Source organism: Turicibacter sp. H121, from assembly GCF_001543345.1.
Lineage (GTDB): Bacteria > Bacillota_I > Bacilli_A > MOL361 > Turicibacteraceae > Turicibacter > Turicibacter bilis.
In genome coordinates this window covers 1245343-1295000 of sequence record NZ_CP013476.1, presented here as the reverse complement: position 1 = coordinate 1295000, position 49658 = coordinate 1245343, and the positions used below count along the sequence as shown (strand labels likewise).

Here is a 49658-nt window from a genome sequence, read left to right as displayed (position 1 = left end):
TCTAATAAATTACATTCTTTCTGGTGCATCTACACCGATTAATTCTAATGCATTCTTAATTGTTACTTCTAATGCTTTGATTAAAGCTAATTTTTCATTTGTTTTTTCTGTATTTTCTTCATTAATAACTTTCTCTGCATTATATAAACTATGGAATGCTGTTGCTAAGTCATTAATATAATTACAGATTAAGTGTGGTTTACGTTTTGCAGCTGCATCTGCGATTACCATTGGGAATTCTCCCATTAGCTTAATTACTTCATATTCTTTTTCATGTGAAATAAACTCATATTCATCTTTTAAGACTGGAGAGAATCCTTTTTCTTCTGCTTGTCTTAAAATTGAACACGTTCTAGCATGTGCATATTGTGCATAGTATACTGGATTTTCGTTTGATTTCTTAGTTGCTAAATCTAAATCGAAGTCCATTTGTGTTTCTCCACTACGCATTACGAAGAAGTAACGAACAGCATCTACCCCTACTTCGTCAACTAAATCACGAATCGTAACAGCTTTTCCTGTGCGTTTTGACATTTTAAATTCTTCGCCATCTTTAATTAAACGAACCATTTGAATAATATCTACTTCTAATTTATCTGCTTCATAACCTAAAGCTTGCATTGCTGCTTTTACGCGGGCAATATATCCATGATGATCTGCTCCCCAAATATCGACTAATTTATCATTTCCACGATTTAATTTTTCGATATGGTTAGCGATATCTGGTGTTAAATATGTATATGAGCCATCAGATTTTCTTAATACACGATTTTTATCATCTCCAAAATCTGTTGAACGGAACCAAACAGCTCCATCTTCCTCATAGATATATCCTTTTTCTTGTAATAGATCAATTGACTCTTTTACTAGATTTTTATCATAAATAGCTTTTTCACTTGTAAATAAGTCAAATTCCACACCAAACATATTTAAATCTTGTTTGATTTTGTTTAATTCATAGTCTAAAGAAATTTGACGAATTAAATCATAATTTTCATCTAATTTATCAACAAATTGATCTTGATATTGTTCTGCCATCATTTTTCCTAATGAGATGATGTCAGGTCCATAGTAACCATCTTCAGGCATTTCGGCGTCTTTACCTAATGCTTGTAAATAACGAGCATATGCCGAGATTACTAAGTTATGAATTTGATTTCCAGCATCATTAACATAATATTCACGTGTTACATCATATCCAGCTTTAGATAAAATACGACATAATGAATCACCTAATGCTGCTCCACGTGCATGCCCTAAGTGTAAATCACCTGTAGGATTTGCTGAAACGTATTCTACATTGTATTTTAAACCATTCCCTGAATTACTTTTTCCATATTCTTGACCTAATTCAATAATATTTTTAATTGATTTAGTAAATGCATTTTTATTCATGAAAAAGTTAATAAATCCTGGTCCTGCAATTTCTACTTTTTCAACATTAGCATTTTCATTATTAAAATTGCTTAATAATTCTTCTGCAATCATACGTGGATTTTTTCTTGCTAATTTAGTAAGTTGCATTGCTACGTTTGTAGAATAATCCCCATGATTTACATCTTTTGAATTTTCTAAAATGATGTTAAATTCATCTTCAGCTTGAATATATCCACACTTTAATACTGCGTCTTTAATTTCTTTTCTTAAATTATCTTTTAATGTTTGGATCATATATATTAAATATCCTCCTTATTAAATTGAATTATTAATTTATAATTCCCTGATCTTTCACCTGATACAAATAGATCATAGTCCAACGTTAACCGGATAGATGTATCATTTTCTTCTAACATATAGCAGTGTGTTTTAACTTCACTATCTAACTGACCATAAACTGTTTTAATATAACCTTGTACAGTTTCAGTAGTTCTATATGTTTGATCTATAATGACTTGACCATCACGACGCACACGAATTTGATCATGATTAAACTCAATCCTACACTTTGTAGTTGAATTATCATCAAAGTTTGTTTCATCGAAAAATAGATAATATTTACCATTTTTTTTATAAAGAATCCCTGAAGTCTCATAATTAGTCTCAGTTACATCTAATCCTTGTATAACTTTCATACAAAAACTAACTAATCCAGATATTTTATTCATACTCATTTTACCATCATCCATAATGTGTAAGTTTATCTATTAATTATAGCACAATTTATTTTATCGATTCTATATGATTATTGCAATAACTTTATAAATATATACAATACAAACTATCATTTAACAGTTATCTAGATTAATCTATTTTTTCTTTAAGAGCTCTATTGTAAAGAATCATTAATTTTTTTCTCCTATTCACATAAGAAATAAGTCTTAAATTTATAAGATTATCTGATATGTAAAGTAGTTTTAATTTACAAAAATTTATTTTTGAAAAAGGAATATTTTTAATAGGTTATAATCTTTGAAATGCTATTAAAGTCAGACATCTCTTTTATTTTCAAAGTAATCGTTTACACATCACTGTAAGCGTATACTTTGATTGACCAAAAAATGGTACAATTTAAAATGTAATTTAATATAGGGGGGATAATATGAAGCGTTTAATTTCATTACTACTAGCAATAGCGATTGTAGTAACATCACTTTTACCAAATGGGAGGATTTATGCAACAGATAATGCAAAACTAACAATCCATTATCAACGAACTGATGGAGTATATGATGATTGGAATATCTGGGCTTGGGATACGGGAACGGAAGATATGGAACAAATTGACTTTACTGCTAGAGATGACTTTGGTTACATTGCAGAAATCGAAGTAGCTGTAGGTAATGAATCGGGATTCATTATTCGTAAAGGGGATTGGGTAGCTAAAAACTGTGATGAAGATCAACGTATCTTAGTTGAACAAGATACTGAAATTTGGGTAACAGAAGGACAATGTGGATATTTAACTGAAGCACCAGAAGGTGCAGGTGGTGAAGTTGTACAATTACCAACTGCTGCAAATGCTAATGAATCTACAGTAAGTGATGAAGAAGTTGAGATGCAAGTATTTGTACACTATCGCCGATATGATGATAAATATAAGAAGTGGAATATTTGGGGATGGATTGGAGATAAAGAGGGATTATCTTATGCATTTAACGATGAAGATGATTACGGAAAGATTTTTAAAATGAATTTAAAAGATTTAAATGGGGCTCAACAACTTGGAATTATTATGAGAAAGGGAGATTGGGACTCCAGAGATATTGATCAAGATCGTTTTATTGATTTAACAAAAGCGAAAGATGAGGTATTACATGTTTATTTATTAGAAGGAGATCCTAATATTTACTATAATGAGGATGATGTAGATTTAAGACCTCGTTTATCTTCAGCTACTTTTACGTCATTAAAAAAGGTTATTCTAACAGCACCAATTCCATTCACTTCAACAGATGGAATCGAAATAAAAGATAATTCAGGAAATATACTTGAATTAGATCGAGTGTTGGTAGATCAAACAGGTTCTACGATTGTAGTATTATTAAAAGAAGATATTAACTTAGAAAACTCTTATACAATTTCAAAAGAAGGATTTAAAGATGCAATCGAGGTATCTTATACAGGACTTTTTGATTCAGAAGAATTTCATGATGTATTTTATTATGATGGTGATGATTTAGGATTTACTTATTCTAAAGATAATACATCATTTAGAGTATGGGCACCCACTGCTAGTAAAGTCATTTTAAATTTATATGAAGCGGGTAGTGGGGATAACTTAATTGAAAAAATCGATATGACTCGCGATGTTAAAGGAACATGGGTAGCAGAAGTTTCTGGTGATTTAAATCTTACATATTATACATATGAAGTAACAGTTGGAAATCAAACAAACGAAGCTGTTGATCCTTATGCACGTGCAGTTGGAGTCAATGGAAATCGTGCGATGGTTGTAGATTTAGATTTAACAGACCCTGAAAATTGGGCTGAAGATGTAGCTCCTGAATTTAGCGGAAATCCAACAGATGCTATTATCTATGAGTTACATATGCGTGACTGGTCAACTCATGAATCGTCAGGATTAGAAAATGTCGGGAAGTTTTTACAATTTACTGAAGAAGGTGGAACAGATCACTTAACAGATTTAGGAATTACACACCTTCACTTACTTCCAGCATTTGATCATCGTTCAATTGATGAAACGAATTTAGATGAAGCACAATTTAACTGGGGTTATGATCCTCAAAATTATAATGTTCCTGAAGGTTCTTATTCAACAGATCCTGAAAATGGTGAAGTTCGTATTAATGAGTTTAAACAAATGGTTCAATCATTACATCAAAATGGAGTTCGTGTTGTAATGGATGTTGTTTATAATCATACAGGTGCAACCGCCGATTCAGATTTTAATAAAATTGTTCCAGGATATTATTATCGTCAAACAACAGATGGTGGATTCTCAAATGGTTCTGGTTGTGGTAATGAAACAGCTTCTGATCGTTCAATGATGCGTAAGTTCATGATTGATTCAGTTACATACTGGGCAACAGAATATAATATTGATGGATTCCGTTTCGATTTAATGGCTTTACATGATATTGACACAATAAATGAAATTCGTAATGCTTTAACTGAAATTGATCCAACAATCATTACTTATGGTGAAGGTTGGGATGCAGGTGGTTCAGCATTAAAACCAACTGAAGCTGCATTAAAAATCTATGCTTCTCAAATGCCAGGAGTTGCGATGTTTAGTGATGATATTCGTGATGGTATAAAAGGTAGCGTGTTTAATGCTGAAGAGCCTGGTTTTGTAAATGGGCAATTTACTTTTGATGAGCGTGTTAAATTTGGTATTGTTGGTGCAACAGAACATTCTCAAATCGATTATAATCGCGTAGCTTTAGCAGGTGGAGCAAGTGGTCCTTGGGCAACTGAGGCAGCTCAATCAATTAACTATGTCTCAGCACACGATAACAACACGCTTTATGATAAATTAATCGCAACTCTTCCAGATGCGGATGAAGAAACAATTAAATTAATGCAAAAGCAAGCAAACGCTATCATATTAACTGCACAAGGTGTTCCTTTCTTACATGCAGGTGTTGAAATGATGCGTACAAAAGATGGAGATCATAATAGTTACAATGCTTCGGATGAAGTTAATCAAATTAATTGGAATTGGAAAAACGAAAATCAAGATGTTTATAATTACTATAAAGGATTAATTTCACTTCGTAGGGCACATCCGGCCTTCCGTATGTCTGCACAAGAAGATATTCAAAATAATTTAACATTCATGGAAGATATTCCTCTTGGAGTTGTTGCTTTCAATTTAGAAAATAATGCAAACGGGGATTCAGCATCAGATATTACAGTTATCCACAATGCTACAGATAGCGAACAAGTCATTTCTTTACCGAAATCTGCAGACTGGCAATTAGTTGTAAATGGTGAGACAGCTGGAACTGAAGTAATTGAAGTTATTAAAGGTGATTCAATAACAGTAACGCCACATTCTTCTTATGTATTAATGATTGATGATTCAATGAATACAACAGAAAACTTTAACCAATTATTATTAATTGCTGGAGCAGCATTACTTGTTATTGCTGGAACAGCTAGTTATATTATTTACGATAAAAAAAAGAAAGCTTCTAAATAATTTCTAAAAGAGACTAGTCGATGAGATTAGTCTCTTTTAATTTTCCTTAAATTTTAATAGATACCTAGACTTTTTTATAACTATTGCTAATAAATGTGTTTCATGTTTTAAGAAGAAACCTGTTATAATGTCGATAGACTGAATTTGACGAGTTGATAATATGTCAGAATTTTTACCAGTAACACACGAGGAAATGAAGGCTCGTGGTTGGGAACAGGCTGACTTCGTTTATATTACGGGTGATGCTTATGTGGATCATCCTTCATTTGGTGCTGCGATTATTACAAGAACACTTGAAGCATATGGTTATAAGGTTTGTATTATTTCACAACCAAATTGGAAAGAGGTTGAAGAGTTTAGACGTTTTGGAAAGCCTCGTTTAGGTTTTTTAATTTCTTCTGGAAATATTGATTCGATGGTCAATCATTATTCGGTATCTAAACGCCGTCGTAAAAAAGATTCTTATACACCGAACGGTGAGATGGGAAAACGACCTGATCGTGCAACGATTGTTTATTCACATATGGCACGTCAGGCTTATCCTGATGTTCCGATTATTGTGGGTGGAATTGAGGCATCCTTACGTCGTTTAGCTCATTATGATTATTGGGATGATAAAGTACGTCGCTCGTTATTGTTAGATGCCAAGGCTGATTTATTACTGTATGGTATGGGTGAAAAAATTATTATTGAGGTTGCAGATGCCTTAAATGCTGGAATTGCAGTTGAAGATTTAGTTTATATTCGTGGTTCAGTATGGAAGACAAAAGATTTAGACCGCGCGTATGATTATATTATGCTTCCAAGCTATGAGGAAATTGTAGCGGATAAAATGACCTATGCAAAAGGTTTTAATATTCAGTATGAAAATACTGATTCAATTGTCGCTAAGACATTAGTGGAGCCTTGCCAAGGTTGGTATGTAGTTCAAAATCCACCAGGTGAACGTTTAACTCAAGAGGAAATGGATTATACGTATGCCCTTCCTTATACGAGAAAGTATCATCCGATGTATGAAGAAATGGGTCATATTCCGGCGATTGATGAAGTGAAGTTTAGTTTAATTTCTAATCGCGGATGTTATGGTGGGTGTAATTTCTGTGCTCTAACCTTCCATCAAGGACGTACCATTCAAACACGTTCTAAAGAATCAATTATTGAGGAAGCTAAGAAGATCACGGAAGATGTTAATTTTAAAGGATATATTCATGATGTTGGAGGACCAACAGCTAATTTCTATGCCCCAAGTTGTGATAAACAAATAACAAAAGGTGTTTGTAAGAAAAAGCAATGTTTACATCCTAATCCATGTAAACAATTAAAAGTAGATCATAGTGAGTATCTTGATCTTCTTCGACAATTAAGAACTTTACCAAATGTGAAGAAAGTATTTGTTCGTTCAGGAATTCGTTATGATTATGTGATGTATGATAAAAATGATGAATTTTTCCATGAATTAGTTGAACATCATGTCAGCGGACAATTAAAAGTGGCCCCTGAGCATGTTTCAGATAAGGTGTTACATTATATGGGGAAACCAACACGTTCTTTATATGATCGATTTGTAAGAAAATATTATGCAATTAATAAAAAGTTAAATAAAGATCAGTACTTAGTGCCATATTTAATGAGTTCACATCCAGGTTGTGATTTACATGGTGCCATTGGATTAGCTGAGTATTTACGTGATATTAATCATCAGCCAGAACAGGTACAAGATTTCTATCCAACACCAGGTACGTTATCCACAACGATGTTCTATACAGGCGTCGATCCTCGTACAATGACACCAGTTTATGTTCCAAAAAATCCTAATGAGAAGGCAATGCAACGTGCCTTAATTCAATATAAAAATCCAAAGAATTATGATTTAGTTTATGAAGCCTTACAAAAAGCCGGACGTTTAGATTTAGTTGGCTATGAACCTGAATGTTTAATTAGACCAGTAAAACCAAAATTACCAGTAAAATCAAGTAAACTAACGACTAAATCAAATCAAAAACAACAAAAAAATTATCAAAAGCCAAGCCATAAAAAGGCTTATGAAGGTGGAAAGAAAAAAAGAAAATCTCGCTAAATTATAAATAACATAAAAGCTTATTAATTTATTAGTTAAAAAACACGTCAATTAAGCCGACGTGTTTTTTTGTCTCTTTTATACTTTAGTAATTGATATACTTTTGGACAAGGATTCTTTATAATGCCCACTATATATGCTATTACACATTTTACAAAATTAAAACTCTCGTTTGCACGAGAGTTTTTAGTATTTTAGAATTCTGCATTTTTAGGTGTACGTGGGAATGGGACTACATCACGGATATTTTCTACTCCTGTGATGTACATGATCATACGTTCAAACCCTAAACCGAATCCAGCATGTTTGACTCCACCATAACGGCGTAAATCTAAATACCAATCTAATTCTTCTTTTGGTACTCCGATTTCGTCCATACGTTGTTCTAGGATTTCTAAACGTTCTTCACGTTGTGAACCACCGATTAATTCACCAACACCTGGTACTAAAAGGTCCATCGCAGCAACAGTTTTTTGATCATCATTTAAACGCATGTAGAAGGCTTTGATATCTTTTGGATAGTCTGTTACGAAAACTGGTGCTTTAAATACTTCATCAGTTAAGTAACGTTCATGTTCTGTTGATAAGTCAATTCCCCAAGATACTGGGTTTTCGAATTTTTTATAAGCTTGTAATAAGATTTCGATTGCTTCTGTATATGGAAGGCGTTTGAAATCAGATGCTGCTACTGCTTTAACACGCTCTAAAACTCCTTTGCTTACGAATTGATCAAAGAATGCCATTTCTTCTGGAGCATGCTCTAATACGTAGTTGATAATATATTTAACCATACCTTCTGCTAAATCCATATCATCTTGTAAGTCAGCAAATGCAATTTCTGGTTCAATCATCCAGAATTCAGCGGCATGGCGTTGAGTATTAGAGTTTTCTGCACGGAATGTTGGTCCGAATGTGTATACATCACGTAAAGCCAATGCGAATGTTTCAGCTTCTAATTGTCCTGATACTGTTAAATTTGTTGATTTAGCGAAGAAGTCTTGTTTGAAATCAACTGCTCCTTCTTCAGTACGTGGAACATTGTTAAAATCTAATGTTGTCACTTGGAACATTTCTCCCGCACCTTCAGCATCAGATCCCGTGATAATTGGTGTATGAACATAAACGAAATTTTGCTCTTGGAAGTAGCTGTGAATAGCATGAGCAACTAAAGAGCGAACACGGAATACTGCAGCGAATAAGTTTGTGCGTGGGCGTAAGTGTGCAACTTCACGTAAGAATTCACGTGTGTGGCGTTTTGGTTGGATTGGGTAATCTTCAGGACAATCGCCTTCTAAAATTACCTCCTGTGCTTTGATTTCAAATGGTTGTTTAGCATCTGGTGTTGGCACTACTAATCCACGAACTGTGACTGCTGAACCAACACGGAACTTTTGAACTTCTTTAAAGTTTTCTAAGTTTTCCTCATAAACAACTTGGATTGTCTCGAAGAATGAACCATCATTCACCATTAAGAATCCAAATGATTTTTGAGCACGGTTATTACGAACCCATCCGTTTAATTCAACGATTTGGTTAGCATAACGATCTAAGTTTCTAAATAATTGACGTACAACGATTTTTTCCATTAAGAGGTCCTCCTTTTATAATAAATCAATATTTTGTTGCTTGGATATTTCAAAGATATCCACAAATCAAATTAAACTTTAAACTTCTCTAATAAGTATTTTGTCAAGGAAAAACATACATAATCTAGATTGTCTAATGTTTAAATTCCTATAGATGAAATTTCAAATGCTTTTTTTGAATTTGTGGATAAGTTATTGAGAATCACCTCGGGCAACAAAAAAACAGTCTTCGCCCAAAAGGGACGAATGACTGTTGATCCGCGGTACCACCCTAGTTTAAGAACTAATCTGTTCTTACCCTTTACCTTTAACGCAGGATCTACGACTTAGTCTACTCACAATTTTGCTTTCGGTAAGTAACTCCAAGGTGTTCTTCACTTTCAACGCCATATCAGGCTTCCACCGTCCCTGATTCGCTATAACTTAATTAAAAGCTACTCTCCTTTTCAACGTAAGTATTTACTTAATTAAGATATTATACTGTAAGTCATTATTAGTCAATAATTATCCCCAGAATTATCAAAAAATATATTCTGTCATTTTAGTTTAATTTTTTGAAGTAAAAAATATTCTCGTAAATAGAAAAATTATTCTTTTCATAAAAGAGTTGTGCTTTTTTATTTTGTCATATTGTTTCCAAACAAATTGTATCATTTTGTTCTAAATATTTAAAAAATTTTGTGCTAATTCACTTACTACGATATGACTCTTTAACAAATAATTCGTCAACATATACTATGTCTCCTCCATATTCATTACTCCAATAATTTATAAGTAAGGCATACCCAATTATTTCCCGATGTTGTTTAAAAAGTAGAATTTTGTCGAGTTGTAGACGAATAGGATAGTGTTTAATATTTTTTGAATTTTGTCTAATGATATAGATTGTTGTTGAATCTTATCTTTGTATAATTTTATCATCATATGAAGTAATTCGTTATAATTTGATTGTATGTATGGGATTATTTTAAAGTTCGTTAATAGGGACCCTTTATTTGTGTTATAATAACTCATTATATTTTGAATAAAAGGAGTTTTTAAGATGGGAATTATATTAGCTTCTCAGTCTCCAAGACGAAAAGAATTATTAGAGTTAGCGGGAATTGAACATCGTGTGATTGTGAGCCAAGTGGATGAGATATTAGATGAGGATTTAGATGTAGCGGGACAAGTTCAAGATCTTGCGATTCAAAAAGCTTGTGCAGTTGCTGAGTTATTTCCTCAAGAGACAATTATCGGTGCTGATACGATTGTTGTATTTGGTGGAAAGATTTTAGGGAAACCTAAAAATGAAGAAGATGCATTTAATATGCTAAAATCATTATCAGGACGTAAACATCAAGTAATGACTGGAGTCAGTATTATTAATAAAGATAAAGAGTTATTAACAAGTTTCGTTAATATTACCGAAGTAGAATTTTATAATGTAACTGATGAATGGATTTTAAATTATATTCAAAGCGGAGAACCTATGGATAAAGCAGGTTCATATGGAATTCAAGGAAAAGGGTTTGAATTAGTTAAATCTATTTCTGGAGATTATTATAGTGTGATGGGATTACCTATTGCTTCATTAAAACGTACATTAACACATTTAGGTTTAATTTAGGAGTCGGATCGATTTGATCCGTTTTTTTTATAGTTAATATATTATTTATTTAATAATAACTTTAATAATAATGTTTGGGGATAGTGGGGATAAGTGTCTGAAAATGTCGGTTTTCCTATGTTTTTGACTGTGTAAATCTTGTGAATAAGTTGTAGATAAGTGTCGATTATTGTCCACATAGGTGTGAATTTGTTGTAGATAGTTGTTTTTATTTGTCGGTTTTTAGTAATCTAAATTTCAGTGATTTTCCCTGTTATATTTTTAAAATTCGTAGATTTATGATGAAAAATAAGAGATTTTTAATAAAAATGGAATGAGGAAATTTCGACATTTTTTTTAAAATATAATGATTTTATACATTTTAAGATTATTCAGCAAATTTAGAGTTAAAAAGATAGAAAGTAACTAATTTTTTATATAAGATGTGAATTAATACATATTTTAAAGGAATTTGTTTTAATATCTGGGGGTTAAATTTTAATTGAGAAATTTATATTAAGATAAAATTAATTTAATTTAATTCAGATAGCTGGCCATATTCTTTATTAAAGAATATGGATGAATTTTTTTATTTACGACAAAGTTTGATATTATATTATATATTTTTTATTTATAATAATAACAATAATAATAAATGTTGTGAATAATGTGGATAAACGTCTGAAAATGTCGATTTTACCATGTTTATACCTGTGTGTATCTTGTGAATAAGTTGTAGATAAGTGTCGATTATTGTCCACAGAGTTGTTTACAGTGTGTAGATAACTTATTTTATTGTCGAAATTTTAGAATAGAAGCAAGCGGAATTATAACACGAAAATAAGATGCATTTTATTTTAATTTTGAGATATTTTTCCTGTATTAGTGCATAAAAAAAGATTAGAGATAAAACTCTCTAATCTTTTTTATTTACCTAAACAGAATTTACTGAAGAGTTCATCTAGTAACGAATCTCCAATTTCTTCTCCTAGAATTTCTCCAAGTGAATACCAGGCATTTTTTATATCGATTTCTACCATATCCACAAGCATTCCCATTTGCATAGCATTGATGGCATCTTCAATTGAAGTAATGGCTTGTTTTAATTTTGCAATATGGCGTGCATTTGATAAGTAAGTCATATCAGATGAACCAATGTCCCCGATTTCAAACATTTTTTTGATACTATTTTCTAAGACTTCGATTCCTTGCTCAAGTACCATTGATGTTTCTACATACGATGGTAATTCAGAACGTTCAATGTTAGTTTCTAAGTCAGTTTTATTTAAGATGATGATACGATTTTTATCGGCAGTTAATTGTAATAATTCACGATCATCAGCAGTTAATGCTTCATTATTATTTAAAACAAGTAAGACTAATTCGGCTTCATTGATTAATTTCTTAGATTTTTCGACACCAATCGCCTCAACGATATCTTTCGTTTCACGAATTCCAGCTGTATCAATTAAGTTTAAGGTTAATCCCCCGATATTGATATATCCTTCTACTGTGTCGCGTGTTGTTCCAGCAATGTTGGTTACGATAGCTTTTTCTTCGCGCATTAATTGATTGAGAAGGCTCGATTTTCCGACGTTAGGACGCCCGATAATTGCAGTTTTAATTCCATCTCGTAGGATTTTCCCTGTTTTAGCTGTGTCGAGTAGTTTTAACATTTTTTCGTGAATCTCGATTGAACGAGGAAGTAAAATGTCATTCGTCATTTCTTCCACATCATCGTACTCTGGATAGTCGATGTTAACTTCGATGTTAGCAACAATATTTAAAATTTCTTCGCGCATTTCTTTGATTAGGCGAGATACACGTCCATCTAATCCATTTAAAGCAAGTGATAAGGATTGTTCACTTTTGGCGTGAATAATGTCCATGATTGATTCAGCTTGTGCTAAGTCGATACGTCCATTTAAGAACGCACGTTTTGTAAATTCTCCTGGTTCAGCGATTCGTGCACCAGCCACCAATAATAATTCAAGAATTTTATTTGTGACTAAGATTCCACCGTGACAGTTAATTTCAACGACGTCTTCGGCTGTGAATGTTTTAGGTGCTCGCATAACAGAGACTAATACTTCATCGACTTTTTTATTTGTTTCAGGATCATATATAAAACCATAGTTAATGGTATGGCTCGGTACTGTTGTTAAATCTTTACCACGGAATAGTTTATTGGCAATTGGTAAAGCGTCATCTCCACTAACACGAATAATTGAAATGGCACCTTCACCCATTGCGGTTGCAATTCCCGCAATTGTATCTTGTAACATGTGGACACCTCCATTACAGTTATGTTAATTTTATTTAAATTTTATTCTAGATGTATTTATTTTAACACTTTCTCTAAAAAAACGTCAAAATAGACCTCTTTGGAGGTCTATTTATCGTTTATATTTAATCATAATGTATCGGTTCGGATCGGCACCTTCAGACACGGTCTGGATGTGTTTCCAATCAGATAAAGCTTGATGGATTAATCGGCGATCGTATGCATTCATCGGATCAAGTTTAGCATCGATTTTTGTTTGAGTGACTTCTTTAGCAATTTTGCGTGCGAAGTACTCAATTTTTTGGTTGTGTTGTTGTTTATAGCCGTTAATATCCACAAGTACTTTTAAATGAGATTTGGTATATTGATTCACGACTTGGCTAGTTAAGGTTTGAATGGCTTGAAGTGTTTTTCCTTCACGTCCAATAATCATTCCATTGTTATTGCTGTCTATGTTAAATGTGACAGAATGTTGTGCCGAATCTACTTCGACAGTTCCTTCTAAACATAAATCACTGAGTAGTTGAAGAAGATATTTCTTTCCTTCTTCGATTGGATCAAGATTTAATGTGACCTTTGCTTTAACATAGGCTCCAATTCCGAAGATCCCTTTTTTCTCTTCCAATACATGAATCGTCAAATGTTGTTGGTCGTGGTGAAAATGATTCTGTGCTGCCACAATGATATCATCCATAACTTTTCCTTCGAATATTTTGGATTTCATCTAAATCACTTCTTTCTTTGAAATATTTCCGACCAACGTTTGAATCCATGCTATGAATGTCTGCCAGTTTTTATTTCAACAGATGGTCGACACGTCCTAATACAATTGTAATCCTTTTTATTTTGGAATAATATCCATTTTTTTATATAGTTGTTCTAATTTTTCTTTAAAAGTTGCATAGTCTAAATCTTTTACGCCTTTACGAGCGATTACGAAGTAATCATAATCTGGATTCATTTCATGCTTATGTTCAGTTGTGACGTTACGGATGTAGCGTTTGATTTTATTACGTTCAAAGGCTTTTCCGACTTTTTTCCCAACTGAGATTGCAATTCTGAAGTTGTCAGTCTCTTTATTGGCATACTTATATACAATAAAGTAAGGATTCGCTTTTGAACGTCCTCGTTTCATGACTTGTTCAATTTCTTGACTTTTTTTAATTCGATAACTTTTTTGCATGTTCTCACCCGCTATATTTTTTTAGCTAGTAAAAAGACCACTTTAAAGAGTGGTCTTATGCACATAACACTTTTCTACCTTTTTTACGACGACGAGCTAAAACATTGCGTCCTCCTGGTGTTGCCATACGAGCGCGGAAACCATGAGTTTTTGCACGTTTACGTTTGTTTGGTTGCCAAGTACGTTTCATCTATAACACCTCCTAAGAGTTTTATACCATAGCATAGTTCAATATTATAGTGAATCATCACTATAAAGTCAATCATTACTTTTTGGATATATGTGTATCCAAAAGTTATCCATTGTGGATATGTGAATATAGATGAGTTATACACCACTTAACTTTTTTATTCCACAATATTATTCACAATTCGACACGGTGTTTATACCTTACTCTGTGGATATTGGGGATAAATGTGAAAAACGTTGATATTATCAATAAAATTGCTGTGAGTTATCCACTGTCGATTGTCGAAAAGTGTAGGAGTTTGTTAAATGATATCACATATCCACAAGCATGTTTATAACTTTTTGTTGATTTTTTGAACATTGTGGACTTTTTTAATATTTTGTTATGCTATAATGTTGATAGAAGAGACTTTAGGATGAGGTGTATGCGGTGGAAAAATATCAACGAATATGGGATGATGCTATTGATCGATTAAAATCGAATATTTCTCAACAATCTTTTGATATGTTCTTTAGCACTCCAAAGAAAGTGTATAAAGTTAAAAATAATAAAATGTATGTTGTGGTTCAAAATAATCACGAACAATTTATGCTAGATAAATTTTATTTAAAAGAAGTTGTTGAAATGATTGCTGAAGTATCAGGTTTCAACTACGATGTTAAATTTATTACGAATGATTATGTAAAAAATGATCAGCAAGCATTTGATTTAACCAAACCCGATCCTAATCTTCCAAAATATTATCGTGGAAACTTAAATACGACGTATACGTTTGATCGCTTTGTTGCGGGGAAAAGCAATCGTTTAGCGTATATGATTGCTTTACAGGTTGCAGAACGTCCAGGAGAAGTTGCCAATCCACTTTATATTTTCGGTGGGGTAGGTCTAGGAAAGACACATTTAATGCAAGCAATTGGAAATTTCATTTTAGATGATAATCCTTCATCTCGAATTTTATATTGTACATCAGAGAAGTTTATTGATGATTATCGTCATGCGACGCTAGATAATAATTTTGAAGCATTTAAAGAAAAGTATCGTAATATTGATGTTTTATTAATTGATGATATTCAGTTTTTATCTAAAAAAGAACAAACACAAACTGAGTTTTTCAATACGTTCAATGAACTTTATAATAATAATAAGCAAATTGTTATTACATCAGATCGTCCAGCATCTGATTTAAAAGATATCATGGATCGTTTAACTTCACGTTTTGAATGGGGATTGCAAGCTGATATTCAAATTCCAGATACGCAAACGCGCATCGAGATCATGAAGAAAAAATTGGCCGGAGAAAATATTAATCTAGAAGAATTCCCAGAGGAAGTTTTAGAATTTATCGCAAGTAAGTTTAATAGTAATGTTCGTACATTAGAAGGGGCATTGAAACGATTGATTTTTTATGCGACAATTAATAATTCAGACTTTACGATTGAACTGGCAAATGAAGCGTTAAGAGATCTATTTAAAGCAGAGCAAAAAAATTCAAAAGTAGATGTGAATAACATTATTAAAGAAGTCGGAGCGTACTACGATGTGTCGGTTGCTGACATTTTATCGAAAAAACGTAAGAAAAATATTGCGTATGCTCGACAAGTTGCGATGTTTTTAACACGTGAATTAACGGGAAGCTCGTTCCCAAAAATCGGGGAAGCTTTTAGCGGACGAGATCACACAACGATTATGCATGGTTGTGAAAAGATTGAAAAAGAGCTTAAAGAAAGTGATGAACTTAAAAAAGCAATTAGCGATTTAAAACAAGTTCTATCTTAACTTATAAACAGGTAAGTGGAGAGAAAATGACGGTTTATCTACACACTATCCACAAGTTATCCACAAGGCTAAAACCTCAATTTTATGATGTTTTTAGTCATTATCCCCTATATCCACAAAATTTATTACTAAAAAGATTATTAAAAAGCTATAATATATAATTATATAGGAGTGATTAAGTTGAAAATTAAAGTTGATCGTCAATTGTTACTAACCCAGCTGTCGTATATTAGCAAGGCAATTCCTACAAAGACACCACTTCCAGTGTTAACAGGGATTAAGTTTGTTGTTGCAGAAGAAGGTCTTTACTTAACAACGAGTGATTCAGATATTACGATTAATACTTTTTTACCGTTAGAGGTAAACGATACGCAAGTGATTCAAATTGATTCTGTCGGATCAATCATTATTCCAGGGAAATATTTTATTGAAATTATTAAAAAATTAAATGGTGACAATATCGAAATCAGTACATTTGAAGGAAATTATGTCACAATTAAATGTGGACGAAGTGAGTATACGTTAAATGGATTTGATGTGACTCAATATCCAAATATTGAGTTAATCAAACATGATAATCCAATTCATTTAGAAAAACAATTATTAAAAACGATTATTCGTCAAACGGTATTCTCAACAGCAAATAGTGAAAACCGTCCAGTGTTAACAGGGGTTAATTTCCGTTATGATGCAGATGAGTTAATGTGTGTAGCAACAGATAGCTTCCGTTTATCGAAAAAGCTTGTTCCGTTAAACAAGTTACATGAACCATTTAACATTGTTATTCCAGGACGTAGTTTAATCGAGTTATCAAAAATTTTAGATGATTCTCATGAATCAGTGGATGTCTATTTAGCAAATAATCAAATTTTATTCCAAATTGGAAATATTTCATTCCAATCTCGTTTATTAGATGGGATTTATCCAGAAACAAAAGAATTCGTTCCAACGACATTCGGGATTGAAATCAAAGCAAATTATCATGAATTATATAATGCATTTGATCGTGCTGCTTTAATTGCACGTGATCAAGTTTCAAATGTTGTTAAATTAAATATTTTACCTGAAGAAGGTAAGTTATTAATTACAGCAAATTCTCCAGAGGTTGGAAAAGTTGAAGAAGAAGTTCAAGTTGAAATGATTTCAGGTGGAGAATTACGTATTGCATGTAGTGCTTTATTTATCATCGATGCTTTAAAGGCAATCAATAATTCAGAGGTAATTATGAGTTTCAATGGTGATATGCGTCCATTTATTTTACGTGATCAATACGATGAAACAACAATTCAATTAATTGTTCCAGTTCGTATGGAGTAGTTAAGAGCCGCTAGGCTCTTTTTTTTGTGTGGATAAATGAACAGTTATACACAGGCTAGTGGAATACATTTGATAAGTTTCGACAAACTATGCAAAAGTTCGCTAATGATTAATCATAAAATTAGTTCAAATTAGAAGAAAGAGCTTGTGGATAAGATGGATAACTTTTGGTGAATCTCCCCTACAAGGAAATATCTCGTTAAAAAGAGGTCAATTGTAAGGAGGATTTCTATGCTCATATATGGGAATTAGTGCGGATCATTGCCCTTGAAAAATCAGGTAAAACTTGATACGCCAGACTCAACAATTGAAGTGATTCATCATGTTTTATTGTCTATTTTAGATGTAGGATTTAATGGAATTTTTGTGGTGATTTTAACTTGAGTAGAAGTGGTGCGAACTATATCCACAAGATATTTGTTTTTTTTACATAAGGTGATTGGAGATATAACTTGAATGTATTGTTTCAGAAGAAATTGGTATGGTTAGTCATTGGAGCGTTCGAGTTTAAATGAAAGAAAATCTCCAGTTCAGGGGATTTTTTTGTTAAAAAAAGACCAACTACAAGAGTTGGTCGGAGTAATCAAGTTATGATTTTTTTGTTGCCTGAATAAATTTTTTGATGACTGAATCACCTGAGTAGTTCAAGACTCCATTTTTGTAAACACGTGCTCCAAATGTTAGAATCACGACGATCACAACAATGTTTAAGGCAATTGAAAGCCAAATCATTGGGGTTGATACGGTCATTGTAGCGACGCGAAGTGGCATGATATAAGGTGAAATGAATGGAATCATGGACATGATTTTGATAAAGGGTGCCTCAGGTGCAGTCATTCCAAAGATTCCGATGTAGAATGAAACGAGTCCAATGACCATGATAGGTGAAATGGCGATTTGATATTCTTCCACAGAACTGATAATTGAGCTTAAAATGAGTACACTTACGAGATAGACTAGGTAAGCAACGATAGCAAAAATAATGATGTAAATAACGATTTTTGCTTGTTCGGGAGAAATCATGACTGAGACCGTATCAAGTACTTCGGTAGGCAAACTCTTTAGCATGTATTGAATTGAAATAGTGAATAAGACCATGAAAATGGTAAGTTGCGTTAAGGCGTATAAGCTGTTATACACAATTTTTCCGTAAAGTTGTTTGATTGGCGAAATGGAAGTAATAATAATTTCCATGACTCTTGATGTTTTCTCTTCCATGATTTCTTGACCGGCATAGACCGAGTAAAGATATGAAAATAAGAAGATGAGGATAATGGCAATATAAGCTATGGCTAAGTTGCCCATTGATTCCTCAGCGGTTTGTGCATTTTCATCTAATGAGATTTTTTCCATTGAGAAGTTTTGATTGAGTAAATTAACTTGCTCTTGAGTCAGCTTCGCCGATTTCATAGCAATTTGCTTGTTATAACCTGAAAGAACTTGCTCTCCAATGGTGTAGTAAGAGCTGTTAGAAAAATCTTTGGCCACATAGGTTGCACTAAGGAGATTTTGTTCATTGTAGTTGATGATGAAATAGGCTGAGATATCCCCATCTTCGACTTTTTGGTTAAGAACGTCTTCTGACTCAGTCCCTTGTTCTAAGATCACTTCAGGTAATAAATTATTAAAATCTTTTTGAAATTGTGAATAGAGTTGATTTGTTTCATCCACAATATAAATTGTTTCAGAGTAATCAAAAGTTTCATTAAAAAATTTAACGATGGATCCGAGTTGGCTGATGAGTAATCCAACAATGATTAGAAAGATATTAAATCCAATAAAAGCTTTACTTTTAATTTTACGTAAATAGTTATACAAAACATAATTCCAAAACTTACTACTCTTCATAGGCTTGTCCCACCTTTTCAATAAAAATTTCATGTAGTGATGGCTCACACACGAGGAATTTTTCAATGGAATGTTCAGGTTTTAAAGCATTGAAGATGGTTGAGGTATGCTGTTTATGATCAATTCGGACGCACCAATCGTCTTGCTGGCGAGTCACCTCAACGACATGAGGAATTGATTTTAAGTAATCGGCATCAAGCTTTCCTTGAATTAAAATCGTTCTTGCATTGTAACTTTGTTTAATTTCTTTGAGTTGGCCTTGTAAAACGGTGCGTCCTTTGCGAAGAATTGTTAGACGATCGCAGAGGGTTTCAATATGTTCCATTCTATGAGAAGAGAAGATAATTGTTTTTCCTTGGTTTTTAAAGTTAATAATTTCTTCTTTCATCATTTCCAGATTAATAGGATCAAGACCAGTGAAGGGTTCATCTAAAATAATGAGTTCGGGATTGTGGATAACGGCGCAAATAAATTGAACTTTTTGTTGATTACCTTTTGATAATTCTTTAATTTTTTTGTTTTTATAGTCGGAGATATTAAATTTTTCAAGCCACGCATCTAGTTCTTTTTCAGTTTTATCTTCAGACATTCCTTTTAGCATGGCTAAATAGCTAACTTGTGTTTTAACCGTTAATTTTTGAAGTAGTGCTCGTTCTTCAGGTAAATAACCGAGAAGATCATTAATTGATTCATTCATCTTCTGACCGTCCCACGTAATTTCACCAGACGTCTGCTCATAAAGACCTAAAATCATACGAAAGGTTGTGGTTTTTCCAGCTCCATTCGCGCCAAGTAAACCATAAATTTCTCCTTTTTGAAGACTAAGATTTAAATCCACGACGGCATGTGTATCATGAAAAATCTTATTCACATTCTTTAAAACTAGCATGCAAGTCTCCCCCCTGTTGTCATAATAAAAGTTCAAATCGAATGAGTATACGACATTGATATGTCTATTATGATATATACCGTTTTGAATAACAACTTTTTTCTGTTACAAAAACTGGATATTGAATAATGATTTTCATTTTTAATTTAAAAATGTAGGAAAAAAGCTAAAAAGTTGTTTTATATTATCGATTTTTGTTTACTATTTTATACACAGATGTTATTTTTATTGTTTATTGTCGAGTTTTAGATGTAAAATAAGAATAGTCTTTTGATAGAGTTGAAGTTTATTTGTTTACTGTAAGGAGTGAGCTTTATGATATATGATGTAATCGTCGTAGGTGGAGGGCATGCCGGAATTGAAGCAGCTCTTGCTCCAGCACGAATGGGTTGCAAAACGTTAATGGTAACTGGAGATATTAATCGTATTGGACATATGCCATGTAATCCAGCCATCGGTGGACCAGCGAAAGGAATCGTAGTTCGTGAGATTGATGCTTTAGGTGGAGAAATGGGTGTTAATACAGATAAAACGCATATTCAAATGCGTATGTTAAACACAGGGAAAGGTCCAGCGGTTCGTGCACTTCGTGCTCAAGCAGATAAAGTGGAATACCCTCGTGAGATGCAAAAAACAGTTTTAGCACAAGAAAATTTAGACGTTAAAGAAGCAATTGTGGATAAGTTAATTGTTGAAGACGCAGAAGTGAAGGGAATTCAGTTAGAAACTGGGGAACAAATTTTCTCAAAAACGGTTATTTTAACAACAGGAACTTACATGCATTCAAAAGTTATGATTAGTGATGAGATTACGTTAAGTGGCCCAGATGGTGCGAAGACCTCATTAGGATTATCTCAACACTTAAAAGATTTAGGGTTTGAATTATTCCGTTTAAAAACAGGAACACCACCTCGTGTTGCAGCGGATAGTGTTGATTTCTCTAAAACAGAAATTCAACCTGGGGATGACGTCATTCGTGCGTTTAGTTTTGACACTAAAGATCATTTACCACTTGAAGATCAAGTGCCATGTTATTTAACTTATACAGGTGAAGAAACACATCGTATTATTATGGATAACTTAGAGCGTTCGTCAATGTATTCTGGAGTGGTTGAAGGGGTTGGGCCACGTTATTGTCCATCAATTGAGGATAAAATTGTTCGTTTTAATGATAAGCCTCGTCATCAAATCTTTTTAGAGCCAGAAAGTAAACACATCCCTGAAATTTATGTTCAAGGGTTCTCAAGTAGTTTACCACGCGATGTTCAAGAGCAAATGATTCGTACGATTCCAGGTCTTGAAAATTGCCGCATTGTTAAATATGCGTACGCTATTGAGTATGATGCGATTAAGCCTGTCCAATTATGGCCATCATTAGAAACTAAATTAGTTAAAAACTTATATAGTGCTGGACAAATTAACGGAACAAGTGGATATGAAGAAGCAGCGGGTCAAGGAATCATGGCTGGAATTAATGCTGCCCTTCGTGTTCAAGGAAAAGATCCATTAATTTTAAAACGTAGTGAAGCTTATATTGGGGTATTAATTGATGATCTAGTTACAAAAGGAACATTAGAACCTTATCGTTTATTAACTTCTCGTGCGGAGTATCGTTTATTATTACGTCATGATAATGCTGATTTGCGTTTACGTGAATATGGTCGTCAAGTAGGGTTAATTAATGATGAAAAATACGCAGCATTCTTAGATAAAAAAGCTGAGATTGCAGCAGAAAAAGAACGTTTATCTGAAATTAAAATTACACCTAAAGGAAATACTAATGAGTATTTAGCGACAATTCCATCATCACCATTAAAGGATGGAATTACGGCATTAGAATTATTAAAACGTCCAGAGATTACTTATGAACATATCCACAACTTAATTGAAGAGAAAAATGAATCAATTTCTGCTGAAGCAATTGAGCAATTAGAAATTCAAGTTAAGTATGAAGGATATATTAATAAGGCTCTTCAACAAGTAGAAAAAGTTCAAAAAGTTGAAGAGAAAAAAATCCCGGATCATATCGATTACGATGATGTGCCAAACTTAGCGATTGAAGCAAAACAAAAGTTAAAAGACATTCGACCATTAACGATTGGTCAAGCAAGTCGTATTTCAGGGGTAAATCCAGCGGATATTTCAATTTTAATGGTTTACATTGAATCAGGACGTGCAAATAAAGTAAGTGAATAATAAATCAGAGTTAAGAGAGGAGACTTTCTTAACTCTTTATGTAGTAAGGAGTGGAAGATATGACACCGGAACAATTTTATGACAAGGTAAAAGAATTTGGAATTGAGTTAACTGAAGAACAAAAATGGCGGTTACATCGTTATTATGAATTATTAGTTGAGTGGAACGAGAAAATGAACTTAACTGGAATTACAGAAGTAAATGAAGTTTATTTAAAGCATTTCTATGATTCGTTACTTGGCTTTTTAATGTTTGAAGATATCCACAACTGCAAAACATTATGTGATGTTGGATCAGGAGCTGGATTCCCAGCTTTACCTGTTAAAATCGTTTTTCCACATTTAAAGATGGATTTAGTCGATTCCCTAGGAAAACGCGTTAATTTCTTAAATCATGTCATTGCAGAAACGAAGCTTGAAAATATTAAAGCGTATCATTCACGTGCGGAAGAATATGCATCGAAGCATCGTGAATCATTTGATATCGTCACAGCTCGTGCGGTTGCTCGTTTAAATATTTTATCTGAGTTATGTGTCCCATTAGTTAAAGAAGGTGGATATTTCATTGCGTTAAAAGGACAAACAGGTGATGAAGAATTAGTAGAGTCAAAACGTGCCTTAGATACATTTGGTGTAGAAATCATTGATGTGAAGCATGTTGAGTTACCGGAAGAAGCGGGATCACGCACTAATATTTATACAAAAAAATACAAGAAGACGCCGAATAAGTATCCTCGAGCTTATGGTCAAATCAAAAATAAACCATTAAAATAGCATTAAATGTCACCGGCAGGGACATTACTATAGAAATTCTAGAAAAAAGAAGAAAAATACGCTATAATTTAAACATTAAGATTGATTTTCGATTTTTATTATAAGGGGGATATAGGGTGTTTAACATTTTTTCACGAGATGATTCACGTAATCAGCCAAAAGATGAAGTAACTCAATTGCCTATCTCAAAAATCGTTCCGAATAAATATCAACCACGAAATATTTTTAATGATGAAAAAATTTTGGAATTATCAGAATCTATCAAAGAACATGGTGTGATTCAACCGATTGTTGTTCGTAAGTTTAAAGAGGGTTATGAAATTATTGCGGGAGAAAGACGTTATCGTGCATCTAAGTTAATTGGACTAGATAAAGTTCCTGCGATTGTCCGAGACTATGATGATAAGCAATCAGCTTCTATTGCAATTGTTGAGAATATTCAGCGAGAGGATTTAACTGCAATCGAAGAAGCATTAGCTTATAAACAGTTGATTGATTTACATGGGATTACTCAAGCTGCATTAGCAAAGCAAATGGGAAAATCTCAATCAACAGTCGCAAATAAAATTCGTTTATTAAATTTATCTGAGCATGTTCAACAAGCAGTTTTAGAGCGTAAAGTGACAGAACGTCATGCGCGTGCATTATTATTAGTTAAAGATGAAGAACTGCAATTCCAACTTTTAGAGAAGATTATTGAGAAGGATTTAAATGTTTCAGAAACTGAGCGTTTAATTGATGAAACGTTAAATCCAAAAGAGAAAGCAGTAAAACCACAAACGATTTCTCGTATGCCAAGAGATTGTCGTATTGCCATGAATACTTTTAAACAAGCCATTATGATGGTTGAAAAAACAGGTATGAGAGTCGAACATGAAACTGAAGAGTTAGATGACTCATATGTGATTAAAATTTCATTACCCAAACATAAACATTAATAAAAAGAGAAAAGACAGGCGATTGAATGCCTGTCGTTTTTCTTTGTTGTGGATAAATTAGAGGAGATCAGAAAATGAGAGTTACAGTTAGTTCGTGTTTGTTAGGGATAGACTGCAGATATTGTGGAGATGGTTATCCACAAGAAGGAATTTTGAAATTAATTAAGGACCATCAAGTGATTCCATTATGTCCTGAACAATTAGGGGGTTACCTATTATTCTACGGCAATCAGTTGAATTGGTGAATGGGCGTGCTGTGGATAAGTTTAGATGTGATATGACGGAGTAGTTTTTAAAAGGGGCAGAAGAGGTTGATAAGATTGCTCATTTATTTGAAGTTAAGGTTGGAATTTTAAAAAGTAATAGTTCATCGTGTGGTTGTGGATAAGTTTATGATGGAACATTTAGTGGTCAATTAACGAGTGGCGATGGAATGACAGCCCGTTTATTGAAGAAATCGGATATTAAAATTTATAATGAGGATAATTTCAAGAAAGCTTTCTAATATTAAGTTTTCTACGACATTTTTCACCACCTATTTAATAAAAAAATCGAAGTTTGTAAATAATAATCACTAATAAGATTAGTCGTTTCAAAAAGTTCAAAATTTACTGATCAAGCGCCAAATTTATTTTTCATAACCTATCATTTCGTGGTAAAATATTAACAAGTATGACTTTAGGAGGGTTAATATGGGGAAAATTATCGCTATAACGAACCAAAAAGGTGGAGTTGGTAAGACGACATCTAGTATTAACTTATCAGCATCCTTGGCTTACTTGGGTCATAAAGTATTACTTGTTGATATGGATCCCCAAGCTAACGCCTCTACTGGTATTGGTGTTTATAAAGGCGATGCTGAGTTAACTGTTTTTGATTTATTGGTGGATGAAATTCCAACTAATCAAGTAATTTTAAAAACGAATGAAGAAAATTTATTTTTAATTCCATCGTCTCAAGAATTAGCAGGATTTGAGTCGATGATTGTCATGGAAAAAGACCGTGAGTTTAAGTTATTACCAAAACTTGAACAAGTCAAAGAATATTTTGATTATATTATTATCGATTGTCCACCATCACTTGGACTTTTGACAATTAATGCGTTATCTGCAGCAGATTCGACATTGATTCCAGTACAATGTGAGTATTATGCATTAGAGGGATTAGCACAATTATTAAATACAATTCGTATTGTTCAACGCCGTTTAAATCGAAATTTATCGATTGAAGGGGTGTTATTAACAATGCTTGATCGCCGTACTCGTTTAGGATTAGATGTAATCAATGAAGTTAAATTATATTTCAAAGAGAAAGTGTTTAATACTATTATTCCACGTTTAGTTCGTTTAAGTGAGGCGCCATCATTCGGAAAGTCAATTATTGCTTATGATCAAAAATCGTCAGCTGCTCAATTTTACATTGATTTAGCTAAAGAGGTGGTTAAAAATAATGTCGACTAATAGATTAGGAAGAGGTTTAGGTGCACTATTTCAAGAGCATGATATTGAGAGTCTTGAATCGTTTGAGCAAGTCAAAGAAGGGGAAGTGATTCACCAATTAGAGGTGAAGAGTTTAAGACCTAACCCATATCAACCACGAAAGTATTTTGATGAGAATAAGATTAAAGAATTAGCGATGTCAATTAAAGAACATGGTGTGTTCCAACCTATTATCGTTAAAAAAGATATTAAAGGTTATATTATTATTGCAGGGGAGCGCCGATTTAGAGCTGCTCAAAAAGCGGGATTACCAACTATTCCAGCAATCATTCGTGAGTTTAATGATCATTTAATGATGGAATATGCATTAATTGAAAATTTACAACGTGAAGATTTAACAGCCATTGAGGAAGCCGAAGCTTATCGTCTGTTAATGCAAAAATTAGATTTAACTCAAGAGCGCTTAGGTGAACGTCTTGGAAAGAGTCGTGCCTACATTGCCAATACGATGCGTTTGTTACAGTTACCACGCTCTGTGCAAGATGATATTGAAAATGGTGTCATTTCAGTTGGACATGGAAAAGTATTAGCTGGGTTAAAAGATGAAGAATTAATTTTAAAGTTTACGAATATTATTAAAGAAAAACAAATTTCAGTGCGTGAGTTAGAAGATTTAGTAAAACAAGTTGGAACGGCTCAAGCTGAAGAAGATAAAAAGACGAAAAGAGAAGTAAACCCCCATTTAGAGTACGTGGAGTCGAATTTGAAATCGTATTTTGGAACGAAAGTCAAACTTAAAGAAAAGAATGGGAAAGGTCAAATCATTATTGATTATATGACTATGGATGATTTAAATCGTTTACTCGAGATGATGGGTTTAGAATAAAAACTAAGGAGTGAGCTATTTGAATTTATTATTTTTATCAAATGTATTAGCTGATAAAATTCAGAACTTTTTGGCAACAGATCAGTTAAATACTTTTTTAATCAATGCTGGATTTAAAATTGTTAGTGTTATTTTAATCCTTGTAATTATGTCAATCGTCAGAAAACTCGGTAAGAATATGATTAAAAAAGCATTTGCCGTGAATATTGAACGTATTCAAAAAGTAACGGGAGGAACGGAAAGACGAAAAGAGACGTTTGAAAGTTTAGCTCTTAATATTTGGCGTTATGCGGTGAATATTGTTTTAATTTTATGGTTATTATCGGTTTTTGTCTCATTAGATAAGTTATTAGTCGCTTCAAGTGCACTTGTTGTGGTCATTGGATTTGCGGCAAAGAGTATGCTTGATGATATCACCATGGGATTCTTTATTATTTTTGAAGATTTATTTTCAGTTGGAGATTTTATCGAAATTGATGGAAATACCGGAACAGTTACAGAAATCGGATTACGTTCAGTTAAAATTCGTGTTTTAACGGGTGAAATCGTGATTATTCCAAATGGGAATATTGGAAAAGTTATTAACCATTCGGTCTCAAATGGTCAAGCGGTATTAGATATCGGAATCGCCTATGAGGCGGATCTTGATAAGGCGATTTCAGTTTTACAGAAGGTTGCGTCAGAAGCTTTTAATCAATATGACGATATCCTTCAAGTTCCTCAAGTTTTAGGGGTACAGGAATTAGCAGATTCAGCTGTGGTGATTCGTATGATAGCTGAAGTCTCACCACTTCAACAGTGGCACATTCAACGTGAATTACGTCGCTTAATCAAGTTGACGTTTGACCGAGAGAATATTGAAATCCCTTACTCTAAAATGATGGTTTATCAAAAGAATGAAGGGAGTCTATCTCATGAATAATGTGACATTTGGTTTAAATGATATTGTTGAGATGAAAAAGCCACATCCTTGTGGCACAAATCGTTGGCAAGTGGTCCGTTTAGGAGCAGATATCAAGATTAAATGTTGTCATTGTGAGCGTATGTTAATGATGCCACGACCTGAATTTAAGAAAAAGATGAAGAAGGTTTTAGAGTCAGCACAAGAGAGTGAAAATATCTAATTTTAAAACTGGAAAAAAAGCGTTGAAATCCATTGATTTCAACGCTTTTTATTTGGGATTAACGTATTAAAAAAATGTAAATTATGCTATAATATATATAGAAAGAAAAAGGTGATTAGCATGCGAACTGAAGTATTTATTACAAGTGAATTTATTACTCTTGGACAGTTTTTAAAGTTCGAGAATCTTATTGAAAGTGGTGGAAGTGTAAAGTTCTTCTTAGAAGAAATTCCTGTCTTTATTAACAACGAGCAAGATAACCGCCGTGGTCGTAAACTTTATCCTGGAGATGTGGTTTCGATTGAAGAATTTGGTGAGTTTATCATTGTAGCTGAGTAGTAAAGGAGATTATCATTGTTTATCAATCGATTGTCACTTAAACAGTTTAGAAATTATCAAGATGCTTGTGTAGAGTTTAAGAAGAATATCAATATCATCATCGGAAATAATGCACAAGGAAAGACGAGCTTGATTGAATCAATTTACGTGTTATCGACGACAAAGTCGCATCGAACAAGTAAAGATTCACAGCTGATTTTATTTAATGAAGACTTTGCCCGTATTGAGGCAGATATTACGCGAGAACGGGATGATTTGCATTTATCTTTAGTTATTTCTAAAAAAGGTAAGAAGGCAAGTTATAATGGAATCGATCAAAAGAAATTAAGTGAGTATGTCGGTAAGCTTATTGTGGTGATGTTTGCACCTGAGGATTTATCGCTAGTTAAAGGTGGACCACAGTATCGTCGACGCTTTATGGATATGGAGATTGGACAGTTATCCCCAACTTACTTATTTCATTTAGGACAGTATTCGAAATTGTTAAAGCAACGTAATGAGTTATTGAAACAGCTTCGTATGAATCGCTCGAATGATTTGCTTTTAGATGTCATTACAGAGCAATTAGTGCCTCATGCGGTTTATGTGCTAAATAGTCGGATTGAGTTCTTAAAGAAGCTTGAGAGTTTTTCGAAAAAAGTTCATGGTGAGATTTCAAATCAATTAGAAGAAATAGGTTTAGATTATATCAATTCATTTAAGAACCTTGAGTTAAATGAAGAAACAATTTTACAGAAATATAAAGATTTATATGATCAGGATATTCAATTAGGATCAACTAGTTTAGGCCCTCATCGAGATGACTTTAGTGTTTCAATTAATGGTGTGAATACACATCAGTTTGGCTCACAAGGTCAACAACGAACAGCTTCGTTATCGATGAAGTTAGCTGAAATCGAGTTGATTTATTCTGTTTTAAATGAGTATCCCATTTTATTGTTAGACGATGTTTTAAGTGAATTAGATGATGCACGTCAAACACAGCTATTAAATACGATAAAAAATAAAGTTCAAACCTTTATAACGACAACGAATATTGATGGAATCGATGAAAATGTCATTGAACTGGCTGATATTTTTACCATTAATAACGCGAAGATTAGGATAGGTGATAAGAATGACGCAAGAAGTATCGAAAACACAACAGTATGATGCTAGTAATATTCAAGTATTAGAGGGTCTTGAAGCGGTTCGTAAGCGCCCTGGGATGTATATCGGTTCAACAAGTGGCCGTGGATTACACCATTTAGTTTGGGAAATTGTTGATAACTCAATCGATGAGGCATTAGCTGGATACTGTACAGAAATTAATGTTGCAATTACTGAAGATAATGAAATCATCGTTAAAGATAATGGACGTGGGATTCCAGTTGATATTCATAAACAAACTGGAAAATCAACAGTTGAGACAGTTTATACGGTTTTACATGCCGGAGGAAAATTCGGTGGTGGCGGATATAAAGTTTCTGGGGGATTACATGGTGTAGGTGCCTCTGTAGTAAATGCCTTATCTGAACACTTAGAAGTAACAGTAAGTCGTAATGGTAAAAAGTATTTCCAACAGTTTGAAAAAGGAAATCCAATTGATGAATTACACATCATTGGTGAATCTGATTCTACTGGTACTGAGGTTAAGTTTACACCGGATCCAACTATTTTCACAGAAACGACAGTTTATGACTATGATATTTTACGCAACCGTATTCGTGAGTTAGCCTTTTTAAACAAAGGATTAAAAATTACATTAGAAGATCTTCGTTCAGATAAACCACAACGCCATGAGTTCCATTATGAAGGTGGAATTAGTGAGTATGTACGCTTCTTAAATAAGAATAAAGAAGTCATTCATGAAGAAGTGATTCATGTTGAAGGTGAGCGCGATGGAATTAGTGTTGAAATCGCGATGCAATATAATACAGGTGTAGCTGGAAATATTTATTCGTTTGCGAATAACATTAATACGCACGAGGGTGGAACGCATGAAGCGGGATTCCGTGCCGCATTAACTCGTATTATTAACAGTTATGCGAAAAAATTAAATTTATTAAAAGGTGACGATACATTAATCGGGGAAGATATTCGTGAAGGATTAACAGCGATTATTTCTGCGAAGCATCCAGATCCACAGTTTGAGGGACAAACAAAAACGAAGTTAGGAAATAGCGAAGTTCGTCGTATTGCGGATAATATTTTCTCTGAAGGATTTGAACGTTTCTTGATGGAGAATCCACAAGCAGCTAAAATCATTATTGATAAAGCATTAATGGCGGCTCGTGCTCGTATGGCTGCAAAACGTGCGCGTGAGATGGTACGTCGTAAGTCTCCACTTGAATCATTAGGATTTAAGAGCAAGTTAGCCGATTGTCAGTCACGTGATGCGAATATTTCTGAATTATTTATCGTCGAGGGAGATTCTGCCGGAGGATCAGCAAAACAAGGTCGAGATAATAAATTCCAAGCAATTTTACCTCTTCGTGGTAAGGTTTTAAATGTTGAAAAAGCTCGTATTGATAAAGTTTATGCGAATAACGAAATTAAAAGTATGATCCATGCGATTGGAACAGGTGTTGGAGATGAATTTGATATCGAGAAAGCTCGTTATCATAAAGTGGTTATCATGACCGATGCCGATGTCGATGGAGCACATATTCGTACGTTATTATTAACATTCTTCTACCGTTATATGAGACCTTTAGTAGAGCATGGGTATGTCTATATTGCGCAACCTCCTTTATATAAAGTTTCTCAAGGAAAAAAGGTAGAATATGCTTATGATGAAAAACAATTAGAAGAGATTATGTCTAGTTTAGCAGCAACGCCTCGTCCAAATGTTCAACGTTACAAAGGGCTTGGAGAGATGAATGCTGAGCAGTTATGGGAAACAACAATGGATCCAGAAGTACGTACATTATTACAGGTTACTCTTGAGGATGCTGTTGAAGCTGATGAAATTTTTGATATTTTAATGGGTGATCGCGTAGAGCCACGTCGAGAATTTATAGATGCTAATGCTAAATACGTTAAAAACCTAGACTACTAATTTGAAGCAATCACATCTATAAGGAGGAACGAAAATGTCTGCATATGATCAAATTAAACCGCATAATATTGCTAAAGAGATGAGAACTTCATTCATCGATTATGCGATGAGTGTTATCGTATCACGTGCCTTACCAGATGTTCGTGACGGGTTAAAGCCTGTTCACCGTCGTATTTTGTATTCGATGAATGATTTAGGGATGCACAGTGATAAGCCATATAAGAAGTCTGCTCGTATCGTCGGGGACGTTATTGCCAAATATCACCCTCATGGGGATTCATCAGTTTATGATGCAATGGTACGTATGGCACAGGATTTTAGTTATCGCTATCCATTAGTAGATGGACATGGAAACTTCGGTTCAATTGACGGTGATGGAGCGGCCGCTATGCGTTATACTGAAGCAAGAATGTCTAAGCTTGCGATGGAAATGATGCGTGATATCAATAAAAATACGATTGATTTCCAACCAAACTTTGATGGTGAAGAACAAGAACCTATCGTTTTACCTGCTCGTTTTCCAAGCTTATTAGTCAACGGGACAACAGGGATTGCTGTTGGGATGGCGACTAATATTCCACCACATAACTTATCTGAAGTTATTGATGGATGTTTAGCTTATATGGATAATCCTGAAATTGATGTTTTAGGATTAATGCAATTTATTAAAGGACCAGATTTACCAACAGGTGCTTTAATTTTAGGGACAAAAGGAATCCGTTCGGCGTATGAAACGGGGAATGGATCAATCATGATGCGTTCAAAATGTGAAATTGTTGAAGGTCATGGTGGAAAATATTCAATTTTAGTCACTGAAATTCCTTATCAAGTGAACCGTGAGCGTTTGATTGAAAAAATCGCGGAATTAGTTAAGGAAAAACGTTTAGATGGAATTACAGACTTACGTAATGAGTCAAACCGTGAAGGAACACGTATTGTTATTGAATTACGTAAAGATGTTAATCCACAAGTGATGTTAAATAATTTATTTAAATTAACTCAATTACAAGTGTCTTATGGAATTAATATGTTAGCACTTGTAGATGGACAACCTAAAGTTTTAAACTTAAAAGAAATTATTGCGGCATATATCAAACACCAAGTTGAGGTTATTGTTCGTCGTACGCAATTTGATTTAAATAAAGCGGAAGATCGTGCTCATATCTTAGAAGGGCTTCGTATTGCCTTAGATCATATTGATCGTATTATTGCGATTATCCGTGGTTCATCTACAGATGAAGAGGCATTAAATTCATTAATGTCTGAATTCTCGTTATCTGAACGCCAAGGGAAAGCTATTTTAGAGATGCGTTTACGCCGTTTAACAGGATTAGAGCGCGGTAAAATCGAAGAAGAATATCAAGGGTTAGTCGCATTAATTGCTGATTTAAAAGATATTTTAGCGAACGAAGACCGTGTTCATGCGATTATCCGTGAAGAGTTGTTAGAAGTAAAACACAAACATGGAGATGAGCGTCGTACAGAAATCGTCCGTGGATCTGACTTTGATATTGAAGATGAAGATTTAATTCCAGAAGAACAAGTCATCATTACATTAACAAATAATGGTTATATTAAGCGTCAGCCAATCTCAACATATCGTTCACAAAACCGTGGTGGACGTGGTGTTCAAGGAATGGGAACACATGATGATGATTATGTTAAGGAATTATTATCAACATCTACTCATGATCATTTATTATTCTTTACAAGTAAAGGAAAAGTTTATCAGAAGAAAGCTTATACAATTCCTGAGTACGGTCGTACAGCTAAGGGATTACCAATTGTTAATATTATTGAGATTGCCCAAGATGAGTACATTAGTGCAATCATTCCTGTTAAAGAATTTAATGATAAAGAATTCTTATTCTTTGCGACTCGTTCAGGGGTTGTAAAACGTACGATGTTATCAGCATTTGGTCATATCCGTACCAATGGTTTAATTGCTCTTTCTTTACGTGAAGATGATGAGCTAATTGGTGTCAGAAAAACATCTGGTAACGATGATATCATTATTGCATCAAGTGGTGGAAAAGCAGTTTGGTTTGAGGAAACTGAAGTTCGTCCGATGGGACGTACAGCTGCCGGAGTCCGTGGTATCTTCTTAGAAGAAGGAGAAGTAGCAGTAGGAATGGAAATGGTCACAATGGATCAGGAGATTTTAGTTGTTACGGAAAACGGGTTCGGTAAACGTACTTCAATTCAAGAATATCGTAAAACAAAACGCGGTGGAAAAGGTGTTAAAACATTAACGATTACAGAGAAAAACGGGACATTAGTAGCCATGAAGGCTGTAAATGGTGATGAAGATTTATTAATCGTGACAAATAAAGGTGTTATTATCCGTACACCAATTCATCAGATTTCTCAAACGGGGCGTGCAACACAAGGGGTTAAATTAATTCGTTTAACAGATGATCAATTAGTATCAAGTGTAGCAGTTGTTGAACATGAAGAGGCTGAGGAAAGTGTTGAAGCTGACACAGTGGCTAAGGAAACTGAAACAACTTCAACAGAAGAATAGAATGGTTACATACAAATAATTAGGTCTTATGCGCATATAATTAGAAACACGATATATACTAATATTGACAAAAAAAATAGTTAATGCTATATTACAATTAAATAAAAAAGCATTGATTAGGAGTAGTACTTTTTACTTGATAGCATAGAGAGTCAGTGGTTGGTGGAAACTGATGTATGAGTAACTAGAAATCAACCTAGGAGTGGAATGAAGAACACAATGATTAGTATTCATTCACGGTCTAACCGTTATCTTTGTAAGTGGTCTCACTTAAATGTTCCACGTGGAACGCTTAGTGAACAACTAGGGTGGCAACGCGGGTTAAATCTCGTCCCTAAATTAGGGACGGGATTTTTTTGTTTTCTAGAACGACTAATCAAAATCAATTAATAGGAGGAAATACACATGTTAGATTTAAAACGAGTACGTGAAGATTTACAAGGTACAATTAATCGCTTAGAAACACGTGGTGGAGATTTCAGTTATTTAAATAAAATTACTGAGTTAGATGAACAACGTAAGAACATCATTTTAGAAGTAGAGCAATTAAAATCAAATCGTAATGAAGTATCTAAATTAATCGGACAATATAAACGTGAGAAAAAAGATGCTTCTGAATTATTAGCTCAAATGAATGGTGTTGGAGAAAAAGTTAAAGAATTAGATGAACAATTACGCAACATCGATGAAGAAATCAAAAATCTTTTATTAGGTACTCCAAATGTTCCATGTGGAACAATTGCAGTTGGTAAAGATGAAAATGATAATGTTGAAATTCGTAAATTTGGAGAACCAACTAAGTTTGACTTCGAACCAAAAGCACACTGGGATTTAGTAACTGATTTAGATATTATTGATTTTGAACGTGCTGGAAAAATTACAGGAAGCCGTTTTGCTGTATATAAAGGGTTAGGAGCTCGTTTAGAGCGTGCTTTAATTAGCTTTATGTTAGATTTACATACAGGAGATCATGGCTATACTGAGATTTTACCTCCAGTTATCGTTAATCGTGCAAGTATGACAGGGACTGGACAATTACCTAAGTTTGAAGAGGATGCATTTAAATTAGTGGATACTGACTACTTCTTAATTCCAACAGCTGAGGTTCCAGTTACAAACTTACACCGTGATGAGATTTTAAACGCTGAACAATTACCAATTAAATATACAGCATATAGTCCATGTTTCCGTGCAGAAGCTGGTTCAGCTGGTCGTGATACTCGTGGTATTATCCGTCAACATCAATTCAATAAAGTTGAATTAGTTAAGTTCGTTAAACCAGAAGATTCTTATGAAGAATTAGAAACTTTAACAGCAAATGCTGAAAAAGTATTACAATTATTAGGATTACCATACCGTGTCATCGAATTATGTACAGGAGATATCGGATTCTCTGCTGCTAAAACATACGATATCGAAGTGTGGTTACCATCTTATAATGAATATAAAGAGATTTCTTCTTGTTCAAACTTTGAAGATTTCCAAGCCCGTCGTGCAAATATTAAATTCCGTCGTGATGCAAAAGCTAAACCTGAATTCGTTCATACATTAAATGGTTCAGGGCTTGCAATTGGACGTACAGTAGCTGCTATTATTGAAAACTACCAACAAGCTGATGGAAGCATTGTTATTCCAGAAGTATTACGTCCATACATGCGTAATTTAGAAGTTATTAAATAAGCATTCCATAAGAAAAAGAGTACCTTAGGTACTCTTTTTCTTATGGAATTCACTAGGACACTCTATCTTTAATTAAAATATTAGTATAATATATCATTTAAAGTGAGTAATAAGGTAGATTATCTTTTCGTTTGCTACATTTGCCAGTATTCCTATGTAATGTGGACATAACAGACAAAGAAGTGATATGATTTAACCGTGTGTATGTTTATAATCAAATGATTAGAGTTTTAAGTGATGAGTATCGAATCCCTTAAGTTTTTATTAATCATCATAAGTGGTTATCTTTTATGAGATAGTCTTTCTTTTTTTATCAAATTGATGCTTAATAGGGGTTTGTACTGGATTCATCATGATAAAAATGTTAAAATGAATAATCGAAATAAAAAAGGCTTATTTGGAGTATAAAAAAAGTTTTTTGAATAGAAGAACAGGTGATAGAATGAGAATCTGTGTATTGTCGAGTGGAAGTGTCGGAAATGCAACGATTATTGAAACGGAACAGACAGCAATTTTAATTGATAATGGGTTATCGTTAAAAAAATTACAGGAATTGATTAAAAAAAGTGGATTTGATGAAAATAGAATAGAACATATTTTAATTACTCATGAGCATGGTGACCATATTAAGGGTGTAGGGGTTTGTACTCGTAAGTGGAAATTAAATGTTTGTGCAACGGCAAAAACGATTGATGAGATGTATCGTAAAAATATTATCAAACCAGGTTTTGAACAGACGACAGCGGTTGAAAAAAATGTTTGGTTCGATCTAGGGGATTTATCGATTATGCCATTTAGAATTTCTCATGATGCGGTTGATCCGGTAGGTTATATGATTAAGCAAGGTGAAAAGACGCTTGTTTATGTGACAGATACCGGATATATTACGGGTGATATTTTAAAAACATTAGGAAATGCAGATGCCTATATTATGGAGACGAATCATAATGTAGAGATGCTTCAGATGTGTAATAGGCCATGGTCGTTAAAACAACGTATTTTAGATGATTGTGGTCATTTATCAAATGAAGATTCAGCGTATGCGATGAGTCAGTTAATTGGGGAAAAGACGAAACTTATTTATTTAGCTCATTTAAGTCAGGATGCTAATTTACCTGATTTAGCAGAAATGACAGTTCGTCATATTTTAAAAGAAGAAAATGTTGATTTAAGTAAGTTAAATTTACATATGACGTATGCGATGCATCCATCGAAAGTGATTACGTTATAGGAGGAATAGGCATGTACAGTTGTTTAGAACATATTGAAGAGTCAATGGATCGTTTTTTAGATGAGTATGGAAAGTTACCAATTTTAGTTGAAGTAGAAATTGAACATAAATGTGAGCACTGCGATCAAGTAGCCGTTTATAAAGTGATTGAAGGTATGATGGTCGAAGATGAGGATGAGCTATAAAATCTAGAAAAGTTAGACTAATCATACTGAATAATAGGTTCTAATCTTCGCAGAGATTCTAGTATAATCTCTGCGAAGATTTTATAATAGATAACAATAAAAAATTCCCTGATTAAATGAGGGAATTTCTTTTCATGTATTGGAGGTTTTTTAATGAATATTACAATTATTTCAGTCGGAAAGATTAAGGAAAAGTATATTAAGCTAGGGATTGAGGAGTTTTCTAAACGTTTATCTCGTTATTGTAAGTTAACAATGGTTGAAGTTCCGGACGAAAAAACGCCTGATAATGCGTCAGAACGTGAAATGGAACTGATTAAAGATAAAGAGGGAAAACAAATTTTAAATAAAATTAAAGATAATATGTATGTGATTGCGATGGATTTACAAGGTGATATGAAGACATCTGAGCAATTTGCTAAACAGTTAAGTCAATTAGCTTTAAGTGGAGATAGTAATGTGGCTTTCATTATCGGTGGTTCACTTGGTTTATCTGACGAAGTGAAAAAACGTGCGAATTATAAATTATGTTTTTCTAAAATGACATTCCCTCATCAATTATTTAAGTTAATTTTATTAGAACAAGTCTATCGTGCCTATCGAATCAATAATAACGAACCGTATCATAAATAGAATAAATTAAAAAATACTTCAATTGATTATGTTAAATTTTAAACGAATTTATTCATCCATTGAAGTATTTTTTTGAATTTTTATAAGAGAATCAAAGAGGATTGAAATAAAGGATAAACTAAAATTTTGTTTTAAAAATGTTGAGTCCTAAGATAAAAACTTTCAATAGGAAGTTTATTATCGTATTCTATTAGAGACGGAACATATTGTGGATTGGGTTTATGAGGTGTGAATCAGTTAATAGAAGATTTAACGTGGAAAGATAACCATAAAAGTTTTAGAGCTGCTCAACTTTTTTCTAATTTAGCTATAAGTGATCATGAGAAAAGAATGTTAGTTGATTTTGCTAAACTATATGACGTGGCTAAAAATCCTAAATTTGTGATGGCAAGACATAGTTTGCAAAGAATTTGGCAAGTTGTATTAGCCGGTGAAGAGCAAAAAGATATGATTATGAATCATTTGATTGAGGGTTTTAAAAGTTGAACAGATGAAAAAAATTATACTTTAATTCGATTTGATATCGTGAATGGCTTCAAAAATCTATCTGTTCATTTGAATGACGAAGAAATAAAACTAAAGGCATTAAAATTAATTAAATTAGAGGAAGAGATTAAGTATAGAAAGAAATATACAAGGATATGAAATGAAAAGAGACGTTAATTTCGATAAAAATGAAGCATAAGAGAGTGTATCTATTCTGATACAGTCTCTTTTTTATTTGGAACTTTGTCAAATAGTGTTGCTGATTAAATGGTGACCTGCTTACAATGAATAATTAAATGGAAATCCTAGTGGCTAATCTGCTAGGATTTTTCTTTTTGGTTTGGTTAAGTTTTGAATCATGAGAATACGGGATTTAATTACCCTACTAGTGGAGGAAACATGCTTCGCATGGCAGGTGACCCAATGATAGAAACTACGATAGCCAAAGGCAATACGCTTAATCACTTTAATTTTGTTATTGATTCCTTCAATCGGACCATTGGTGTATGGCGTTGTGAGCGTATTTTTAATGTAAGATTGATACATTTTAAAGGTTTGAAAAGCGGTTTGAAGTTCAGGAGAGATAAGAGGGTGTTCTACTTCAAGTAAGTGATTGAATCGATCTAAGTTTTTTGTTTGAAGAGCGAAAAGTAAGTCTTGATAAAGATCATAAGTCGATTTTAGCTCAGGAGATAGATCGAGTAGAAAGTTTAAGATATCAATTTCTCGCATCGGTTGTTTGAAACAGTAAACCGATCGATAAGTGGTGGTATTGAGCAAGGTATGAGATTTTAAAAATAATCGCCAATAACGTTTAAATTTGCGACTGTGTTTTTTGAATTGCTTCATGAATCGAACCCTCGTTTTATTCAACGCACGGGAGATATGTTGAACTAAATGAAATTTATCAAGAATAATTTTGGCGTGAGGAAAAAGCTCCTTAATCAAGCTAATATAAGGGGCGTACATATCAATCACAATATGTTTAACACGAGAACGTGCTTCTTCAGTATACCGTTTAAAATAAGCCTGAAGAGAGCTTAAACGACGATCTTCAACAATATCAATGATTTGTTTCGTATCAGCATCACAAAAGATAAAGGACATGTGACCCATTCCCTAGCAGTGGAGGATTTATGCTTCGCATGCCAGGTGACCCTCAGCAGACTTAACCGATTTAAATTCATCAAAACAAAGGTTTTCAGGAAGGTAATTAAAGTTGAGAGATTGAGATTCATAGAAGCTATGAATGATGCGATTAACTGTTGAATGAGACACTTGATGACGACGGGCAATATCGTATTCAGAGATTTTATTTTGAGCCTCTAACGCAATCGCGTGTTTGGTGTTGTAAGAAATATAACAGTTCTTTTCAACGATAGAGGTTTTTAGTGTGAATGTGGAATGACAATGCCCACAAAAGTAACGTTGTTTCCTTAAGTCTAAATAAGTATCGTGTAACGATACTTTGGGGATCACTAAACGAGAAGTTTTGAACCCATGCTTTTTAAACTTTGAATCGAAAAGGGTCCCACAGTGTTCACAATGAGTGGGGTGATAAGATAAAATTCCTTTAAAAATAAAGCTAGTCACACCATTTAATTTCACTTCCTCAAGATAATCTTCCGGGAATGTAATGTTTTTATCTTTAATATTTAAGAGTTTTCTAGTAAAATATGAGTGAGACATCAAATTCAATCCTTTCAATATTGTTTTAGCCGATAACATTGTAACAGGATAGAGACGTGATGTCTCTTTTTTTTATGCCATGAAAAAAGGCGTTGCTTAGTCAGCAACACCAAATATTATAGAACCCCATATTAGCAATAGCATTTGGTGTGGCTCCCATTCCAAACCCACAGGTTGCAGAGGCAAAGACAGCTCCTTCGTAATTTTTTCCCATGATACGGTAGGTAATAAAGTAGGCAAATAGTCCAACTAATACAACTTGAGCGATAAGCATCACAAGTAGTGGTAAAGCTAAATCGAGTAGTTGCCATAGTTTAAGTCCCATTAATGCCATCGTTAAGAAAAAGGATAGTGAAAGACCACCAATTGTCTCGATTTCTTTTTCATCAATTGATCGTCCTCTGAAATCAAAGAAGTTTCTGATAGTAGCTGCGACTAACATTGCACCAATGTAAGATGGGAAGGTGAATCCTGATTTTTGAATCAGGTCTGAGACAATTGAACCGCTTCCCATTGCGATAAATAAGAAACAAGATGCATTCATTAATTTTTTAAATGATAAAAGATTATGATTCTCTTCATTATAGTCTCCCATTTCTGTTGGAGGTGTTGATGATGATTCATGACGAACTGTTTTTAATTGATGTCTAATAATTAGGTTACGGGCAACTAATCCACCAATAATGCTTCCCATAATTAACCCAAAAGTTGCGGAGGCGACAGCGACCGTTGTTGCTCTAGCAACCCCCATCCCTTCAAGCATCGGTCCAAATGATCCAGCTGTCCCATGTCCACCAATCATAGGAATGGATCCCGTACAAAGACCGAGTAAAGGATTTAAATTGAAGAGTGAAGTTAGTATGATACCGATTGTATTTTGTAAAGTGACTAGTAATGCAGCAAGACCAAGGAAGATTATAACCTGTTTACCTCCTTGTTTTAAAATTTTAAAGCTAGCGGTGAATCCAATACTAGTAAAGAAAGCAGTCATAAATAAATTTTGTAAACTCATATCTAGATTAATCGTTGCTAAATTCGTTTCATGTAGTAATAAAATGAATAAGGCAAAAATAAATCCTCCAACAACTGCAGGTGGAACGCAATATTTTGATAAAATTGAGAATCTATTTCTCGTATATCGACCAAGATAGAAGACGATAGAAACTAATGCCATCGTTTCATAGATGTTTAAATTAAGCTCCATATAGCATAGTATCCTTTCTATTAGATATAAATTTTATCTACTATTAGTATAGTCATCTTTTATTATATCAAATGTTTATCTCAGATAATATGAAGGATGAGCTTATGAATTCTTCAGGGTATTTTTCATTTTTCAAAACTATATTAAAATGATTTTAATCAATCGGATGTATAATCGTAGAATATTTTCTTTAGAACGGATAAAGGTGATGTAATTAGAATTAAAATTACTCAAAAATCAAAACAGTGAATCGATGATACTGTATTGCCAAGTTAAGCTTAAAATTGATAACTTGTACGATGCGTACAGGGTATTTTTTATGTTTACGAAAAATAAGGTGTCTGATAAGCTAGTAAGTATAGATAGGAGTGGAGTTGGATGTTACGTGAAAAAGGATATGATGAGGCGTTATTTAATCATTTAAAGATTGATTGTTCGAAGTGTTTTGGTCTTTGTTGTGTGGCATTGTTTTTTTCGAAGTGCGATGGGTTTCCAACAGATAAGGTAGCAGGAAAACCGTGTTTAAATTTAAAGGATGATTTTAGTTGTTACATTCATCAAAACCTTCGTAATCAAGGGCTTAAAGGTTGTACCACGTATGACTGTTTTGGAGCAGGTCAGAAGGTGGCGCAAGTTAATTATGAAGGTTTGAGTTGGAAGGAAAATTCAAATGTTGCACAACAGATGTATGATGATTTTCTAATAGTTAGACAGCTCCATGAGATGATGTGGTATTTAACAGATGCTTCAACGTTCATTTTACCTAAAGAATTAAAAGAAAAGTTGCATCTGCTGATAAAAGAAACAGAAAAATTAACGGAGGAGCCTACGATCGTAGAGGTGGATGCTTATCGTTTGAAAGTTAATACATGTTTAAAAGAAGTACAGGCGTATGTCAGTCAAAAAGTAGCAGGAAATCAAGTCATTTCAGGATTTGATTTTATCGGAAAAAATTTAACGAGAAAATCTTTGAGAGGGGCTAATCTTGCGGGTTCATTATTAATTGCAGCTAATTTACGACATACGGATTTATCGGGCGCTAATTTAATTGGAGCTGATTTACGTGATGCTGATATTCGTGATGCGAATTTAGCGGACTGTTTATTTTTAACGCAAATTCAGGTGAATTCAGCAAAAGGAAACGCAGCAACAAAATTACCTAGATGGATTGTTCGGCCGAGTTATTGGGAAAAATAGTAACATTTTATTAAATGCTACTATTTTTTTAGGACTATTATTTTATTTAAGTACTTTTTTATTGAAAATGTATAGTGTCACTGGTGAAGCTATTCCAATTGGAGATGGACGAAATCATTTTGATGCCGTATGTGGGTAAATGACTGTTGTTGATGGACACCGTCATGATTTCTTATTCAAAACTGAAATGGATGCCTCTTTAGTTTAATTTTATCAGCCCTTTGTAGGTAGGAAGCATAGTATTTTAATTTTTGAAACTGAAAGCTACGTTGAATGAAAAGAACCTATTATTCTTAAAATAATAGGTTCTTTTTAAGTTATTTCATCAGTTAATAGGTATTTTTTTATTATAGGTAATATCTTAGCTCATGAACTAAGTTGTCTTCAATTTTAATTAATTGGTGAACGATTTCTTTTACATCATCTTGTGAATTAGGGTATTGATTTAAATATCTAGAGATAGATTTAATTCCCATATTACAACCTTCTGTTATAATATCAGCTATCTTTTCATCAACATCACCCGTAAGTAGTTTTAGATTGGTACTCATCCAAGACATAGCTTTAGCGATAGTACTTGGTTCCTTATCTTTATCATGAAATTCATTTAGTTTTTGATGTGTTAAATTTCCTAATTTTTTGTGTTCTTCAAGAGAATTTTTTAAAAGTGTTATTAATTTTTCATTTTTAGCTTTATTGATGACTTCATCTAAGCTCTCAACTGCCATTTTGATTCCTGCATTACATTCGTTCAAAAGTTTAATAGTATCTTGTGTTGGCATGATGTCACCTTCCTTTAAATATAAAATTATTGTTTGGAATTTCATTAACTTTTATTCTATAGGTTGGATAAGGGGGATCATAAAAAAGTGGGACAAATAATTTGTCTCACCTTTTTTGGTTCTTCATTTAAATTTTTATTAACATCTATTTAAAACACAGCGTTAAATTAAAAAGATTGGTTAGGAATAAGTACCCTTTTATATCCATTCGAATACTATGTTACTAGAAAGGAGTAGGATAAAGCATGAATTTAGAAGAGAATAGCTATCAGCAAGATTCTAAGCAATGGCAGGATAAGTGCAATCGTTTATTATATTATCATGTTGTCTTAACCTTGAAAGATGGAAATACTGTTGATGGAATTATTGGACGTGTTGACGATGATCAAGTCATTGTGTTAGTAGGTGAAAATGTCATAGAAGATGAGAGCCGCTTTGGGAGACCTCTAGGTGGTGGAGGAGGAAGATTCCGACGCTTTGGACCAAGAGGATTTCCTTTTGCTAGCATAGCAGCCTTATCATTACTAGCTTATCCATTCTTTTTCCCGCCATATCCTTACTATTATCCATACCCTTATCCGTATCCATATTATCCTTATTAATAAGTGTAATGAAGTAGATGTCTATTTAGGAGTTAGAGCTAGTATTTTATGACTATAATATTGGCTCTTTTTTAATGTAGTTTATTCTAAATAAGAGAAAGGGTGAAATAAGGTGTGTACAGCCATTACATTAAAAACAAGCGAAAATCATCATCTTGTTGGACGGAATTTTGATATTCACCCAATGAATGATTTATCAGTTGCTTTAGTTCCACGAGAATTTGAATATGTAAATCGTGTGACGAATGAAGAAATGAAAACGAAATATGCAGTTTTAGGAATGGGATTATTTTATGAAAATCATATTCTTTTTTGTGATGGAGTAAATGAAAAAGGATTATCTTGTCTGATGTTACAATTATCTAAGTTTTCTACTTGGAGTCATAAAATCAGGAAGGATAAGGTCAATATAGCCCCATATGATGTAGCTTTTTGGGTTTTATCTAATTTTTCAACGATTTCTGAATTAATGGAAGGTCTTAAACAGTTAAATATTGTGGCTCTTCCTGATGATCAAACGGCATTATCGACAGAAATTCATTGGCTTGTTAGTGATACGAGTGGTCAATCGATCGTCATTGAGCGAACAAGAGATAAGTTAACAGTTTATAATAATAAGGTAGGCGTTTTAGCAAATTCTCCAACCTTTGATTGGCATTTAAATAACTTAGATTGTTATATTAATGTCAAATCAGAGCAGCCAGAGGAAACTAAATGGGGACAACAAATGTTATCGCCTTATTCTAATGGCTTTGGTACGATTGGACTTCCTGGCGATTTTTCTTCTCCGTCACGATTTGTAAAGGCTGCTTTTTTACGAAATCATGTGAACGTTGGGGAAGGTGATGAATCAGCAATTAGTGAATGCTTTCATATACTAGATAACTTTGTTGTACCACGTGGGGTGGTTGAGACTCCAAAAAGAAAAGAGTGTCATTTGACTAAGTATAGTGCATGTCTTTGTTTAGAGACTCAATTATATTATTATAAGACCAGCAGTAATCAGCAAATTCAAGTCATTGATTTAAACAAAGAAAATTTAGATGCTAAAGGATTAAAACTATTTCCTTATCCAACAAGATTAACAGTCCATGATCAGAATTAGAAAAATCATATCAAAAGATATGATTTTTTTTGCTATAAATTAAACTTTTATATACCAAAGGGGGAACAGCTATATTGATGAATGATTTTCTGTCTTTTGTAAAAGTGCCATACTGAGTTAAATAAGAAGGAAGATGTTAGAGGGACACTTGTCCATAATTTTTCATGATAAGAGAATAAATAGATAGAATATTGAGTCTTTAAGAATTGCTTATGAGGGGGATGTTGTTATGTTAGGTTGTGGAAAACGGGCAAATTTTAATTGTTATAAAGGTCTTGGAAGGATGAAAATTTTTATTTATACTAGATGATAAAGAAATGATGATGAGTGATTATTATGTTATTGATGAAGTTATCCACAACTTAGATTGTTTCATCGAGTGGTTTGGAAAAGTTTCAACTGAGGATTATTTTGTCTTATATCTAGTTATTTCAGAAAGGATGATTTTAATGAAAATTGGAGTGATTTCAGATACGCATAATGTTTTAAGAGATGATGTGTTAATCTATTTAAAAGAATGTGATTATATTATTCATGCTGGAGATGTTTGTAAAGAAGAGATCATTGAACGATTAAACGAGATCGCAAACACGTTTGTCGTACGTGGAAATAATGATAAATTTGAGGGCTTGCCTGATTATTTAGAGCTTGAGATGAATGAGTTGTTAATTTACGTGGTTCATGATAAAAAAGATATTCCTAAACATGTGGATAACTTTGATTTAGTGATTTATGGGCATTCTCATAAATATGAATATGAAGTGAAGGATGGGGTGGTCTATTTAAATCCAGGTGGTTGTGGACGACGACGCTTTTCCTTGTCATTGACGATGGCTATTGTTACGATAGAAGATAAGGAAATAAAGGTGACACGAATTAATCTTGAAGATTAATAAAAATTTAGATTTATCATACAATCAAAAATTTTATTAATGAATTAAGGATTTAACGATGATTAAGATTCATTAAGGTCGTATATTCTAATAAAGGATTAAGATTTAATGATTCAACTGTAGAGGCAACTTTGAAAAAAGTTGTTTTTTATGATATGATAATGACTTATGAGAGTCGTTAGAATGGAGGAATAAAGATGTCAGCTTTACCAAATTGCCCTAAATGTAATTCAGAATATACATATGAAGATGGAAGCATGTTAGTTTGCCCAATGTGTGCTCATGAATGGAGCCCTGCTGCTGAGGCAGAAGCTGCAGAAGCAAACGTAATCCGTGATGCTAATGGAAACATCTTAGCTGATGGAGATACTGTTACAGTTATCAAAGATTTAAAAGTTAAAGGAAGTTCTTCAGCTATTAAGCAAGGAACTAAAGTTAAAGGAATCCGTTTAGTTCATGATTCAGCAAATGGTCATGATATCGATTGTAAAATTGATGGATTCGGAGCAATGAGCTTAAAATCTGAATTTGTTAAAAAAATCTAGCTAAAAAGACGTTCAAAATGAACGTCTTTTTAATTTGTAAGATAGAACTTATTTAAAGGAGATGCTAACTAGTCATTAAAATCGCTGAAGTAACTAATAATAGAATAGCTTATTTAACGGGATGGGATTGACGGGGAAATCGAAAAGATCTGACTCATATCGACTGAGTGCTATAAATGAATTTGTGGATAACCATTTTTAGAGCAGTTCAGTATTATCCACAAGGTACAAGCGTATCACATAGGAAGAGATTATGATTTTAGTTTTCTTATCCACAGCAGGAGAGCGGTCATAGGGGAGATAACTATCCAGGATAATAATCTGTTTTTATAATGCAGAAAAAAATGCATTAAATCTCGATAAATTTATAAAGAGTAGTTGTTTAAAGACTTCGTCTTTTGTACTATAATCCATAGATAGAGTTAAAGATGAAAGGATGAATCAAAATGTCGTTACCAAAAGACTTTTTAGATAAAATGCAGACGTTACTTAAAGAGGAGTATGAAGCGTTTATTAATAGCTATGAACAAGAGAAGTCTCTTGGGCTACGTGTTAATACATTAAAAACAACATTAGACCAGTTTGAAACATTAAATAAGTTTGATTTAAAATCAATTCCATGGGTCCCTGAAGGTTATTTTTATCAGCAAGCTGACCGTCCAGGTAAACATCCTTATCATGAAGCAGGTGTTTATTATATTCAAGAACCGAGTGCGATGTCAGTTGGGACTTTTGTTGAAGCTGTACCAGGTGAAAAAGTACTAGATTTATGTGCAGCTCCAGGTGGAAAAAGTACACATGTGGCTTCTCAGTTGCAGCAAGAAGGATTGTTAATCACGAATGAAATTTATCCACAGCGTGCTAAAATTCTTTCGCAAAACATTGAGCGCATGGGAATTAAAAATGCAGTTGTGGTTAACGAAAGCCCACAGAAATTAGCAAAGCATTTCCCTTCATATTTCGATCGTATCGTTGTTGACGCGCCATGTTCAGGAGAAGGAATGTTTAGAAAAGATGAAGTGGCACAAGAAGAATGGAGTTTAGAAAACGTTCGAATTTGTGCAGATCGTCAAGCTGATATTTTAGAAGAGGTTGCTACGATGTTAAAACCAGGCGGACGTATTGTTTATTCAACTTGTACGTTTGCACCAGAAGAAAATGAGCAAGCAATTGGCGCGTTTATTGAATCACATCCCGAATTTAAAATTGAATCGATGAAAGCTTATGAGGGCTTTAAACCGGGACGTCGTGAATGGTCAAATAGTGAGGCTGAAGGCATTGAAGAAACTTACCGTTTATGGCCACACTATATCCATGGGGAAGGACACTATGTTGCTGTATTACGAAAAACAGAGAATGCTGAGTTTAAAGAGCCAAAACGTCAGTATGTGAAGCCATTAAATGATAAGAAGAAGATTCAAGAATTTTTAATGTTCGCGAAAGTTGCATTAGTTGAAGTTCCTAAAGGGGATTACGTGTTATTCGGTGATCAATTATATATTGTTCCAGAGGAGATGCTAACCTTTGATAAATTAAAAGTGGTTCGTGCTGGGTGGCATTTAGGAACAATGAAGAAAAATCGTTTTGAACCTTCACATGCCTTGGCGTTATCATTAAGTCCACAAGACGTGAAGCATTCTATCTCATTTGCAGCAGATAGTGATGAAATTCGTGCTTATTTACGCGGTGAGACAATTCCTTTTGAAGGAGAAAAGGGATGGTATTTAATTTGTGTCGATGGTTACTCACTAGGATGGGCTAAACTTGCAAACAATATGTTAAAGAATCATTATCCAAAAGGATTACGTTGGAATTAATCATATTTAAAAGCCACCTTAATGATAGAGGTGGCTTTTCATTTTTCTATGAAAATTGAGATAGCTATTTACAAAAAAAATTAATAAATATGGAAATTCATTGTAATTTTAAGAACAACATAATATAATAAAGTGGTAAAAATGAATATAGACTCGTATATACCTGGTAATATGGACTGGGCGTTTCTACCTGCAAACCGTAAAAGTGCGGACTACGAGGCGTTGTTGGATGATTTTTTGATATATAATTTTTTATTATATATCTATTCGCGCAGCACCTCGTTTTAAAATGGGGTGCTGCTTTTTTTATAACTACTTGGCCATAAGTAGGTAAGTCCAGATAAATTTTATCTGGACTATAGTTAGCCTTGAATTAAAAAAGGCCTAGGAACTGAGGATAATTTTTCATAATGTAGACTATTTCTCTGTTTCTATTAGAAAAAGGAGTGTATGATGAAGATGAGTAACAAAGAACAAATTGGGAGTCAAACAAATTTAATTTATGGAGTCGATGATAATCCGACGGTTGGAAAGAAAGTTTTATTTGGATTGCAACATATTTTTGCAGCTTTTTCAGGAATTGTCGTCGTCCCACTTGTTATTTCAGGAGCATTAGGATTTGATAGTGCCATGACCACGTCACTAATTAGTGCTTCAATTTTAGCAGCCGGTCTAGCAACTATTATTCAAGCTTATGGAGTAGGGCCTGTTGGGGCTCGCGTGGCTTGTATTATGGGAACAGATTTTACGTTTGTGTCTCCTGCGATTTCAGTAGGATCAACGTTAGGAATGGCTGGTATTGTTGGAGCAACGATTTTAGGTTCATTATTTGAAATTATTTTAAGTTTCTTTATTAAACCGTTAATGAAGTTATTCCCACCAATTGTAACAGGAACAGTAGTTTGTTTAATTGGATTAACGTTATTACCAGTGTCTATTGACTGGGCAGCTGGTGGAACGGGTTCAGCTGATTATGGAAGTTTATTAAATATCTCTATTGCGATGTTAGTTTTAGTTGTTACACTATTATTAAATCGTTATGGTAAAGGAATGATTAGTAGTGCTTCTATCTTAATTGGGATGATTGTTGGTTATGTGGTTTGTATTCCATTTGGGATGGTTGACTTTACAGCAGTAACAGAGGCAAGTTGGTTTGCGATTCCTAACATTTTGGAGTATGGAATCATTTTTGATTGGAAGGCTGTTTTAGCATTTATTCCTGCTTATTTCGTAACGACGATTGAAACAGTCGGATGTTTAAAAGCCATTGGAGAAACATCTGATGTTGAAATGACAGATAAAAAAATTGGGGCTGGAATTTTAGCTGATGGTTTTGGTAGTATTTGTGGTGGATTAGTAGGGTCATTCTCTAATACATCATTTAGTCAAAATGTTGGTTTAATTTCTTTAACGAAAGTTGCAAGTAAGCATGTAGCAGTAATGGCAGGTATTTTACTTGTTTGTTTAGGGCTATTCCCTAAGTTAGCAGGTGTCATTAATGGAATTCCACAACCTGTTTTAGGCGGGGTTGGACTTGTGATGTTTGGTATGGTGGCTGCAGCTGGAATTAAGACATTAAGTCGTGTTGAGTTAACAGACCGTAATCTTTTAATTATTGCAACTTCAATGGCATTAGGTTTAGGTGTAACGTTCCGCCCAGAGTTTATTTCGGGATTACCTGAAGCGTTACAAATGATTTTTTCATCAGGAATTTCAACAGGAACGATTGTTGCATTAGTTTTAAATTTAGTATTAAAAGAGACTCAAGTGAGTGCAGAAAAGTTAAAAAAAGTGGAGGTTGCTTAGGTGAAAGCTTTAAAACAACGAATTTTAAATGATGGAATGGCATTAAATGAGACAGTTCTAAAGGTAGATTCTTTTTTAAATCATGGGGTTGATGCTCATTTAATGTATAACATCGGAACTGAGTTTAAGAAATATTTTGAAAATCATGGAGTGACTAAAATCTTTACGATTGAAAGTTCTGGAATTGCACCGACGGTTATG

The 49658-nt window shown here is 33.5% G+C and carries 43 protein-coding genes, 1 riboswitch and 2 other annotated features (1 of these 46 running past the window's edge); of the genes, 30 read left to right on the top strand and 13 right to left on the bottom strand.

Going from position 1 to position 49658, the window contains the following annotated elements; genetic code table 11:
• Positions 1-9: 9 nt before the first annotated feature.
• The gene (argS, locus tag AT726_RS06245) at positions 10-1671 is read right to left on the bottom strand and encodes an arginine--tRNA ligase (protein ID WP_082427791.1); all 1662 of its coding nucleotides are present in this window, start codon (positions 1669-1671) and stop codon (positions 10-12) included.
• 5 nt (positions 1672-1676) lie between these two features.
• Entirely contained in the window at positions 1677-2072 is a 396-nt protein-coding gene (locus AT726_RS06240) for a DUF1934 domain-containing protein (protein WP_237297225.1), read from the bottom strand.
• A gap of 467 nt (positions 2073-2539) precedes the next feature.
• Here AT726_RS06240 and pulA point away from each other — a divergent pair, with 467 nt between their 5' ends.
• Positions 2540-5605, top strand: a complete 3066-nt coding sequence (gene pulA, locus AT726_RS06235) for a type I pullulanase (RefSeq protein ID WP_068759253.1) — start codon at positions 2540-2542, stop codon at positions 5603-5605.
• 160 nt (positions 5606-5765) lie between these two features.
• A complete protein-coding gene (locus tag AT726_RS06230; protein ID WP_068759252.1) occupies positions 5766-7682 on the top strand; it encodes a YgiQ family radical SAM protein in 1917 nt (638 codons plus the stop codon).
• Between the two features lie 194 nt (positions 7683-7876).
• Here the strand turns inward: AT726_RS06230 and asnS are convergent, their stop codons facing one another.
• Positions 7877-9268, bottom strand: coding sequence for an asparagine--tRNA ligase (gene asnS, locus AT726_RS06225; protein ID WP_068759251.1), 1392 nt, complete (start codon positions 9266-9268; stop codon positions 7877-7879).
• Between the two features lie 235 nt (positions 9269-9503).
• Positions 9504-9727 (bottom strand) — a binding site (T-box leader).
• A 583-nt stretch (positions 9728-10310) separates the two neighbouring features.
• Between asnS and AT726_RS06220 the strand changes: the two genes are divergently transcribed.
• Positions 10311-10877: a Maf family protein gene (locus tag AT726_RS06220; protein WP_055304575.1), complete on the top strand. Its 567-nt coding sequence runs from the start codon at positions 10311-10313 to the stop codon at positions 10875-10877.
• Positions 10878-11782: 905 nt separating this feature from the next.
• Here the strand turns inward: AT726_RS06220 and mnmE are convergent.
• From mnmE to rpmH, 4 genes are all read right to left on the bottom strand, one after another.
• Positions 11783-13141, bottom strand: coding sequence for a tRNA uridine-5-carboxymethylaminomethyl(34) synthesis GTPase MnmE (gene mnmE, locus AT726_RS06215; protein WP_055276631.1), 1359 nt, complete (start codon positions 13139-13141; stop codon positions 11783-11785).
• Between the two features lie 111 nt (positions 13142-13252).
• On the bottom strand, positions 13253-13864 hold the full coding sequence (gene jag, locus AT726_RS06210) for an RNA-binding cell elongation regulator Jag/EloR (protein WP_055243405.1): 612 nt from the start codon (positions 13862-13864) through the stop codon (positions 13253-13255).
• A gap of 117 nt (positions 13865-13981) precedes the next feature.
• Positions 13982-14323, bottom strand: a complete 342-nt coding sequence (gene rnpA / locus AT726_RS06205; RefSeq protein ID WP_068759250.1) for a ribonuclease P protein component — start codon at positions 14321-14323, stop codon at positions 13982-13984.
• Between the two features lie 55 nt (positions 14324-14378).
• Positions 14379-14513, bottom strand: a complete 135-nt coding sequence (gene rpmH / locus AT726_RS06200; protein WP_006784010.1) for a 50S ribosomal protein L34 — start codon at positions 14511-14513, stop codon at positions 14379-14381.
• Positions 14514-14942: 429 nt separating this feature from the next.
• Between rpmH and dnaA the strand changes: the two genes are divergently transcribed.
• Both dnaA and dnaN read left to right on the top strand, forming a co-directional pair.
• Positions 14943-16289: a chromosomal replication initiator protein DnaA gene (dnaA, locus tag AT726_RS06195; RefSeq protein ID WP_055243403.1), complete on the top strand. Its 1347-nt coding sequence runs from the start codon at positions 14943-14945 to the stop codon at positions 16287-16289.
• 180 nt (positions 16290-16469) lie between these two features.
• Entirely contained in the window at positions 16470-17606 is a 1137-nt protein-coding gene (dnaN, locus tag AT726_RS06190) for a DNA polymerase III subunit beta (protein WP_068759249.1), read from the top strand.
• Positions 17607-18194: 588 nt separating this feature from the next.
• Here dnaN and AT726_RS06185 read toward each other — a convergent pair.
• A complete protein-coding gene (locus tag AT726_RS06185; protein ID WP_055243401.1) occupies positions 18195-19454 on the bottom strand; it encodes an ABC transporter permease in 1260 nt (419 codons plus the stop codon).
• Positions 19444-20343, bottom strand: a complete 900-nt coding sequence (locus AT726_RS06180; RefSeq protein ID WP_055304572.1) for an ABC transporter ATP-binding protein — start codon at positions 20341-20343, stop codon at positions 19444-19446. The genes AT726_RS06185 and AT726_RS06180 overlap by 11 nt, the downstream gene beginning before the upstream one ends.
• 315 nt (positions 20344-20658) lie before the next feature.
• On the opposite strand from AT726_RS06180, the gene mnmG reads away from it, so the two are divergent.
• The 17 genes from mnmG to AT726_RS13010 all read left to right on the top strand — a co-directional run bounded on the left by mnmG (position 20659) and on the right by AT726_RS13010 (position 37817).
• Positions 20659-22539 (top strand): tRNA uridine-5-carboxymethylaminomethyl(34) synthesis enzyme MnmG, encoded by a 1881-nt coding sequence (gene mnmG, locus AT726_RS06175; protein WP_055243399.1) that lies wholly within the window; start codon positions 20659-20661, stop codon positions 22537-22539.
• A gap of 59 nt (positions 22540-22598) precedes the next feature.
• Positions 22599-23312, top strand: coding sequence for a 16S rRNA (guanine(527)-N(7))-methyltransferase RsmG (gene rsmG, locus AT726_RS06170; protein WP_068759248.1), 714 nt, complete (start codon positions 22599-22601; stop codon positions 23310-23312).
• 116 nt (positions 23313-23428) lie between these two features.
• The gene (noc, locus tag AT726_RS06165; protein WP_055243397.1) at positions 23429-24250 is read left to right on the top strand and encodes a nucleoid occlusion protein; all 822 of its coding nucleotides are present in this window, start codon (positions 23429-23431) and stop codon (positions 24248-24250) included.
• A gap of 74 nt (positions 24251-24324) precedes the next feature.
• Positions 24325-24495 carry a 2-thiouracil desulfurase family protein gene (locus AT726_RS13015; protein WP_201023086.1) on the top strand — a complete coding sequence of 57 codons (171 nt, stop codon included), beginning with the start codon at positions 24325-24327 and terminating at the stop codon, positions 24493-24495.
• A gap of 447 nt (positions 24496-24942) precedes the next feature.
• On the top strand, positions 24943-25710 hold the full coding sequence (locus AT726_RS06155; protein ID WP_068759247.1) for a ParA family protein: 768 nt from the start codon (positions 24943-24945) through the stop codon (positions 25708-25710).
• On the top strand, positions 25700-26575 hold the full coding sequence (locus tag AT726_RS06150; protein WP_055243395.1) for a ParB/RepB/Spo0J family partition protein: 876 nt from the start codon (positions 25700-25702) through the stop codon (positions 26573-26575). The genes AT726_RS06155 and AT726_RS06150 overlap by 11 nt, the downstream gene beginning before the upstream one ends.
• 19 nt (positions 26576-26594) lie before the next feature.
• On the top strand, positions 26595-27497 hold the full coding sequence (locus AT726_RS06145) for a mechanosensitive ion channel family protein (RefSeq protein WP_068759246.1): 903 nt from the start codon (positions 26595-26597) through the stop codon (positions 27495-27497).
• Entirely contained in the window at positions 27490-27699 is a 210-nt protein-coding gene (locus tag AT726_RS06140; protein WP_055243393.1) for a DUF951 domain-containing protein, read from the top strand. Before AT726_RS06145 ends, AT726_RS06140 begins: the two co-directional genes overlap by 8 nt.
• A gap of 120 nt (positions 27700-27819) precedes the next feature.
• A complete protein-coding gene (yaaA, locus tag AT726_RS06135) occupies positions 27820-28038 on the top strand; it encodes a S4 domain-containing protein YaaA (RefSeq protein ID WP_055243392.1) in 219 nt (72 codons plus the stop codon).
• A gap of 15 nt (positions 28039-28053) precedes the next feature.
• Positions 28054-29190, top strand: coding sequence for a DNA replication/repair protein RecF (gene recF / locus AT726_RS06130; protein WP_055276619.1), 1137 nt, complete (start codon positions 28054-28056; stop codon positions 29188-29190).
• Positions 29156-31078 (top strand): DNA topoisomerase (ATP-hydrolyzing) subunit B, encoded by a 1923-nt coding sequence (gene gyrB / locus AT726_RS06125; RefSeq protein ID WP_068759245.1) that lies wholly within the window; start codon positions 29156-29158, stop codon positions 31076-31078. The genes recF and gyrB overlap by 35 nt, the downstream gene beginning before the upstream one ends.
• 34 nt (positions 31079-31112) lie before the next feature.
• Entirely contained in the window at positions 31113-33602 is a 2490-nt protein-coding gene (gene gyrA, locus AT726_RS06120; protein ID WP_068759244.1) for a DNA gyrase subunit A, read from the top strand.
• Positions 33603-33705: 103 nt separating this feature from the next.
• Positions 33706-33941: a binding site (T-box leader), on the top strand.
• Between the two features lie 66 nt (positions 33942-34007).
• Positions 34008-35282: a serine--tRNA ligase gene (gene serS / locus AT726_RS06115; protein ID WP_055243388.1), complete on the top strand. Its 1275-nt coding sequence runs from the start codon at positions 34008-34010 to the stop codon at positions 35280-35282.
• Positions 35283-35724: 442 nt separating this feature from the next.
• Entirely contained in the window at positions 35725-36513 is a 789-nt protein-coding gene (locus AT726_RS06110) for an MBL fold metallo-hydrolase (protein WP_068759243.1), read from the top strand.
• A gap of 11 nt (positions 36514-36524) precedes the next feature.
• Positions 36525-36698, top strand: coding sequence for a CxxH/CxxC protein (locus AT726_RS12555; RefSeq protein WP_070099762.1), 174 nt, complete (start codon positions 36525-36527; stop codon positions 36696-36698).
• A gap of 153 nt (positions 36699-36851) precedes the next feature.
• Entirely contained in the window at positions 36852-37331 is a 480-nt protein-coding gene (gene rlmH, locus AT726_RS06105) for a 23S rRNA (pseudouridine(1915)-N(3))-methyltransferase RlmH (protein ID WP_055243386.1), read from the top strand.
• A 228-nt stretch (positions 37332-37559) separates the two neighbouring features.
• A complete protein-coding gene (locus AT726_RS13010; protein ID WP_201023085.1) occupies positions 37560-37817 on the top strand; it encodes a hypothetical protein in 258 nt (85 codons plus the stop codon).
• A gap of 312 nt (positions 37818-38129) precedes the next feature.
• Here AT726_RS13010 and AT726_RS13005 read toward each other — a convergent pair whose 3' ends face one another.
• The 3 genes from AT726_RS13005 to gltS form a co-directional block, all read right to left on the bottom strand.
• Positions 38130-38924: an ISL3 family transposase gene (locus AT726_RS13005; RefSeq protein WP_201023084.1), complete on the bottom strand. Its 795-nt coding sequence runs from the start codon at positions 38922-38924 to the stop codon at positions 38130-38132.
• Positions 38925-38951: 27 nt separating this feature from the next.
• Complete coding sequence (locus AT726_RS13000) at positions 38952-39506, bottom strand: transposase family protein (protein ID WP_201023083.1); 555 nt, start codon at positions 39504-39506, stop codon at positions 38952-38954.
• A 100-nt stretch (positions 39507-39606) separates the two neighbouring features.
• Positions 39607-40710: a sodium/glutamate symporter gene (gene gltS / locus AT726_RS06090; RefSeq protein ID WP_082704888.1), complete on the bottom strand. Its 1104-nt coding sequence runs from the start codon at positions 40708-40710 to the stop codon at positions 39607-39609.
• 378 nt (positions 40711-41088) lie between these two features.
• On the opposite strand from gltS, the gene AT726_RS06085 reads away from it, so the two are divergent.
• Entirely contained in the window at positions 41089-41907 is an 819-nt protein-coding gene (locus AT726_RS06085; RefSeq protein WP_068759242.1) for a pentapeptide repeat-containing protein, read from the top strand.
• Between the two features lie 347 nt (positions 41908-42254).
• Here the strand turns inward: AT726_RS06085 and AT726_RS06080 are convergent, their stop codons facing one another.
• On the bottom strand, positions 42255-42689 hold the full coding sequence (locus AT726_RS06080) for a hypothetical protein (protein WP_055245133.1): 435 nt from the start codon (positions 42687-42689) through the stop codon (positions 42255-42257).
• 245 nt (positions 42690-42934) lie between these two features.
• Between AT726_RS06080 and AT726_RS06075 the strand changes: the two genes are divergently transcribed.
• The 7 genes from AT726_RS06075 to AT726_RS06045 all read left to right on the top strand — a co-directional run.
• Positions 42935-43291, top strand: a complete 357-nt coding sequence (locus AT726_RS06075; protein WP_055245132.1) for a hypothetical protein — start codon at positions 42935-42937, stop codon at positions 43289-43291.
• 112 nt (positions 43292-43403) lie between these two features.
• The gene (bsh, locus tag AT726_RS06070) at positions 43404-44396 is read left to right on the top strand and encodes a choloylglycine hydrolase (protein WP_055245130.1); all 993 of its coding nucleotides are present in this window, start codon (positions 43404-43406) and stop codon (positions 44394-44396) included.
• A 323-nt stretch (positions 44397-44719) separates the two neighbouring features.
• A complete protein-coding gene (locus AT726_RS06065) occupies positions 44720-45289 on the top strand; it encodes a metallophosphoesterase family protein (RefSeq protein WP_237297224.1) in 570 nt (189 codons plus the stop codon).
• A gap of 197 nt (positions 45290-45486) precedes the next feature.
• Positions 45487-45834, top strand: a complete 348-nt coding sequence (locus tag AT726_RS06060; RefSeq protein WP_055245279.1) for a zinc ribbon domain-containing protein YjdM — start codon at positions 45487-45489, stop codon at positions 45832-45834.
• A 446-nt stretch (positions 45835-46280) separates the two neighbouring features.
• On the top strand, positions 46281-47651 hold the full coding sequence (locus AT726_RS06055) for an RsmF rRNA methyltransferase first C-terminal domain-containing protein (RefSeq protein WP_068759241.1): 1371 nt from the start codon (positions 46281-46283) through the stop codon (positions 47649-47651).
• A 133-nt stretch (positions 47652-47784) separates the two neighbouring features.
• Positions 47785-47886: riboswitch (purine riboswitch) on the top strand.
• A 218-nt stretch (positions 47887-48104) separates the two neighbouring features.
• The gene (locus AT726_RS06050) at positions 48105-49457 is read left to right on the top strand and encodes a uracil-xanthine permease family protein (RefSeq protein WP_237297223.1); all 1353 of its coding nucleotides are present in this window, start codon (positions 48105-48107) and stop codon (positions 49455-49457) included.
• Positions 49458-49658 carry the start of a xanthine phosphoribosyltransferase gene (locus AT726_RS06045; protein ID WP_068759240.1) on the top strand. It continues 375 nt past the right edge of the window, so 201 of the gene's 576 nt are visible here — the first part of the coding sequence; it begins with the start codon at positions 49458-49460; the stop codon falls past the right edge of the window.

Coding starts and splice junctions, on each gene's coding strand:
- argS (WP_082427791.1), bottom strand. CDS start 1,671: ATGATCCAAACATTAAAAGATAATTTAAGAAAAGAAATTAAAGACGCA.
- AT726_RS06240 (WP_237297225.1), bottom strand. CDS start 2,072: ATGAAAGTTATACAAGGATTAGATGTAACTGAGACTAATTATGAGACT.
- pulA (WP_068759253.1), top strand. CDS start 2,540: ATGAAGCGTTTAATTTCATTACTACTAGCAATAGCGATTGTAGTAACA.
- AT726_RS06230 (WP_068759252.1), top strand. CDS start 5,766: ATGTCAGAATTTTTACCAGTAACACACGAGGAAATGAAGGCTCGTGGT.
- asnS (WP_068759251.1), bottom strand. CDS start 9,268: ATGGAAAAAATCGTTGTACGTCAATTATTTAGAAACTTAGATCGTTAT.
- AT726_RS06220 (WP_055304575.1), top strand. CDS start 10,311: ATGGGAATTATATTAGCTTCTCAGTCTCCAAGACGAAAAGAATTATTA.
- mnmE (WP_055276631.1), bottom strand. CDS start 13,141: ATGTTACAAGATACAATTGCGGGAATTGCAACCGCAATGGGTGAAGGT.
- jag (WP_055243405.1), bottom strand. CDS start 13,864: ATGAAATCCAAAATATTCGAAGGAAAAGTTATGGATGATATCATTGTG.
- rnpA (WP_068759250.1), bottom strand. CDS start 14,323: ATGCAAAAAAGTTATCGAATTAAAAAAAGTCAAGAAATTGAACAAGTC.
- rpmH (WP_006784010.1), bottom strand. CDS start 14,513: ATGAAACGTACTTGGCAACCAAACAAACGTAAACGTGCAAAAACTCAT.
- AT726_RS06185 (WP_055243401.1), bottom strand. CDS start 19,454: ATGAAGAGTAGTAAGTTTTGGAATTATGTTTTGTATAACTATTTACGT.
- AT726_RS06180 (WP_055304572.1), bottom strand. CDS start 20,343: ATGCTAGTTTTAAAGAATGTGAATAAGATTTTTCATGATACACATGCC.
- mnmG (WP_055243399.1), top strand. CDS start 20,659: ATGATATATGATGTAATCGTCGTAGGTGGAGGGCATGCCGGAATTGAA.
- rsmG (WP_068759248.1), top strand. CDS start 22,599: ATGACACCGGAACAATTTTATGACAAGGTAAAAGAATTTGGAATTGAG.
- AT726_RS13015 (WP_201023086.1), top strand. CDS start 24,325: ATGAGAGTTACAGTTAGTTCGTGTTTGTTAGGGATAGACTGCAGATAT.
- AT726_RS06155 (WP_068759247.1), top strand. CDS start 24,943: ATGGGGAAAATTATCGCTATAACGAACCAAAAAGGTGGAGTTGGTAAG.
- AT726_RS06150 (WP_055243395.1), top strand. CDS start 25,700: ATGTCGACTAATAGATTAGGAAGAGGTTTAGGTGCACTATTTCAAGAG.
- AT726_RS06140 (WP_055243393.1), top strand. CDS start 27,490: ATGAATAATGTGACATTTGGTTTAAATGATATTGTTGAGATGAAAAAG.
- yaaA (WP_055243392.1), top strand. CDS start 27,820: ATGCGAACTGAAGTATTTATTACAAGTGAATTTATTACTCTTGGACAG.
- gyrB (WP_068759245.1), top strand. CDS start 29,156: ATGACGCAAGAAGTATCGAAAACACAACAGTATGATGCTAGTAATATT.
- gyrA (WP_068759244.1), top strand. CDS start 31,113: ATGTCTGCATATGATCAAATTAAACCGCATAATATTGCTAAAGAGATG.
- serS (WP_055243388.1), top strand. CDS start 34,008: ATGTTAGATTTAAAACGAGTACGTGAAGATTTACAAGGTACAATTAAT.
- AT726_RS06110 (WP_068759243.1), top strand. CDS start 35,725: ATGAGAATCTGTGTATTGTCGAGTGGAAGTGTCGGAAATGCAACGATT.
- AT726_RS12555 (WP_070099762.1), top strand. CDS start 36,525: ATGTACAGTTGTTTAGAACATATTGAAGAGTCAATGGATCGTTTTTTA.
- rlmH (WP_055243386.1), top strand. CDS start 36,852: ATGAATATTACAATTATTTCAGTCGGAAAGATTAAGGAAAAGTATATT.
- AT726_RS13005 (WP_201023084.1), bottom strand. CDS start 38,924: ATGTCCTTTATCTTTTGTGATGCTGATACGAAACAAATCATTGATATT.
- AT726_RS13000 (WP_201023083.1), bottom strand. CDS start 39,506: ATGTCTCACTCATATTTTACTAGAAAACTCTTAAATATTAAAGATAAA.
- gltS (WP_082704888.1), bottom strand. CDS start 40,710: ATGGAGCTTAATTTAAACATCTATGAAACGATGGCATTAGTTTCTATC.
- AT726_RS06085 (WP_068759242.1), top strand. CDS start 41,089: ATGTTACGTGAAAAAGGATATGATGAGGCGTTATTTAATCATTTAAAG.
- AT726_RS06080 (WP_055245133.1), bottom strand. CDS start 42,689: ATGCCAACACAAGATACTATTAAACTTTTGAACGAATGTAATGCAGGA.
- AT726_RS06075 (WP_055245132.1), top strand. CDS start 42,935: ATGAATTTAGAAGAGAATAGCTATCAGCAAGATTCTAAGCAATGGCAG.
- AT726_RS06065 (WP_237297224.1), top strand. CDS start 44,720: ATGAGTGATTATTATGTTATTGATGAAGTTATCCACAACTTAGATTGT.
- AT726_RS06060 (WP_055245279.1), top strand. CDS start 45,487: ATGTCAGCTTTACCAAATTGCCCTAAATGTAATTCAGAATATACATAT.
- AT726_RS06055 (WP_068759241.1), top strand. CDS start 46,281: ATGTCGTTACCAAAAGACTTTTTAGATAAAATGCAGACGTTACTTAAA.
- AT726_RS06050 (WP_237297223.1), top strand. CDS start 48,105: ATGAAGATGAGTAACAAAGAACAAATTGGGAGTCAAACAAATTTAATT.